Genomic DNA, 44,744 nt, shown 5'->3' on the forward strand with positions numbered 1-44,744 from the left:
GTTCGCTCCAGTTGCGCCAGTCGCACCAGCAACTCCAGTAGCCCCGGTCGGTCCAGTCGGTCCGATTAGTCCAGTAGCTCCAGTAGCCCCGGTTGCACCAGTAGCGCCAGTCGGTCCAGTAGCTCCGTTCGCTCCAGTTGCGCCAGTCGCACCAGCAACTCCAGTAGCCCCGGTCGGTCCAGTCGGTCCGATTAGTCCAGTAGCTCCAGTAGCCCCAGTAGCCCCAGTAGCCCCGGTTGTCCCAGTCGCGCCGGTCGGTCCAGTCGGTCCAATTGGTCCGGTTGCACCAGTAGCACCGGTTGCGCCAGTGGGTCCTCTGCGTCCTTTTTTACAACAACAAGAGTCGTTATTACATTTATTAGGCTTTATACATTCGTCACATTTACGATTATTGTAATCATAATAATTCATTTTTTCACCCCCTTTCTGTAACATTCTATTCAAGCAATAGATGAGGGGACGGGCAATCAACTACGGGCATAAAATAAGTGTGAATGAAAAGTGAAATAAAGAGCGAGGAATTTCTCTGATAATTATTCATTCTGGCTTTAAAAAGATCTTTTAGTTGAATACACTTACCAAATTTGCAAATGATGCTTTCAAATAAAAAAACAACCGCCCGACAAATTGTCTGGGCGGTTGTTTGGACTGTAGACAAAAGGACGGGAGATCAATTCGATTTCCAGTCCTCTTTTCTTTTTAGTGTTTGGCTATGTTAAATAACTCTATTGATATTTGACTAAAGCGAATGAAAATTCTCTTATAAGAATATTCATTTGGAGGGCTCGAAATGAAGTTAAGTGAATTAATAGCAGAAATCAGAAAGTTAAAACCCGTAGAACAGCATCGTCTAAAAGAATTCTTTATTACTTCTCTTTCATCTTCAGCGAGCGAGCCAGTTTTTCAAGAAATAAATGAGCGTAAAAATAAAGATGGTTATACCTGTATTCATTGTAGTTCTAATCAAGTGGTGCGGTTCGGCAAGTATACGGTTAAGGTCGGTACAAAAGATGTTGAACGCCAACGATACCGTTGTAAAGATTGCAAGAAAACATTTACGGATGTTACGAACACACCACTTTATCGGACTCATAAGCCCAATAAATGGATAGAATCCATTATATATATGTTGGAAGGCTATTCCCTCCGTAAATCGGCAGACCTTATCAGAGGCGTACATTTATGTTACCTTGTTCTATTGGAGACACAAAGTGTTGGCTGCCCTAAAACAAACAGACTTTAATGCATTTTCAGGTATTGTAGAAATGGATGAAACATATTTTCTTTACTCCGAAAAAGGCAAGCGAAATATTAAAGAACGCAAACCAAGAAAGCGTGGTGTGTCCTCCCGGTTTCGAGGCATAAGTCGCGAACAGGTTTGTGTCCTCATTGCAAAAGCCCGACAAAAAGCCACTTATTCAGGTGTTCTTGGACGATGGCGGCTTGTTAAGACTCAATTAGACACAGCCATAGGTTCAAAGTTATCACCAGACAACACGCTCTGCACCGATGCTTGGAGGGCTTTTTCTACCTATGCGAAAAGCAAAGGTATGGAGCATTACCGCTTCAAATCAGACGGAATTGAGCGAGTAAGAGGCATATATCACATCCAAAACGTGAATAACTATCACAGTCGTTTAAAAGGCTGGATACAACGATTTAATGGCGTGGCGACAAAATACCTCGACCATTTTTTGAGTTGGTTTCAATTTCTCGATATTGTGAAACATAAAAGCGATGAGGGTTCCATAAGCAAGATGATAGTAGAAACTTGTTTACTACCCATTAATGAAACTTATAACTCATTGAAAACGTATCGATATTAGGTCTGTTGTTGTTCATCAGACGGAAAGTTTGGTTGAACAAAATTTTCATCAATGTAGATTTTGGGGAGTGAGATTGTGAGGAAATTATTATTTATGTCTATTATGCTAATTGTATTTTTAATTGTAAGCGGATGTGATGATAACTCTGTAAAACAAATTAAAGCAGATTACTTTAATATTGGTTTTGGGCAGAGTTTGTACGAGGGATATGACAAAGTAGATAAAGAAACTGTTCAGTCACTTGTGAAGGCTTACAATCATATAGAGTATAGTGGACAAACAAACGAACAAATTAATTATGAAAAGGCGATAACGATAACATTTATTTACAATGACCAAATTTCAGGTACTTTAGTGATAGATGATAAGGGGACTTTTCATCTAAGTGACAGTGCTGAAAATTATCAAATCGAGCCCAATAATGATATTTATGAACAGGCAATAAAAATATATAACGATGTGAAGAAACAATATTAAATTACCGTGAGAAGGAAGCTATATTGGATTATTAGCCCAATAAAACCCACACTTTACTAGCTGAATACCGCAAAAGGACCGTAAATAGGTCCTTTTTCTTTATTAATGGATTTATCAACAATATTATTTAACAGAGCCTCATGTTTTGTTTGCGGCTTCTTAAGATTTTGGGCTTAGAAAGTTAGCATGCGCCTGCATAGACAATTTTTTCATCCCTCTAAGGGTTGTCCATCGCATACCATGCATCTCTTTGGCATCGACAAAGACGTGTTCGACCGTCTCTTTGCGCTTGCTTTAACACTCTATAAAAGATTTGTTCGAATAGGTCTGTGACTGCAAACGAAGAACATAGTTTTTTCCGAACATAGAGATGTGGAGAACCATTGTGTGGAAACCGAAGCCCAGAAACCAGCGATATGCCATATTGGTTTCAATTACTTTGATAGTCTGATGCATCAATCGAATGCCGAACGTATATTGAATAATTGTCATCTAAATTAATACAACGAGATCGATGCTGGGTCTCCTAAATACGGAATATAGGTCCTCAACCAATGGGTAAATGAAAGAGAAATCAATTGCCGCGTCTAATTTACGGACCAGATGGTCATGAGGAACTAGCTTCTCAATCGTCAGCATTTCCATCTGCTCCCGTTCATTGATTTGATTCTTCGTCATCATATCCATCATCTCATTTGATATTTAGGAGACATTGTTGATTGGAGCGGAGAGCGGCGACTCCTGCGGGAACAGCGCGAGCTGAAGACCCTGGACTGAGCGTAGCGAGGGAAGCGGCTGAAGCCGTGCCCGCGGAAAGCGTCCGCTCGCAGTGGAAATCAACTTTTTAGGCTTTATTTCATTGTAAAAGAAAAATGCCTGTAGACAAACACCATAATTTCTGGAGTTTATCTACAGGCTGAAAAACCGCCCGACAAATTGTCTGGGCGGTTGTTTAGTTGGGTAGACGAATCTGATGAAAATAATTCCTAGATGATACGTTATTACATTCGTTAGCCGTTTTGGGTCCCACTACTCACCCAGATTATTCTTCCTAACTTCATCTAAATACTTTTTGTTTTTCAATATGTTGTCATCGTTCGGTTTGTATTCCCTTGCTAATTCATTATGGTGATAGGCTTTGTCGTATTGTTTCAAGCGATCATATAGAACGCATAATTGAAGATGAGGTAGCCATGTGGAAAAGGTGGTGTTTTGAAAACTTACCTGTTGATGGTTTTTATAATGAAGCGCCTGACTATACCAATGGATCGCCTCGTCGTTTTTAAATTGTTCCATAAAGTAATACCCGAGTCGGCAACAGGCTTCTGGCCGGGGAACATCATAGGCAAGGCTTCGTAAGGTGGAACTAAGCTCTTTATTTTTATCATTTAAATTGTGATAGCAGTCTGCGAGTGTAAAACATGCTCTAATATTGTCTTCGATCCAACCTAATTCCGAATCAAGAAATTCCTCGTAATAAAGGATTGCTTCTTCATACTCACAATGATCCACCAGTTCATTGGCATAATAGAAAGTATCTCGTGGTGAAAGTGTTTGCCCCGATTCCAACAACTTTTTATATATCGTGATATTGCGTTCTGCATCGTGGCTTAAAGGGGAGTGGGTGACTGCTACATCGCTGTCGTATAAATTTCCTGACACGGATAGAAATTCGTGGACTGCTCCTATCCATTTAAATCCATTACTTTTTTTGACCAAACGATATCTTCTTAAAAGGGATGTTACATTTCCCTCATGGTCAAAGCTTAAATGATAATTCATTGAAACAGCATCAATTGCTGGTTGTAACGATTGTTTCAGCGTTTTGAGCTTTTCCTGATCTACCTCTGTAAAAACATCATCTGCATCAAGCCAAAGAACATAATCCATTGTTGCCTGTTGGTATGAAAAATTCCTAGCCGCTGAAAAATCATCTATCCACTCAAAATCAAAAATTCGATCGGTGTACTTTCCTACGATTTCTTTCGTCCGGTCACTCGATCCAGTGTCTACAATATTGATTTCGTCCACTAATCCGCTAACAGAGTCTAAACATCTCCCTATTACTTCCTCTTCATTTTTAACAATCATACACAAACTTATCGTTATCATTTTTATCCCTCCGAGCATTCATTTTATGTATATGCATCAGTTGGAAAAATGTAGAGACATATATAAAGGGATGTATTAAATTTGTTTTTTAAAAAGTAATTCATAAGTTATATATTGTGAATTCACTAAGTAATTCGGAGTTATCCGTAAAGTTTACGCGGACTTTTAAAAATGTTATCGTAGTGAAAGTCAATAAAAAATCGTGCTTTTTATATGATCATGTAACCGATTACATAGATACAGAGAAAGGGGCACCAATTTAGCGAAAAATAATGTATAGATGAGGAGAATAACAATATGAACTTTTCACCATGGGTTTTATTTACGGATATCGGTTTGATATCACTGCTTTTGCTTGCGGGGACGATTATTCGGGCAAAGGTTGGATTCATTCAGAGAATGTTTTTGCCTGCTAGTATTATAGCCGGGCTTCTTGCTTTAATTTTTGGGCCGAACGGTTTCGGGCTTTTACCGTTTTCAGATCAAATGGGCACCTATCCGGCGATTTTAATTGCAGTCATTTTCGGAACACTGCCGTTGCTGTCACCGCCGATTGACTGGAATGCTATCAAGACAAGGGTCGGTAGCATGTGGTCGTACTCCCAGCTGGCTATGGTATTAATGTGGGGCGGAGGATTATTGTTCGCTCTTGTACTGATCAATCCGATTTGGGATGTGCATGACGGTTTCGGGTTGCTGCTTGCGGCCGGATTTGTAGGAGGTCATGGAACCGCAGCTGCTATCGGTGCAACGTTTGCGCAGAACGGATGGGAAGAAGCAACTTCTTTAGCAATGACTTCAGCTACTGTAGGGATTATGAGTGCAATCTTGATCGGGATTCTATTTATAAAATGGGGTTCCTCGAAAGGACATACTTCCTTCTTGGCTTCATTCGATAATTTGCCGAATGAACTTAGAACGGGTTTGATTCCCCCTGAATCAAGAGAGAAATCTGAAACGGATACGGTTTCTTCCATTTCAATAGACCCATATGTTTTCCACTTGTCTATCATTACGATTATCGCGATGGGCGGTTATTATCTAAGCCAATTAGGTGCCATGTTATTACCAAGTGTCGTCATACCGGCATTTTCATTGGCCTTTTTAGTCGGGCTGTTCGTGAAAAAGATCGTGAATGTGACGAACACGGATCAGTATGTAAGTAAAGATGTCGTTTCACGTATCAGCGGAAGTGCAACGGATATTCTAGTTGCATTCGGAATCGGTTCGATCAGTATATCTGTCGTACTCGATTATGCTATTCCGTTACTCTTGTTGTTCGTGTTCGGTCTGTTTTATGCATTTGTGTTTTTTGCGATTCTTTCCAAGAAGTTCTTTGCGGATTTCTGGTTTGAAAAAGGAATTTTCACATGGGGCTGGACAACTGGTACGGTTGCTATGGGCATGGCACTTCTAAGAATCGTCGACCCGAATTCGGAGAGTAAGACATTGGATGATTACAGTTTGGCGTACATCCCAATTGCGCCTGTTGAAATTTTGCTTGTCACGTTTGCTCCGATGCTCGTGTTGAATTCACAAGGATTCGTCTTTGTCGGTATCACTTTCGCATTTTCATTCGCCATTTATTTACTGGCGATTAAAAATAAATGGTTGAATAAAAAAGCATAAAAAACAGGATCCTTCGCCGTCAAACGACAGCTGGAGGATCCTGTTTTTTTGTCGCTTTAGTCAGTTCAGGGATTTACCAAGCCCATCTTCGAAAAGGATTGTAAGTTCTCCCGCTTCGGTTGCGGCAAGTTTTCTTCTGAGACTTATGAAGAAGGCGAGGACAATTATAAGGGTGATGATGGCGGCGACGGCGTACGATAGGTTCATCGATAAACCGAAACCGATTTGAGCATTCAAGATATAAGTGAAAGTCGTCATCGTAATAAAGGTCGCTGGTAACGCAGCAATCCAGTAATTTTTCTTTTGGAGAGCGAGATACATCGCTCCGACCCATAGCGCTATCATTGCTGTTGTCTGATTAGCCCAAGCGAAGTAGCGCCACAGAATGTTGAAATCCATTTGCGTCAGAACGATGGATATTGCGAACAATGGCAGCGCAATCCATACACGACTGCTGAATTTTTTTTGCGCGACTCCGATATAATCTGCAATGATCATACGCGCACTGCGGAATGCCGTGTCGCCGGAAGTGATAGGTAGAACGATTACTCCTAGCACAGCAATCGTTCCAAAGACAGCACCAAGAGTCGTCATGGAAACTTCTTTAACAATACCAGCTGGGCCGGCAGTCGCAAGCAATGCACTCAAATCAGTGCCATGGAAAATGGACATAGCCGCTGCAGCCCAAATCATAGCGATAATCGCTTCAGCAATCATCATGCCGTAAAAAATATACCGGCCCTGCGATTCGTTTTTCGTTGTACGCGAAATGATTGGCGACTGAGTAGCGTGAAAACCGGAAAGAGCACCACACGCAATTGTGATGAACAGGAGCGGGAAAATAGGCAGTTTATCGGGATGCAGATTTGCAAACGTCAACTCAGGAATAGGATAGCCTTGGATGACGATGGCCCCTCCAATTCCGAGCGCGCTGATTAAGAGTATCAAACCTAGGATGGGGTAGATTCTTCCGATGATTTTATCAATCGGCAGTAATGTAGCTAGCAAGTAATAAGCGAAAATAATGGCAACCCAAACACCGACGGTCATCCAGCCCTTCGTCAAATCTCCTAGCAAGGCGGCTGGTGCGGTTACAAATACGGTACCGACAAGAAGAAGTAAAAGTAAAGCAAAAGCGTTGACGACATGTTTGAATACCTTTCCAAGAAATTGCCCGGCAAGTTCAGGCAAGTGGGCTCCGCGATTCCGCAACGAAATCATTCCGGTCAAGTAGTCATGAACTGCACCGGCGAAAATTGCTCCGAACACAATCCAAAGAAAAGCGACAGGACCGTAAAGGGCTCCCATGATCGGTCCGAAGATGGGGCCGACACCCGCGATATTCAGTAGTTGGATCAGCGAATTCTTTTGTTTTCCCATAGGCACATAATCTTGACCATCAGCCAGTGTATACGCTGGTGTACTACGCTTTTCTTGCATGCCGAACACTTTCTCAACATACTTCCCATACGTGAAATACGCCGCAATCAGGATTGCGATGGATACAAAAAAAGTAATCAATTCCATTCCCCCTTTTTGGTTGTAGTATCGTGGTGTTGCAATGGTAGTCGTTGTTGGTCGGATTGGTTCCGGACGGACGATGTCGGCCGGTGCCGGTGACAGTCACCAAGTCAAATTGGACACAATTCAGAATATTCCTGGTGACTGTCACCCCATAAAATACTGTATGAATAGTTTAGTTCGGTTATTCAATGGATCACTTTGCTAATATGGTTGTAATGTCAGCAATGAATCTCAAAAACTATTAAATAATTTGATATTATGTCGAAAAATAGGGTAAAGTAGTACTATATTGAAGGGAATTGAGTGGAAATTATATAAACGAGGTGTACGCGTGTTTGTTTCTTCATTGAATAATCAGCAAAATTTTTCCATGCAGGTCCGTGATGCAAACAATACATCGGACAATGCATGGCGCAAAGTATTCGGAAAAGAGGCGGCTGCAGTGAATCCGCTGGCGGCGGTGAATCACGGACGTAACAATTTGATCCTTGAGGCGATCCGTACGAGTGATTGGTCAAAGTATAATGATTTCCAGGCTAAACAGCATCCAGCTTGGTACGATAACGTCAATGGTGAAGTTAAACAAAATAAGATGTATTACGGGAATATGATCGATGTGCAAAACCGTTCGTTGAAAGAAGCTATCCAGTCCGGCGATGAAACGGAAATCGCGAAACGAAATGCAAATTTAGAAGATCTGATTGCCGATTTCAAAAAAGCGCCGGGCGAAGTGCCGCATGTCCTTACATTCATCACAGATCCTGCCCTTGCTGCAAAGCATGGTATCGGAAAACCTTCCAACGACTGGTACAATTCGCCATACAACAATCATCTTGCTGCTTCGCAAGGGCAATTCAAGGAACAGAACTGGTTCGATAATCCATACTTTATCGACAATCCGAAAGAACTGACATTCGCCATGGAAGCCGTACAGGAATTCAGACCTGACATCGCAGCAATAGCCGCGAAAATCAATAAAGGGGCATATGAACGAAGTGTGGCATCGACTTCATTCACAACAAAGGCTTCACAATCCATCAATGAGAGAACTGTAAAGGAAGAAAGTATGGCAAGTCCATCGAACGGGCAGATTTCGCCGGCCATAACATCGTCAAATCAGGCACAAGTAATGACAAAATCGGCTGAGTCTGTCGCAAACGAAGCTGTTACAAGGCAGGCGGAGCAGATAATCCAGCAGTTCAGTACAACGACGCTTGTGGAACAATTATTCAAACAAAAAGAGCAGTCGGAAACTAAAACAGCGCAGGATTTTTTACTCGATCGACTGGCACGCAATGCCGAACACCGGAAACACCAAGTAGTATGAGCCTTACCGCTCACACTTGTTTTTGTTAGGAAGATACACACTTGAGATAAAGGAGGGGAACCTAATGAGAAAATCATTATTTTTCGCAGCACTAGTAGGATCTATCCTTTTATTAGGAGCTTGCGGAGGTTCAGATAACAAAGACGAACCGGCAACTAAAGAAGAGAAAAAAGTTGAGGAAGCTGAAAAGAAAGCAGAGAAAAAACTTGAAGAACAAGGTGCCGTCGACAAATCCGAAACGACGAAATCGGACGATGACTTAAAAGAAGAATTCGGTAAGGAAGAAGGCGTTTCTTCCGTCAGCATCATCGTTACAGAAGACAGCGGCGGATTCGTTCTAACTGATTTCGAAGTTGCTGAAGAAGTGAAAGAAGAAAAGGCGAAGGAACTAGCTACAAAATTCGCTAAAAAATTGAAAGAGAAATATACAGATTATCAAATCGATGTCCAAGCCCGTAAAAACGGGGAAACGTTTGCACAAAAGACAATGGAATAACCGAACAACCTCCTAATTAAATGGGAGGTTTTTTCATACTATACTGTGTTATCATAGAAGAATGACTGTATTCATTAAGTTATCAGCAAGGAGGATTTTATGAAGATGTTTCAAAATAGAAAAATGAAAGGCCTTGTTAAAGTCGGATTAATCGCTATTGTAATTTCGATGTTCGGATTTGGTGTGTTGAATGCCAACGCAAATCCGGTCAGTCCAAATTTTACGGACGTACATAATGATTTCTGGGCAAAAGATGAGGTAACACAACTTGTCGATTTGAACATTATTAACGGCTATCCGGACAAGCAATTCCGGCCTAGTTTAGAAGTGTCCAGGGCGCAGGCTGCTAATTTGATGACGAATGCACTCGAGTTGCCATTTTCCCCCTATAAGCCGATCTTTAAAGATGTCAGCGCGAAGTCTTCCCATTTGAAGGGTGCAATGGCAACATATGAAGCCGGTATATTCCTCGGAAAACAAGACGGGACATTCGGCGTCGCTGATTCCCTGACACGTGAGCAGATGGCGACCGTTATCGTCCGTGCTTTCAAACTACAGGACACGGGTGAAGACATCACATTTAAAGATGATGCTAAAATTAGTGAATCCCATAAATTTGGTGTGAAAGTCCTTGCTCAGCATGGAATTACTACGGGCAAGGAAGACGGTACATTTGACCCGAAAACAGCCGTTAACCGTGGAACATACGTCGTATTTCTCCACAGGGCAATGCTGCAAAACGGGCTTATCAAGAAATTGCCTGCAATTGAATTCATAAAACCCGAAATGTATGGAAATTACGAAACGATCCGGCATGAACAGCAATTTGTCGAAGTGCCACTTACTACCTCGGCCAAAACCTATTTGCGTTCAAATAATGCCATGCTGTTTGCGGGAGAAAAAACGCTGCAACATGCACATGCAACAGACATCGTTTACACTTACCGCATGAGCGGATATCCAGGTGTGACAGTGGAATTGACAAAAAGGGAACTACCCAATGGAGATTATTTTTTATTCACGGAGCTTAGAAACTCTCGGAACATCCCGGTTTCAGTTGACATCATACAAACCGAAAAGGGTTTGTCGAAAGGCGTGCTCTATGAATATAGCCGATTCCCAATCAAGAAAAATGTTGATGATACATTCGGTTTTGATTTAACGACATATCCTACTGGCATTTTTGAGAAAATTAATACGGACGGTACAGTATCCCAACGGATGATTGGTAAATCATATCAGTCCGTTGAGCTGAATCAGAAATATGCTACAGGTGCAGAAAGCCATACGAGGGAATTGAAACAGGAGAGTGAAGCGTTTAGCGGTGCAATGCTCGGGGAAACCCAACTTTCCGTTTACACACTGAAATCAAGAGGATTTGATGTGGTCGATCAATGGCTTATGTCTTCTGAAGAGCGATTGTTCGAAGACAGAAAGCAAATGGATTCTTGGATGCTTGAATCCGCAGTGAATTACAAGAAACGCAATAAATGGTACACGGCAAAAGGTCCTTACAATAAAATGGCGGTAACAATCGAACCGATGCCGAAGTCAGGCAGGGGATACGGCCGCAATCTTCTATTGGTAAAAGAGGACCGGGTTATGGCACTTTACACCGAAACAGAAGCCCGCTACTTCGAAAACCTTCTTTACAATTCATTTGCCAACTTGGACATTTTCAGAGGACCTTTGACGTATTGGAAGACAGAAGTGACGAGTACCTATTTGAAAGATTTATATGGCATTACGGCTCCGTTCGTCGATACGCGGTTCAATGAACAGATTGCATTGTTCATGTATAACGGCGGAAAAGCATTTAATCATAAAGATTATAATGTAGCGCTGAAAAACTATGCCGACTTACTTGTGTCGCAAAAGGCGAAGGGGAATACTATCAATGTGGATAACAAGTCCTATTATATTTCCGACTACTTCCCATCAGCGCAAAAAGTGACGACACATTCGTCTATGAATCACTTGCTAGGCGGGATGAATGTCCTTTTGTTGGCTTATCAAGAGTTTAAGAGTCCTGCCTATTTGGCTGCCGCAACGAGTATCCAGTCGGCACTCGAAAAAGAAAAGAACAAGTGGATCCGCCCTGATGGCGATATCTGGTATAAGATTTCTCTGGAACGTAAGTTTTCCGGTCGCGATTATGTCCATTTAACATTGGAAGATTTGATTAATTCCTATGAAAAATGGTCGGTTGTCGATCAGTCGAAGTTGCCTGTTTTCGAAGAAATGATCCGTTCCAAAGCAGGTTATTTGGACAAGAACAAGCTAGGTTATACGACGAAAATTAAAAAGGGCCTTGAACGTATAGGCATGTCGGATTTACTTCCTGCAGGTAAGGAACACACAGATGCTCTTTGATGTAGAGCGATGAATATGGAAAAACGGGGTCCCTTGCACTAGTATCATTCAGTGCAGGGGATTTTTTGATGGTATAAAAGAGGATAGGCAGGACAGTCGCAATGGAAAATACAATTCCATCAACAAAAAAAGTCCTGTCCACTTAAACGTGAGTGAACAGGACCAACCATGTATTACTTCGATATACGCTCTACAAGATCCGAACGAATCCAACCGTAATCCGCGGGAGGATTGCTATCTGCAAGTACTTTATACCATTTATAGCCGTCGCTACCGGTTGTTTCGTCGACAATGACTACTGGGTAGCCGAATGCCGCATTGGTGCCGGGGTCTTTCGGTTTGTAAGTGAACAATTTAGCGCTTAGTGGATCTGGGCTAGTCCGAACGTTGACACCTACTGGACCGGTGTAGACGATGCTGCCAAGATCAGCTAGGTTATAATCTTTTTTGCCTAGGAATGTATCGATCCGCCACATATGTCCTGCAATTTTACTGCCCCAGTATGGATCGGAAGCATATTTCACATTGAAACCGACCGCTTTATTTCCTGGAACTGCTCCGTAGGAATAGGCGCCTAGCGGGTTTGCGTAATTCAGGTTGGCATAGCGCGTAATGAACGCGTCGACACTATTTTCAGGGCGTGCGTATGTTTCACCTTTATCGGGACTGGAATCAAATACTTTAATGCCGAAAATATTATTTTTTGTTTGTGCATTTGTACTGATTCCGTAATCACTTTCATGGATGGCTGTCGCAAGTACGAATAATGCGTTGACTTGATGTTTTTTCTCAATCGTTTTTAAATAGGAACCAAGACCGATCAACTTCGATTTGGTAGGAGCATCTTTGTAACGGGCAATACCTGTATTTTTGCGGTCTTTTAAAACCTCAGTGATAAAGTAATCAAGTTCCGCCCCGCTGTATGACGTAGGTTGGCGGACGGATTGAAACTGGAAATACGGGTAGTGGGTAATTTTAATTTTCGTGAACTCTTCTTCAAAATGGACACCATCGGAACTCGTATAGCTTTTTCCGTTCTTCATTGACGGGGCAGCAGGTCCGATTGAATATTCCCCGTATTTTTTTGTTAAGTTATTGTATGGATAGTGATACAATACACCGTCCGTGACTTTGTAGCTATCAGCGCCCTTGACAAGTTCAGTAGGGACAAGATCGACTTCGTTAGGTTTCGCGTAGTAAGTTAACCCGCCCACTTCAAGGATAACGCGTTCCGGGCTGCTTCCGATGTATTTCATTTCATAGCCTTTTTGAACATATGTCACTTCATTACTAAAATTGGCGTTGCTGTAAAGGGATGTATACTGTTTCGGGTTTTCTGCGCCAAATGCTCGACCAGATTTAATTTTGATGATTTTGTTATTTTTGACAATGGCTTTGACAGACGAAGATGCATTGTAAACTGCCAATGCATCCTCATATGTTTTATATAATGCCGTTGTCGGGACGACTTGTCCGCCTGAAATCGTACTAACTTTATAAACTTCTGGATCGACATTCGGGATACTTGGCGTTCCAGGTTCGCTAGGCTTACTAGGTTGCGTCGGTTTCAAGACTTCTGCCGCAGCGATCATTCTGTATAGGAATGCAGAAGCATGTGCAATCGTTGCGTTATCACCTGGATTGAAATAAACACCGTCTTTCCGGTGATCACCACTAATAATGTTTAAATTAACAGCGGCGGAGACTGCATCTACAAAGTTAGCTGAAATCTTCTTTGAATCTTTGAATTTCAAAGTGGATGTCTGGACAGGAAGATCCATATGGCGCATGGCTTTAAACATCATTCCCGCCATATGTTGACGTGTGATTTTGGCGTCAGCTTTGAATGTACCATCCGGATAACCTGAGAGTATTCCGGCGCCGGCAGCGTTCTGGATATCAACTGTGCGGCTTGAGTTGGCTTTCAAGTCTTTGAATTTGTACTTTGTTGAAGCGGGTAATTCGAGTGCACGTGAAATGTACGAAGCGAATTCTCCTCGTGTAACAGCTTTGCCAGGATTATATTTTCCTTTGCTGTCTGCCTGAATCACGCCTTTATTAATCCAGTATTGCAGTTCATTTTCCATCTGGTGACCTTTAATGTCACTCGCCTCCGCTACCGTCTGGAAGAGAGGTGAGAACATGAGCAGTGTGAGTATGGTGAAAGTGAGAATCTTTTTCAACTGGAAACCTCCTTCTATATTCTTACTTAATATACTATCAGAATTCTAGAAGAATAATAAGGTTTAATTACCATAGAAGAATTTGTAACAAATATGAAACTAAAGGATAAGCCACAACGTCTTATAAGATGCTATAATGACAGAGGAATTTGTCATTTATACTATGAGGCGATCTATTCGTAGAAAGGGAAAATAATTTCATGACAGCTTTAAAAGAGAATTTAAAAAATAAAGATACAGTGTATTTTATTGCGGCATTGGCAATCACCGGGATATCGTTGCTGCTTCCGTCCTCGATTGCACTTATTCTAACATCATTGTTCTTTGCGTTATTCGCTTTTTTCAGGCCGCAGCAAAGCCTGCTTTTCCTCGTGGTCTATGTCAGTATTCGTCCACTTCTTGTGGAAGTGAATCCTGGACTTAAACTGATAGGGGATCTCATCACATTTATTGCCTTTGCGAAAGTAATCATAGCGGGCAGGAGTAATTGGAAATCGTTGTTTACATTCAAATGGTTTGAATGGGCGTTTTTTGCTTTCCTGCTATTCGGTGCTATCAGCGGACTGGTTCAAGGTGTTTTACTTTCCGCGGTCATTTTCCAACTTCGTACATTTATTATTATGTATATGCTTTACTATACTGTTTCACGGATACAGTTACCGGAAGGTTGGTTCCAGCGCCTTGCATGGGTGACCGTTTGGACAAACCTGATTGTTTCGGTTCATGGTATTATCGAAAAACTGTCCATGAGGCAGTTGCTATTGCCCGATGTATGGAAATATAAAACCCTGTCCGCCACGAACTTCGTCAGGATCTATGGATTGCCTGGAAATCCGAATTCACTTGCGTTGTTGCTGCTGTTCGGAATCCTTTCTGTCCTGTTTCTCCAATCAATCTACAAAAACGAGAAATATAAATGGTTACTGAATATCAATCTTGTCTTGTTCCTTGGTGTATTCATCCTCACCTATTCAAGAGGGACTTGGATTTCGGCAATTGTCCTAGGCGTGATTTTCATTACACTGTCGAAAAACTGGCATCTTTTGAAACGACTGGCGATTGCGGGAGTGGCGTCATTCATATTGATCTATTTCCCGGTTAATTGGGGCGTCCAGTATTTCGAAACGCTCGGTCTTCAAGCACCGCCTACCGGACCCGGAAGCATCGGTGAACGATTCGGAGAGACGTTCGATCAAAAGAATCTGGCGCTTATGACGGAAAGTGGACGTTTCTTCTATATAAATAAAGGGTTTGAAGTATTCAAGGATTATCCCGTGGCAGGTGCAGGATTCGGTTCATTCGGAGGGTCTGCGACACTTTCATACGGGTCACCAATTTATAAGTATTACGGAATCCGTTCCGATATCTATGGCGGAAAGTACTTTTACTCGGATAACCAATACATTCAAGTTATCGCTGAAACCGGCGTTGTAGGAGTTGTACTGTTCGCAGCGTTTCTACTTGGCATGCTTGCGCTATTCTGGAAAGAACGTAAAACGGTATTCGGCAAGTTCATGATTGCCTTCTGGTTCGCGACCGGGTTCTCCGGATTCTACTACAATATTTGGGAACTGAAGTTGTATACGATGTTTTACTTCATCATCTTCGGAGTGTTCGCGTCCTATACAAACCAGTATGTGAAGTTTAAAATCAAAGACTTATAATGGAGCTGTTCGGGGGAGAGTCGTCTTCCTCGGACAGTTTTTTTGTATCGAGAATACCTTCCGCTTTTCATGATGTCTAGCTCCAGGCGCCAGCCCCTCAAGTCGCTTCAGTCTTGCTGAAAAGGCAAAGATCGCTTTTATCTTCAAGCCTTCCAGCGCTTGTTGGGGCTAAACGGCGCCTTGCGCTTTTCATGATGTCTAGCTCCAGGCGCCATCCCCTCAAGTCGCTTCAGTCTTGCTGAAAAGGCAAAGACCGCCTTTAGCTTCAAACCTTCCAGCGCTTGTCGGGGCTAATCGGCGCCTTGCGCTTTTAATAATTTCCTTCTTATGGATTATAGCAATCTGTCGAATGCTTTGGTAAGCTGTATATTCATAGGAAGGGAGAGTGTCAAATTATCACTAGTACAGTAGCTTCATTCAAACGTTTCAGTAAACAAGTCGCCATGACGGCGGTCGCAGCCACACTTCTTTGGACAGTGCCGGGCAATGCTTCAGCCAACCAGAATACAGTGAAAAGTTATCCAGTATCATCTGGTGTGAACTATTCGCAATATACGCATACGGGCACGAATTACATAAATCACTTATCTGTTAATTTAGGAGATCCATATACAAAATTAAGCGTCGGTCTGCCATCGCCGCTTGCAAAGACACAAGCGACAACAGCGCTTGCGAATCGGGATTCCAAAGACGGCAACCGTGTCGTCGGGGCAATCAACGCGTCGTTTTTCGACATGAACAACGGCCTGCCGATGTACTTGATTTCACAAGGGAACAATGTTGTAAATGGAGGCGTCATCTCCGAGTCGTCAAATAATTATGTCAGCCAGCCGATTGCTTTCGGCGTGACGAAAGACGGGCGCGCCGAAATCGATCATTTTAATTTCAACGTCCGCATTGACTACAAAGGGACGAATCATTTAATGACGGGGATAAATCGCCAGCGTCAAAATGATGAAACAATCATTTTCACACCGCAAAATATTGATAAGTACACAAATTCCAATCAATATGGAATTGAAATCGTCATTGATACAGGACAGCCGATTGCGAACACACAATACGGTCAGAAGCTGTCAGGGAAAGTTGTGAAGGTCCGCGGTTATGGATCGAAGGAGTTAGTGGAAATCCCTAAAACTGGATTCGTCCTCTCTGTCCATGGCGCAAAAGGGCTGGAGAAGTTCAAAAATATGCAGGTCGGGGAAGATGTCTCCCTAGCGTTGTCGATTGATGATAAATGGATGGACTCCGAGTTCATGCTGGCAAGCGGACCGATGCTGTTGAAAGACGGCAAGCCGAACATTACAATGAACACATCCAATTGGCGGGCTAGTACACGGACTGCACGTACAGCGATTGCTATCAGTAAAGATAAAAAACAAGTACATCTTGTAACGGTGGACAACCGCAGCGGCTACAGTAACGGTATGTCACTCACGCAATTTGCGAATTATTTGGCTGCCCAAGGATATGACCGGGCACTTAATTTCGACGGCGGCGGTTCGACAGCAATGGGTGTACGGAACCCAGGCAGCAATACAGTTGTACTGGCGAACCGGACGACAAATTCAGCGGAACGAAGAGTGTCCGCAATCATTGAAGCTATCAGTACAGGACCAGTCAGCGATCCGGCACAAATCAGCGTCTCGCGCAATCAAATCGGCACGATGCTAGTCGGTTCGAAAGGTTCATTAAAAGTGAATTACGTTCTGGACGCTTATTATAATCCGTTAAAAGTGGATAACAGTCTGATTCAAGTGACTTCGGAAAAAGGCGGTGTCACTGGAACAGGTTTGACCTACACAGCGATGAAAGCTGGAGAAGACCGTGTTTCCGTACAATATGGAAATGCGACACAATCATTCCCGATTACAGTTGTCGACGCACCGGCTAAGTTGACGATTGTACCTTCGACAACAAAAGTGAAACCGGGCGCGAACGTAACCTATAAAGCGAACGCTACAGATGCACAAGGCAAGCCGATCATTTATTCACCGGAACAGTTGAAGTGGAGCGTTACCGGCGATATCGGGACAATTACCCAGTCAGGAAGCTTCAAAGCTGCCAATAAAGCAGGAAAAGGTTCTGTAAATGTTACCCTGGGCTCAAAAACGACAACTATTCCCATTGTTTTGTCTGACGATACACCTGCGTTTTCAGATATCCCATCTACTTACGCATACTACACGGAAATCAGTTTCTTGAAAGATCTTGGCTATATTCAGGGGGATCTGGACGGTAAATTTAATCCGGGCAAAACGTTATCACGCGAACATGCCGCGGTCATTTTGAGCCGGGTGTTCAACTTGGATACATCTAAATCAAGTACACAGCAGTTTAAAGACGTACCTAACTCGCACCGTTATTATAATGAAATCAATGCCATTGCGAACGCGAGCCTGGTAGGCGGTAAAGGGGACGGAACATTCGACCCGGCCGGCAAATTGACGCGTGCACAAATGGCGGCGATTCTCGTCAAAGCGTATAATCTGAAAGGCGAGGCGACTAAGAAATTCAAGGATGTCCCTGCAAGCCACTGGGCATATACGCATGTTCATATTTTAGCGAATAACAAAATCACGACAGGGAACGAAAAAGGCAACTTCGAGCCGAATAAACCTGTGAACCGCGCGCAATTCAGCGCATTCCTGTACCGCAGCATCAATAAGTGATAAAGATGGAACCCCTCCAACGGATGCATGATCAAAATCCCGCTGGCTCATGGGTTCCATTTTCATGAGAGGGCTTGGCTATGTTATAATGAAAGAATCAATTATTAAAGGAAGTTTTAAAATGAAAATCGGTATTGTAGGAAATTACGGCAACGATAATAACGGTGACGAAGCGATTTTACTCAGCATCATCAAACAAGTGACGTCCACATTCAAGATAAACAGCAATGAGATAACGGTTTTCAGTAACAATCCCAAACAGACGGCAGAACGGTATGGAGTCACAAGTTTTCCGCTGTATTATAAAAGCGGCAATGCGGTAAAAACATTTTTTGCAACGTACAAAAATAATAAAAGAATCGTCAAGACGTTTGATTTTCTTATTATCGGCGGCGGCGGTATCCTAATGGATTTATATAAAAGGGAAGCACCGTTATTCGGATCATACGCAATGATGGCTAAAAACTCGAAAACACCTTACGTCGTATACGGATGCGGAGCGGGTCCGCTTAGCAGCGATTTAGGAAAATGGTTCATCCGCTATATGGCTAAACATGCAGAAAGTATTTCGGTACGCGATCCGGAATCCGTCGAGCTGTTAAAATCAGTTGGCGTGAAAGAACAAGTCCTGACAATCGGCGATCCGGCATTTTCATTGCGTCAATCAAGCACGGAAAAATCGGAAATCCCGACCAAAATCGGAATCACCGCTGTTCCATATTACAATGCAGGTTATTGGCCAGAGGGAAATCCCGCAATCTATAACGACTATATAGAAGGCATGGCAAAAAACCTGGACAATATTGCTGCACACCATAATGTTGAACTGACTTTTTTCGCAACGAAGTTTCCGCAGGATGCAGATGTCACAAAAGATATCGAAAAGAAAATGATACACAAAGACAACATAACCATTATCGATTCCAATCTTCTGCCTGATGACATCCTCGATGTTACAGCCCAGCAGGACATCATTATCGGAACGAGACTACATTCATTGATTTTGGCAACATGTACTGAAACGCCTATCATGGCGATATCCTATCATCATAAGGTGAACGACTTCATGAAGCTCGCCCACCTGGAAAAGTATGCATTCCCGATTGGGGACATCAACAAACAAGAAACATTATTCCTGGATGCATTCAATGAAATGAAAGAAAATTGGTCCGCAACAATTGAAAATACGAAAAAACTATCCCAAGAGTTGTACGATGAGTCGATGAATGGGACAGAGCAGTTTGTAAAAGCAGTTAATAAAAAGTGAATAACAGTAAAACAGCCGTAAAAGTGAATTTCACTTTTACGGCTGTTTTTGTATTGCTCATATAAGTATGGCGACCGACCATATAAGAATGTCGACCGACCATAACAGATTGCCGACCGATCATATAAGCGTGGCAACCGCCCATATCGTATTGCCGACCGATCATATAAGTGCGCCAACCGACCATAACAGATTGCCGACCGATCATAAAGGTGTGGCGACCGCCCATATCGCATTGCTTACCAATCATATAAGTGTGCCGACCGACCATATAACATCGCCAACCGACCGTATCCCCGCGCCTACCAACCTATCAATCCACTAAAACCCAAGTACCTTCTTAACCTCACTCAAATACGTCTGGCTGACGGACAACTCTGTTCCATCCCTCAACGTCACCAACAAATTCGAAGTGATATCCCTTGAAATACGCTTGATGGATAAAATATTAACGATATAGGATCGGTGGATACGCAGAAATGTCTTCGGAAGTCGCAATTGTAAGTCTTTCAACGTATGGCTGGTACAATACTGTTCATTATCAACATAAAACCAAGTTTTCTTCTGTAAGCTCTCGATATAATCAATCTCATCGACTGGAATCGGGCTCCAGTCTTCCTCCTGCTTTCCTGTAAGGAAGCGAAATGGTTCGTGTCTCAAAACATGATAGTTGGGTGGCAAGATAATGATTAGTGCGCCGGGTTCACCTTGAAGGTCAATCGGATAGCCGACGCTATAGTACGGGATTCCGAATAGTGATTTATCCACGACTGTATCCACTTTAAGCCGCTGCTTCATTACCATATCCGCAACGCTCTCCGGCCTGACGGGTTGCCCTTCTGTTAAACGGATGTCATGCATCCCTTCCTTGAAATAAACGTAGCGATCCCTGATTGCAATCGCAATGGCGGCATCTTTCGGTATCCAATCTTCCAAAATGACGGCGTATTGCTGTAATACTTCTTTCGCGATATCCTCTTTATCCTTATTCACATGTGTTTCCCCCTTTGCTTTCTCTGAATCTATTGCTAATAAACTATTTCATCCCCTATAACTTGCGTTCATCCTAAAATAACAACCTTTTGTCGGAATGTACAGACAACATAATCTATTCTGTTATATATTACTGTATAACAACTTCAGCTGTTATGAAACAGTACGAAAGAATTAATTTCAAAACTAGCTGTCTGTTAAAAAACTGGAAGGTGTGACGTTGATATGACAAGACAAAAGCAGATTGAACAATTGGAGAAAAGCTGGGCAGAGGATAAAAGATGGAGAGGGATTGAACGCCCTTATTCAGCCGAAGATGTTGTTAAACTTCGCGGATCCGTTTTGATTGAACAAACATTGGCGACAAAAGGGGCAACTCGTTTATGGAATTCATTGCATGAAGAAGATTTCGTCAATGCACTTGGCGCATTAACGGGTAATCAAGCGGTGCAACAAGTTAAAGCCGGACTTCAAGCAATCTATCTTAGCGGCTGGCAAGTGGCGGCGGATGCAAACCTTTCAGGCCAAATGTATCCCGATCAAAGTCTTTATCCGGCAAACAGTGTTCCATCTGTTGTCAAGCGTATCAACCAAGCACTTCAACGGGCTGACCAAATCGATCATTCAGAAGGGCGCGAAGATGGATTTGACTGGTTTGCCCCGATTGTAGCGGATGCCGAAGCAGGTTTCGGAGGACCTCTGAACGTCTACGAACTGATGAAAGGCATGATTGAAGCTGGTGCTGCAGGCGTTCACCTTGAAGACCAGCTTGCATCTGAAAAGAAATGCGGACACTTGGGCGGAAAAGTATTGCTGCCGACACAAAATGCGATCCGTAATCTAGTTGCTGCAAGGCTTGCGGCTGACGTTCTCGGCGTACCGACTGTTCTTATTTCACGCACAGATGCGGACGCTGCAGATATGGTCACAAGCGACATCGATCCGGCAGACCACGCTTTCTTGACTGGAGAACGTACACCAGAAGGTTTCTACCGTACAAAACCTGGTATCGACCAAGCGATTGCACGCGGTTTGGCGTATGCACCTTACGCAGATCTTGTATGGTGTGAAACATCCCATCCGTCCCTAGAAGAAGCGCAACAGTTTGCTGATGCAATCCATGCGAAATTCCCTGGGAAAATGCTTGCTTATAACTGTTCACCATCATTCAACTGGGAAGCGAATCTGGACAAAGAAACAATCGCGAAATACCAAGTGGAACTTGGTAAAATGGGCTACAAATTCCAGTTCGTAACTCTTGCCGGCTTCCATTCATTGAACCACAGCATGTTCAACCTGGCACATGACTACAAAGACAATGGTATGGCGGCATACTCGAAGCTGCAACAGGCTGAATTTGCGGATGAAGGCAAAGGGTACACAGCGACAAGGCATCAACGTGAAGTCGGAACGGGTTACTTCGATGATGTATCACAAATCATCTCAGGCGGCACGTCATCTACAACAGCTATGAAAGGCTCAACAGAAACTGCGCAATTTGTATAATTTACATCAAACGAAAATCGAAGAGGGTGACCAATCTGTTACTAAAACAAGAGAAATCTCAAATGATAGAAGTCTTAGGGAAACTGACCGCCGAAAGTGAAGAGATTTTAACGCCGGAAGCACTCGCATTTCTGCAATCACTTCATGATAATTTCGATGGTAAACGGAAAGAACTGCTGGCTAAACGGCAGCAGCGGCAAAACGATATTGATAGTGGCTTGCAACTCGATTTCTTGGCTGAAACGAAAAAAATCAGGGAAGGGGAATGGACGATTGCGCCCCTTCCCCAAGACCTTCAGGACAGACGGGTCGAAATTACAGGTCCTGTCGGCCGTAAAATGGTCATCAATGCATTGAATTCAGGCGCAAAAACATTCATGGCCTGTTTTGAAGATGCGACATCGCCAACATGGGCAAACATGCTGGAAGGTCAGCTCAATATGAAAGATGCTGTCCGACGAACGATTGCGTTTGAACAGCAGTCTACTGGCAAGACTTACAAACTGAACGATGATACCGCGGTATTAATGGTACGACCACGTGGTTTGCATCTGCTGGAAAAGAACATCGCTATTGACGGCGAGCCGATTGCGGGCAGTTTCTTCGACTTTGGACTTTATTTCTTCCATAACGCGAAAGAATTAATCGCACGCGGCTCTGGACCTTACTTCTATTTACCAAAGCTGGAAAGCCATCTGGAAGCAAGATTGTGGAATGAAGTGTTCGTTTTTGCACAACAGCAGCTTGGTATTCCAACTGGAACAATACGGGCAACGGTGTTAATCGAAACGATTGTAGCAGCATTTGAAATGGACGAAATCCTTTATGAGCTTCGGGATCACTCAGCGGGTTTGAACTGTGGACGTTGGGATTATATTTTCAGCTATATTAAACGGTTCCGCAATCAACCAGACGTCATTTTGCCTGATCGCGGGCAAGTGACGATGACGTCGCCGTTCATGCGGGCTTACACATCGCTCTGTATTCAAACTTGCCATAAGCGTAATGCTCCGGCAATCGGTGGAATGGCGGCACAAATCCCGATTAAAAATGATCCTGAAGCGAACGAAGCGGCGTTCGGCAAAGTAAGTGAGGACAAACGCCGCGAAGCGACAGACGGACATGACGGAACATGGGTGGCGCATCCGGGACTCGTCGCGGTGGCGCTCGAGCAGTTCAACGAACATATGCCGACGCCGAATCAGATTGATAGGAAAAGGGAAGACGTCAATGTTACCGCCAAAGATTTGCTCGAAGTCCCTGAAGGAACGATTACTGAAGACGGACTGCGGATGAATTGCAGTGTAGGCGCCCAATACATCGCCTCTTGGCTTAGAGGGAACGGAGCGGCCCCTATCAATAACTTGATGGAAGACGCGGCGACAGCAGAAATTTCAAGATCGCAAGTGTGGCAATGGATTCGTCATCCGCAGGGGAAACTTAACGATGGACGTGACATTACGGAACAATTAGTTAAGGAAGTGCTGCAAGAAGAACTGGAAGTAATTAAACAGACTGTCGGTGAAAATGCATTTCGCGTTGATAAATATGAAGCCGCAGCTGAATTGTTTTCATCATTGACATTGCAAGATGACTTCGTTGAGTTTCTGACACTGTCAGGTTATGAAAAACTAAAATGAAAATGGAGGAGATTACTATGATGACAAACAACAAAACGAAAGAACTGCCAAGAAAGATCTGCCGTGAATGCGGATGTGAAATTGTTGAACAGGTCGAATCCCCATTGTTCGAATGCGAGCGGTGTATCGGTTCGAACGAAGAATGACATAGAAGCGGCTCTATTCCCTTATTTGGAATATAGCCGTTTTTATTTGTTTTCATGACTATAAATGTGAACAGATGAATATCCGTATAATACCAGTGTAGGCGCCTTAGCGGCTTCAATGGGATTATTCACCTTTGTCATAATAATTAGAGGAGTTCCATAACAAGTCTAGAAGTAGTACTAGTGAAGGTTAATTATTCTGAAAAAATGCTAGGAGGAAATAGAATGCGAAATGAAGAGATGCTGCTAATACCTGGACCGACGCCTGTCGTCGATTCCATTTATGATGCGATGGCAAGTGAAACGAGAGGCCATACCGATCCAAGATTTGTCGCGATTTATAAAAATTCGATTGAGCAGACGCGAAAACTGTTTAAAACAGACGGGGAAGTTTTCGTAGTTGCCGGATCTGGTACGATTGCAATGGAAATGGCGCTCGTCAACACGGTCGCTGCCGGGGAAAAGATATTAGTCCTTAGCCAAGGTTATTTCGGAGATCGGTTCATTAAATTGGGACAAGCTTTCGGCATTGAAGTGGATGTCCTTCAATCGGAGTGGGGCAAGCAAGTCACTCCCGAAGAAGTGGAAGCGAAACTTGCAAAAGGGCAGTATAAAGCGGTAACGATCACGCATGCCGATACATCCACAGGCGTTGCGGCTGATCTCGACGCACTCGTGCCAATCGTGAAAAAACATGGAGCACTTGTCATTTTGGATGGTGTCTGTGCAACAGCCGCGATGGAAGAAGACATGAGCAAGGGATATGGCCAATCGGACTATAAAATTGACGTTATTTTGACTGGCTCCCAAAAAGCGATCGGTGTACCGCCTGGGCTTGCGATTGTTGCTTTCAATCAGACGGCATTGGCCGCCAGGGAGAAGATTAAACGCGTTCCGGCCTATTATTGCGATATCTACAATTGGATTCCTGTCATGAACGATCCATCTAAATATTTCGCAACGCCGCCCGTAAATCTGATCTATGCCTACGATGAAGGAATGAGACTCGTCCATGTGGAAGGATTGCCGAAAAGAATTATTCGCCACACGGCATTCGGCAAAGCAGTGCGCGCAGCCCTAGCAGAATATGGCATGAAGGCAATTGCCGATGAAAACGTTGCGGCTTCTACTTTGAGCTGTATCCTCTATCCTGAAGGTGTGAACGATACTGAATTCCGTGCAGCACTCGGTAAAAAAGGTGTCATCGTTGCGGGTTCACTTGCTCATTTAGCAGGCAAAGCATTCCGAATCGGACATATGGGGAACACAACAGAAGAAATGTTGGAAAACGCGGTTGCATTGATCGGTGAAACGTTGAATGAAATCGGTCATTCAGTTGATACTGCGAAAGCGGTTGAACGGTTTAAGGAAGAAGTGCTAGTGGTCAATTAATAATAGGGGGCTATCCTATACAAGGATGGCCCTTTTTTGATGGAAAGAGAGCGACCGATCATAAAAGAGTGCCGACCGACCATATCTTCTCGATGACCGACCATAAGAGTGTACCGACCAATCATATCCACTAGATAACCGACTATATAAGCATGCAGACCGATCATATAATCCCCATGACCGATCAAATAACGTACCATACAGACACAATCTCAACGCCATGGAAGAAGAGTAGAGTGATTTGAAAAAAATTTGCTTACTAGCATTGAGCCCCTTCAACCAATCACACTCCACCAGTTAAATAGATTTCATAGTGTCAACCAATTATCTTGCATTAAAGTAATTAACTATTTATAATTATCTATCAATAGGCAAAAAAGCATTGAAGGGGGTTTGTCGATGTTCGTTGCAGAGAAATTGAAGATTATTTCCGAATCATATCCAGATAGAATCATTACATCATTTAATGGAAAAGAGATTTCATACGGGGATTTCTATCGGAAAGCCGAGAATCTGGCCCGTCATTTTCAAGAGTTAGGATATGGGAAGGATGATAATCTAGCACTTTGCCTACTGAATTCGGACTCATTTCTAATCTGTTACTATGCCTGCCATATAGGAGGGTTCACTGCGCTGCCGATCAATACGAAGTTGACCGCTCCGGAAGTGAACTATATTTTAGCACATTCGGAAGCGAAAGGGCTTATTTACGATGAGCGGCTTGCCGACGTGTTTGATTCCCTAGATGGAAAGTTGCCTGCGCTCCAACACAAACTGGTAATCAATAATGAATTTATAAAAATCATCGACGGCGAACGGCGGCCCGCAGAAAAACGAGAAGCACTCGACGATGATACAGCCGTTATCTTTTACACGTCAGGTACAACCGGGCGTCCGAAAGGGGTCATGTTGACGAATAAAAACGTTGCCGCGATTGCTGAAATTTGGAGTGAATCGATGGAGATGGATCACAATGACCGTATGCATATTGTGGCGCCGCTTTTCCACTGTGCGGCGAGTCATGTATTCAGCATTCCGGTCATTTACCAAGGCGGCATGGTCATCATTGAAGAAGCATTTTCTCCAGAAGCAACAATCCGCACAATGGAGCAGCAACGCGCGACAATTTTTTTCGGCGTGCCTGCCATGTACAGCATTCTCCTGAATACGCCATCGCTTAATAAAGCGAATCTATCCAATTTGAGGCTGCTCTGCTACGGAGCGGCACCGATGCCTTATGAGCTTGTGAAAAAAGTGAAAGCGCTATTCCCGGACGTCAAGGTCCAAAACTTGTATGGACAGACTGAAAACTCACCAGGGGCTACGACATTGAAAGACCGGCATGCACTGTCAAAAATCGGTTCTGTCGGAGAGGCATTACCGCGGACGGAAGTAGAAGTGATGGATGAGTTCGGTAAACCGTTGCCGATGGGGCAGGTTGGTGAAATTGCCGTGAAAGGCCCGCAAGTGATGAAAGGGTATTTGAAAAATGACGAGGAAACGGCGAGGACGATACGGGATGGCTGGATGTATAGCGGGGATCTCGGCCGTTTCGATGAAGACGGGCTACTTTATATCGTAGATCGAAAGAAAGATATGATCATACGCGGAGGGGAGAATATTTATCCGCTGGAAGTCGAAGAGGTGTTGTATGCCATCCCGGAAGTGCTCGAAGCGGCTGTCGTCGGTATTCCGCATGAAGTGTACGGTGAGGTAGTTAAGGCATTCATCGTATTGAAGGAAGGACACACGCTTACTGAACAAGCGGTACTTGATAGTTGCAAAAGGCAGCTTGCTTCTTTCAAAATTCCGGCTGTACTCGAATTTCTCGACACGCTTCCACGAAACGCAAGCGGAAAAGTACTGAAAACGGTTTTACGAGAACCAGTGAAGGCGTGATCGGAAAAGCAGTTCGGTTCCTAGTCGGCATCCAAACTGCTTTCTTCACTTTTCGCACGAACGGCGATATCCGGTTTATCAGTAAACACGCCATTCGCTCCAAGTTTTATAAGTTTGCGAATCGTTTTTTCGTCATTGACGGTAAAAGGATGGACAACCAAACCTTCTTTATGCATCGATTCGATAAATTCCTTAGTCACAGAATCCACGTTCACACCTACACCTGATGCGTACTTTTTAAGTTTCCCCAATTTCTTTTTCGAAAGATGAGCGTCCTTGCTGAATGAATATAACTTGATTAGCGGAATGGACGGTTCCATGTCGAATATACTCTTCAAACTATCTTCGCTGAATGATTGAATGATCACTGGAGGTATTACATTCTCACTAGAGAGGAGATTATTCGCCCGAAGCTGTCGCAACAGTTCCTCTTCAATACCTGGATACTTTTTAGGTGATTTCAACTCGATATAATAGTTGACCGAGCCACCGAAATGATGAAAGATGTCCTCCAATTCAACAATGCGTAATTGTTTATAAATAGGGGAAGCATATCGGGGATTCCTTTCATTAAATTCCTCGCCGGGTAAATAAAGTTGAAGATCGTTAAACGTCACATCGGCAATGGCCTGTTCGGTATCCTGAAATGTTAAATAAGAATCGTGCAACGCAACAAGTTTTCCGTCTTTTGTCATATGTAAATCTAGTTCGATGTAATCTGACCCCATCTGTATAGCCAACTCATAGGCGGTTAACGTATGAGGAGGGGCATAGGCGGAAGCACCACGGTGGGCGATGACGAGAAATTCATCGTCAGGTATAGACGCACGTTCAACAGCGGGCTTCACAGAACCGGATGACAATAAAAGTAATAGAAGCGCCACCGTTATTCGTTTCATCACTATCACTCCTTATTTGAATTGCAAACGCAAAAATTAATAACTAACCGGTCAACAATGAAAGATATGTTTACTATAGTTGTTGCATGTATTCCCGTTTCGGGCACGGCTTCATATAACAAAGTAAATTGAATGCCGGTAGCTGAGAAATCTAAAGAGTAGTCCCGTTAAATATAAATGGAAATATAGCTATTTTGCACGTCGGAATAGCCCTTTATTCCCTTTATCCAAAAAGAAAGTGTTTTGGATACAGAACATTCGAACAATCATGATATGCTAGGGAACAAGAGAGATAGCTAGGGAACTAGAATTGTTTATTCCGTGCATGAGCCCGTAATGAAATAAAACTAAGGGAGCTGAAGCAATGTCTTTTTTGAAAAAGACCGGGATTTTGATTGTCATTGTGGCACTGACATTCAGCGGTTTTTCATCTGCGACACAAGCAAGTGCAGCTGGAAAAGCGCAAGATGTGACACGCGGTGAATACATCACAGCGGTCGTTAAAGCACTTGAAGTGGAGCTGAATGCCGGCAAGACGCTTGAATTTACGGATGTCGATGAACATCTGGCGCCTTACGTAGAAGCTGCGCAAAAAATAGGGCTTATAAAAGGAACGACTTCAACAACTTTCAAGCCCCATCAGAAACTGACACGTGAACACGCCTTCCTAATTGCATCCCGGGCAATAAAGTCGAAAGAAGTCTTCTCCATTGAACTGCTCGATAAATTCAAGGATAAAAATGAATTTAAAACAAATGAATCCGCCGAACTTGCGAGAAGTGTCGGACTTGGTTTATTACAAGGATTTGAAGATGGAACTGCAAAACCTCAGAAGCTCGTGACGAAACTACAAGTCACGAAAATCATTGATCGTTTAGTGGGCGCATATAGCAAGGAACCGCCAAAAAAATCAGTTTCACTCCGTATTCTAGGCACGTCCGATCTACATACGAACTTTGTCAACTATGATTATTACCAAGACAAAATGTCGAATGAGGTCGGACTTGCAAAAACGGGGGTCCTTATCGAGCAAGCACGTGCAGAAAGCCCGAATAATCTCCTTTTCGATAACGGAGATTTGATCCAAGGGACACCTTTGGGCGGTTATAAAGTCACCGTAGACAAACTTGAAAAAGGTGAACTCCACCCGGCACTTGCTGCCCTTGAATCGTTGGAATATGATGCTGGTACTTTGGGCAATCATGAGTTCAACTATGGACTTGAGTATTTGGATACAGTGTTGGAAGAAGCATCATTTCCGATATTGAATGCCAATGTCTATGACGCGAAAACAAAGAATAACCGCTACACGCCTTATGCTATTTTTGATAAAGAAGTTCTCGATGGAATAGGTGAACCACATACTTTGAAAGTAGGCGTTATCGGTGTTGTCGCGCCGGGAATCGTACGCTGGGACCGGGCCCTTCTTGACGGTAAAGTGACTGTAGAAGATGCGGTGAATACAGTTGAGAAATTCATTCCTGAAATGAAAGGCCAAGGTGCGGATATTATCGTTGTCTTAGCCCATTCAGGTATGGGCGATGAAACCCATACAGTCGGTGAAGACGATGTAACCTATCAAATTTCACAACTTGACGGTGTGGATGCGATTTTGACAGGTCATAACCACGCAGTATTCCCCGGGGATTTTGAAGATCTTGAAAATATTGATATGGAACAAGGAACAGTGAACGGAACGCCAGTCATAATGCCGGGGAAATTTGGCAGCCATTTGGGTGTAATTGATCTTGATCTCGAAAAAGCGGGCGATCAATGGACTGTTGCAAAAGGCAAAGGCGCAGTACGGGAAATTGATAAGAAGTCGGACATAGTCAATCAAAAAGTGATCGATGCAGTAAAAGAAGCGCATGAGGGAACGATTGAGTACGTACGCAGCCCGGTCGGCAAAACAACAGCGCACATCAACAGCTACTTTGCCCTTGTGAAAGATGATCCTTCCATTCAAATTGTGACAAATGCACAAAAATGGTTTGTCGAAGATAAGATACTAGGCACGGAATATGAGAAATTGCCTATCTTATCATCTGGAGCACCATTCAAAGCTGGCGGCCGGAATGGTGCAAACTACTACACTGAAATACCTGCTGGTGAAGTAGCCATCAAAAATGTGGCTGACCTTTATGTATTCGACAATACAGTATTTGCGCTCGTCATGACTGGCGCGGATGTCAAGGAATGGCTTGAAATGTCAGCGGGCCAATTCAACCAGATCGACCCTTCTTCTAAAGAAGAGCAGAATTTGATCAACGAAGAATTCCGAACGTATAACTTTGACGTTATTGATGGAGTCACATATGAATTTGACGTTACACAACCTGCTAAATATGATTACGATGGAAAGACAATCAATGAATCGGCTAACCGGGTTACCAATTTACAATATGACGGTAAACCGATTGATTCAAAACAGAAATTCATCGTCGTGACGAACAACTACCGTGCAAGCGGGAACTTCCCGGGTGTGCGCAATGCCACTGAATCAATCGATTATGCATATGAAAACCGTCAGGCAATCATGGATTACATGATTGATGTCGGTACAATCGACCCATCTGCAGATAGCAACTGGTCGTTCACGCCATTGAATGAAAACAGTAAGATTACATTCGAAACATCCGGAAAAGCAAAAGACTTCATCAAAGAGGGAAGTGGTATTGAATACCTTGCTCCAACGAAAGAAGGCTTCGCGAAATATTCATTGAAACAGAAATGATGTAAGGTGAAAATGCGCCCGGAGAAGGAAATTCTCCGGCGCATTTTTTGGTTTTACGGGGTAGAAAACAACGAATCTCCAGAAGTAGACAATATTTTCACGAAAGAAAACAACCCAACACTCCCGCTAAAGCTCATTGAAGGTATTGAATACCCAGAATATACATAAAAGTGATGCTTTTATCCGTCAAAAGTTATATAATCTGAATAGGCTAAAAGATAGTGAGGGGAAATGATGAGGTTCACTGTAGCGAAAAAATTATGGTCCGGTTTTGCGGCAATTTTGGTATTACTTGTCGTCGTTGGCATTGTAGGTTTATGGACGTCTATCCGTCTTGACACTGATTACAACTTTTTACTGGATGATCGAGTCAAGAAAGTGGACCTAGTAGACGAGTTCATCTTGAAGCACAATGAAATACAAGATGAGGTACGGGGGTTTATGTTGTTCAAGGATGAATCACATCTAGAGGCGCGTGAGGAAAAGATTGACCGTTATAACGAATTGTACGATGAATTGACAAGCGTTCTGCGCAAAGAGAAACATCAGAAGTTATTGGAAGAGATGGACGTGTCACGAACGAAATATATAAATTTACAAAATGATATTGTGAAGAGCGTTCAGGCAGGAAAAGATCGGAGAGCGATCGAACTAGGGAGAGCGTCAGCAAATATCGGTTCTCACGTATTGGAAAATGCCGCTATCATTAAGGCGGATCAATTTAAGGCACTCGATGAGACTCGCAATGAATTAGAAACATTCGTAGCGGGATTGCGAGTGTTTGTCGTCGGGATGATCATTTTTGCATCGATAACGGGCATTGTCATTTCCATTATTATCAGCCGCCTCATCTCACGTCCAGTTCGTGTTGTGACGGACGGGTTGAATGAAATCGCATCAGGCAATCTCACAATTGATTTGCTGGATGTTAAAAACAGAGATGAAATCGGGGACATGGCTGCCGCTTTCAATAAAATGGGGACGGACGTTGCCAATATGGTACGTAAAATCAACGTTTCCGCTGCGCAATTAGCGATTCAATCGGAAGGACTATCAGCTAGTTCCGAAGAAAGTCTTGCAACTTCGGAAATGGTTGCCAAAACTGCTGAAAATCAATTGATGGGCAGTCACCAGCAGCAAAGAATCATTACGCAGTCCAGTTCTTCGATGGGGGAATTATCAGTAGGCGTAGCCGAAATTGCGTCCAATAATGAAGAGATGCTACAAGCTGCAGAAACTGTGTCAGGACTCGTAACTACAGGTGCGAACGTTGCAACAGAAGTTTCGGTTCAAATGTCGACAATCCATACAACAATCCGTGAGTCCTCTGAAATTATGGAGGAAATGGCACAGCATTCGAATGAAATACAGAAAATTACGACGCTCATTACGACAATTGCCGAGCAGACGAACTTGCTTGCACTCAATGCTGCCATTGAAGCAGCGCGTGCAGGTGAATACGGGAAAGGGTTCGCAGTTGTGGCGGAAGAAGTACGCAAACTGGCAGAACAGTCAAAGGCATCTGCTACAGAAATCGGCACGATGGTAACTATGATTCAGAGCGCTTCGAGACGGGCTGTCACATCCATCACGGCAGGAAGTGAGCGCGTTGATATCGGTCTTGCCGCAACAGAACAGTCTCGTCGTGTCTTTGAAGATATACAGAACGCAGTCGGGGATGTTGCGACAAAAGTCGAAACGGTATCCGCTGCCATTGAAGAAATTCAAGCGATGGCGGAAGAAGTGGGCCATGGTGCCAGTGAAATCGAGCAGTTGAGCGATGTGGCCGCTGCATCTGCAGGCGACACAAGTGCGGCAACTGAGGAACAGTTGGCGGTCAATGAAGAAATTTCAGCCAGTGCCCAAGCGCTTTCAAAACTTGCGGAAGAGCTACAAATGGAAATGGGGCATTTTAGGGTATAGTTCGAAATCGAGAAAGCGAACAACCGGTCTTCGGACTTGTTGTTCGCTTTTTCATAGTAGATAAAAGGTTGAAAATCCCCCGAAAGGGTACTCATATATATATATAAATGAACAAGGAGCTGTTTATGATGAAGGAAAAAAATCAGCATGAATTGACAAATGGGCAAGATCAAGACAAGGGCTTTACGGGCATGCCGAATGACAAGCCGTATCCGGATTTTGAGCCGAAAAAGAGCGAGGAAAAACAAGTTGAGCAATTTGAAGACACCGCTGAAAACGGCAAAGAAAATCATACTGATAAAAAGTGATGATAGCAGGTACCTCATCTTGGCGGAGTGATAGAAAAAAGCATGATCCCGCGAACCGTAATGGGTGAGCGGGATCATGCTTTTTACATATTGATGTTACTCAGCTTTTTTTACTTGCTTACTATTGTAGATGAAGTTCGAGACCATTTTGGCAGCATGTTCACGCGAAGTTGATTGGCCAGGCGTAAATTTGCCATCAGAACCTTGAGTGATACCAAGCTCATGGAGCATGGAGATTGCGTTCACTGCTTCAGCGCCATAGTTGCCGAAGTCTGTATAGGGAGCTTTTGCAGCGGCCGTGTATTTTTTGCCTGTGTAATTTTCATACGCACGTTCAAGCATCAATGCGAACTGTGCACGCGTCACTTTTTCGCGAGGCATGAACTTGCCGTTAATGCCTTTAATAAGCCCGTTTTCGTAAGCGGCTGCAATTTCTGCTTTTGTTTCAGCGGCATAATTCCCAATGTCGCTGAATGGTGCAGCAGTGCCTTCTGTTTTCAAATCAAGTGCACGAACAATCAAAGAAGCGGCTTGAACGCGAGTCATTTCTTTTTTTGGATTAAATGCCACATCCGTACCTTTCAACATACCGCGGTAATAAAGATCTGATACGTACGGATACGACCACCTATCGTACGCAACGTCGCTATAAGGGACTTTCGCCAGAATACGGCCTTCAATTCCAGAGTTGATTGTACCGATGGATTTCATATAATCTGCGAAGGATTCCCAGTCTACGAAACCAGGTTCACTTACCCGGCCATCTTCGTATGCTTTTTTCAGGACATCATAACCATCCCCGCCTTGCGCAGTGAAGACGTTCGTTGCAACTTTATAGAATTTGTCATCTTCAATTTCAATGCCATCAACCGTAATGGAAACGACGCGTTTTCCAGCTTCGGCTTTACCATCGAACACGAGCTTCATTCCAGCCACGTGAAGGAAACCGCCTGACTCCTTCGGATAATCTTTTACGGAGTGTTCAAAAACGGATTTCAGTTCTGCCCCGCTCAAGTTAATCAGAGCGAGCGAATTGCCAAAAGGAAGTACACCGATTGCTTGACCATAAGTGATTGGTCCTTTCGGAATAGAGGTGCGGATGCCGCCCCCGTTTTGAATCGCGATGACAGTCGAAGGATCGATTTCTTTCGCTTTTGCAAGCATACCGTCCGTAATTATGTTACCAAGGTTCGTTTCGCCCGCACGGACGCCACCGAGGTCACGTAGACCGCTTAGGAAAACGCCTGCAGTGGCGCCAGTCTGTTTATCCATCGTCTCCTTCACTTTATCAGCGAAAGGTTTAATAAGTTCTGCTGCACCTGCATCTTTGGCGGCATTTTCTCCGCCGACAGCATGGAGGACACCGCTATAGTCTTTGATGACACCTTTGTCATCGAACGTGACGTCGAGCTGACCAAGGAACTTATTATACTCATTTGCTTGAACGATGACGACAGGTTCAGTATCTTTGTTGACGACATGCGGTTCGTCGAGCTTAACATGCGTATGTCCGCCGACAATAACATCGATGCCTGGAACATTTTTCGCTAGTAGCAAGTCATTATCGACAGTGTCCGAATCATTGAAACCGATGTGGGTAAGGGCAATGATTTTGTTGACGCCGGCTTCTTCAAATGCGGTGACCGCTGCTTTTGCCTCGACGATGTAGTTGGTGAATACAACTTTATCAGCGCTTGAAATGTCTTTCGTTTCCTCCGTTGTCAAACCGAAGATGCCGATTTTTTCACCATTCACTTCTTTAATGATTCCATTATAGATTTTACCGTCTTCGGCTTCTGCATCGACCGTTTTGGATTGTAGACCATCGAAAAGTGGATCTGCCGAGAAATCAGTGTTCGCACTTATGAACGGGAATTTAGCACCTTTTATGAACTCAGCTAATGCCTTATGCCCTTCGGCAGATCCGCCAAGGTCGAATTCATGGTTGCCGAATGTCATAGCGTCGTATTCAAGATAATTCATGACGGCGAGGTCGGCTTGTCCTTCAAACTCATTGAAGAAAAGCGTTCCGGAAAACACGTCGCCCGCATCCAGAAGGACGTTATATGGCTTTTCTTCGCGGAGCTTTTTGACGAGCGCCGCACGTTCCGAAGTCGTGTTCAGGTTCGCGTGTGTATCGTTCGTATGGAATACGGTCATCGTGAAGTCTCCCGATGCTGTAGCCGGTGTTTCAGCCGCCAATACAGGAGTGACTGCAACTGCACTTAATAGAATCAAAGCTGTTGCAGTTCCCTTAAAATAGTTAGTTGTCATCTATACACCTTCCTTTTCATTGTTTTTACCATTTCGCCATTTAATGGAAGTTATGATTAGTGACAAAACAGTCAGTAATTCAAGTGTATCACCAAGGCCAATATTGGACAATTGAATTTTTAGTAAATTTAATCAATGAAAACAACAAAAAAATCGGAGGGAATGGTTTCATTCCCTCCGGCATATTCTATTACTGGGCTGAATAATATTGTACTAGCCCTTGATAGATTGCTTCTGCATAAATTTCCAAGTAAGCATCGCTCGTCAGTTTTTTGAAATCGTCCGCGTTTGATAGGAAAGCGAGTTCGACGAGTACAGCTGCAACATTGTTATTCCGGATGACATAAAAACGATTGTCTTTAACTCCGCGATTGACCATGTTGGCCTTTTTGACAAGGTTGTTTTGGATATAAGTTGCCAAGGATTTACTCTCTGCCGAGTTGACGTTCAAAGATGAATCGAAGAACGTTTCAGTACCTTTGGCTGATGTTGCCGCGGCTGAATTTACATGAATCGATACAAATGCTTCTGCATAATTCTTCTTTGCGAATTCAGTACGCTTTTCAAGTGAAAGGAAAGTGTCATTTGAGCGCGTCATGATTACTTTTGCGCCTGCCTTTTTCAGTTTTGCTTCCACAAGTTTACCGACTTTCAAGACGATGGCTTTCTCCGTCACGCCGCTTTTTGACGTGCCCGGATCATGGGCACCGTGGCCCGGATCCAGGACGATGATGCGATCGGCAAGTGGATTGCCTTTTTGATTGATCAGTTTCAAATAGGTTTTGCTGACAAAGCCCGTAGTTGAATTCACACGGATTTTTGCCCAACTGCCATCCAGTGAAAGCACTTCGACTTTTTGTCCAAGTTTCACGGAAGAGACGATAGGAGAGCTTGTGCCTGCAGCTTTTCGTACATTCAGGCTTTTAGCTGTCACTTTCCCGATAAGATTACTGGTGACGCTTGGCTTTTCCGGTTGTACTTCCGGAACTGTCGGTTTTTCGGGAGTAACATTATCTGAAGGATTCCCGGTTCCGACTTCAACAGTGTATCGTCCATTGATATAACCTTCTTTATCGCCAAGAATGACCAATAGCCAGTCACCTGACTGACCTATCACTTCAACGATATCGTTATTATTCAGCTTTTGTATAATGTTGCCTTCCACTGAGGGAAGTGAGCGTACGTTCAGCGGTTCACCATTAGTTGCAACTCTAGCAAAATAAGTTCTAGATGTTTGTTCCGGTAGTTTAACGGGTAAAGCATATTTATCATTCATTGCACGTGCCAGGAATAATGTGAATTGTGAACGTGTAAGGTAGCTATTCGGCAGGAACTTTCCCGCATCTCCTTTTGTCACACCTGCATAATAAAGTCCATTGATACGTTCAGCGTATTTATGGCCTTTCATATCTGTCAGCTGCATCGGTTTATCAGCTGTAATCTTTTGATTAAGCTTGAAAGCAACGGCTAGGGCATTCCCCATCTCGTCACGTTTCAAATTCTCGTTAGGTTTGAAGTAACCGTTGGAACCGGCTTGAAAATAGCCTAGCGAAACAGCACGGCTTATATATTTGTATTGTTCCGTTCCCGCTTTTACGTCTTTGAATTTTAATGATGGGGTAGGGATGTTCTGTTTATTAGAAGCGATGACCAGCATTTTAGCGGCTTGTGCGCGCGTCAGATTGTTGCCGGGTTTGAACATTGAAACTCCTTTTACATTATATCCATTGATAATATCCAAACCGGCTATGTAATTGACCTCTTCAAAGTACTCCTTATCTGGTGTTACATCCGTGAATTGTGTCTTAGCGAAAGATTGTCCTGGCATCATGGAGATGAGTGTGAAAATCATCATTACCGTTGCTGCCCACTTAATAGTCTTCATTGTTGCCTCCTTAAATTTACTAATTTGATAGATTCATTTTAACAGTCATACCCATAAATTGCTATACTAATAAATAACTATATATCTTAAACTAATGAATATCTACATAAAGTTAGGGAAGGCGCCTTCCAAGGGGGAGCCGAAGCTATAAGACTAGTAGCACAGTAGCTAGGCATCCAAGAGTGCCGTAGTCGATTTGCTAGCATTCTTTATTTCACCCTAACTATAATTGAATTTTTTAATAAAAAACCGGATGTTCCTGTAATCGGAACATCCGGTGGTGAATCTATTAATTAAGTCGGTCAATGAAAGTTTTGAATTGGTGTGCAGTCACTTTGTCATGTAAGCCGTAAGTTCCATCACCGTAACCCGTTGTAATACCATGGTGGTAAAGCGTGTTGATGTAGTCATTCGCCCAATGCTCTTTTGGTACGTCCGTGAATGAAGTTTGAGTTGCCCCTTCAAGACCGAATGCTTCCACGAGCACTTTTGCTAGTTGAGCGCGTGTCATTTCACCATTTGGATTGAATTTCCCGTCATATCCTGAAAAGATACCTGCATCCGCTACTGCTACGATTGCATTGAAGTTAGGATGATCAGCTGGTACATCAGAAAAATCGGATCGAGTACTTGTTTTTTCTAAACCAAGTTCTGCGACAAGGGTTTTTGCAATTTCAGCACGAGTTGCATATTTAATCGCTATCGGTGCCGGATCAGCTTTTGCAACGAGAGTTTCAGGAGTGAAATCTTTCACACGGCGTGCACCGATGTAACGGCTACCCCAGTAAGCAGGGTCATTAATTGAAGATATCATGACGCCTTGACTTGAAGAAGAATGAATGAATTTTCCTGAACCTATGTAAATCCCGTTATGTGAAACTCCTTTGCCGCTTGTGTTGAAAAATACAATATCTCCTGTTTTAAGGTTACTCTTTGAAACGGCCGTTCCGATAGCAATCTGTTGGCCAGTCGTTCTTGGGATGGAAATCCCGGATTGTTTAAATACGTGTTGCGTATATCCCGAGCAGTCGAAACCGGAAGAGGTTGTCCCTCCGTATGAATAAGGTGTACCTATATAGGATCGTGCCGTGTTTACAAGATCAGTTGAAGAATCTGCCGAAGCCATGGGCGGGATGGACGTTGAAATTAGTAAGCTCGCCAAAACCATAAATAAAAGTCGTTTCATTCTTTTCTCAAGATCCCCTTTCGCACATATACTTTCGATGTGCTTTGTCTGTGAACATCTTAGCACAGCTAAACTATCGATTCGGTTACAGTTACATTACAATAGCATTACAACCCGTTCTATTAATCTGTAATTATAGACAAACGCCATCCATCTGGGATTTACCCCCATCCGAATGGCGTTTTTTATTGTGAATGAATAGGATTGATTATCAAGAGGTCGATCGTCGGGCGATATGGTATAATCATTCAATGCAAATTATGACGCAGCTTTTAAGGTTATTAAAAGATGGGATGAGATTGAAATGAAAAATAAAGCGAAAAAAATAGTTGTTTTCAGCAATATGTATCCATCACCGCAACACCCTACGTTTGGCTTGTTTGTGAAAAATCAGGTTAGTCTTCTTCAGTCGGCAGAGATTGATGTCGATGTAGTAGCGATTCAGGATACCGAAAAAGGGCAGATGCAAACATTGAAGAAATACGGTTCCTGGTTTCTTCGATCGTTTCTATACATGATGAAAAATCGGAAAAAGCTTTCGTTAACGCATGCGCATTATGCATTTCCAACTGGCGTCATTTCTATGGTGGGGAAAAAATTGTTCGGAATCCCTTACGTCGTGACCGTTCACGGCGGGGATATCGACAAGATGGCGGCGAAAAATGAGCGTATTGCCGCTATAACAAGGAAAATTCTGCGACAGGCTGAATCAGTCATTGTTGTTGGTGATAAACTTCGGCAAGATGTGACAAACCGTTTTGGTGTTCCGGAATCGAACGTGCACGTCATGAGTATGGGGGTCGATACGTCCATTTTCAACTATGTCACAAAAGTGGAAGCGAAGGAAAAGCTCGATCTTCCTATAGAAGAGAAAATGTTGCTCTTCGTCGGTAATGTTATTCGGGAAAAAGGGCTTCTTGAACTTGTCGAAGCATTTGATGCATTGAAAATGTCCGTTTCCGACAGTTCGTTATATGTAATAGGTTCGCAGAAAGATGCACATTTCGTAGAGGAGCTGCGGTCGTTCATCCGGGAGAAAGATGTGGAGGATATCCATTTCATAGAACCGCTCGGTCAAGCCGAATTGTCACTTTGGATGTCGGCGGCCGATGCGCTCGCGCTTCCTTCCTATCATGAAGGGTTCGGACTGGTAGCCTTGGAAGCGATGTCGGCGGGGACAAAGGTCGTCGGCACAGATGTCGGTGGTCTTTCTTATCTCTTGAAAGATGGTGCGGGAATTCTGGTTGAACCGAAGAATCCGGCATCACTCGCTGAAGGTTTATGGAAAGTGCTGGACGGAAATTCCGATGAAATCAATGAAACGGTAGTGCAGGCAAAAATCGCCGAGCACTCATTTGATACGATTTTAGAGAACTTGCTGTCGATCTATCGTTCAGCGGGGAAAGGTCCGGTTGATTATAATGAATAAAATGATGAAAATCATCGGTGCTGTCGCAGTCATTAATATTGTTGCCAGGCTGTTCGGGTTTGTCAGGGAAATGGCGATTGCCAATCAATATGGAACTTCGACAGCTGCGGATGCAATTGTCACGGCTTATACAATACCGAATTTCATTTACCTTGTTGTTGGCGGGGCATTGACAACGGCTTTCATATCCGTATACCATTCGACGAAAACGGATAAAGCATTATTCGTTCGTAAATCCTTTACGACAGTTCTTGTAGCAGCAGTTGCGATTACGGTCATATTGATAATCTTTACGGATCCGCTTCTGCATTTATTCTTCAAAGGACTGAGCGTAGAAGAATACGCACTGACGCGAAATCTCTACCTATGGATGATGCCTTCTTCCATCATACTTGTTTTATCGACATGGATGAGCGGTGTATTGAATGTAAACGGTAAATTTAACTTGTCGAGTTTAGCTGTCCTTCTATATAATGCCTCCTTTGTCGGGATTGCCGTTTTGCTGACAAGTTATTTCGGGCCGGAGTCATATGGTATCGGTGCACTGGTAGGCGCGTTATTGATGGGCGGATTTTTATATGCAGGACTTAGGAAATCAAGACTTTATTCATTGAAGCCTTCATTTGCTATGTCTGTAGATACGAAACGATTATGGGTCATCGCATTGCCGATTCTGTTCGGCGGTGCATCGCTGCAATTTTATGCTGTGATTCACAGGATTGTAGCGGATGGGTTTGGGACAGGTACGATTTCAGCGGTTAACTTTGCCTCTAAATTGACGGGCTTTCCACAGGCAATCATGATGACAGCGGTGACGACGGTCATTTATCCTCTTCTTAGTAAAAAACAAGGGGAAGGGGATATGGAAACTATCCGTGCACTTTACAAAAAAGGGATGCTTTACCTATTCGCGCTGCTCGTGCCTGCAACCGCGATCGCTTACTTTTTTGCAGAACCGCTTGTCCGTCTTGTTTTCGGACATGGGGAATTCACGGAGGCGTCAATCCTTCTGACGGTACCGCTTTTCCGCGTGTTTACACTATCGATGTTTTTCCTAGCTGCAAACACCTATATAACCCGATTTTATTATGCAAAAGCCAACTCGTTGGTGCCTGTCATCTTCAGTTTGATAAATGTCTTTGTCATTAACCTCGGAGTTATCTATTTGATGATCGACTCATATGGTGCTTCGGCAATTGCATACGGTACGGTCATCAGTGCCGCCATGAACTTCGTGATGCTTGCTGTATATGCGAGAGTGAAATGGAAATTATAAAACTTTCTATAAAAAAGTTGTCCTAGAGATTTCTAGGACAACTTTTTTTATTCCGTAGCACCGACCATATCTGTGCTTCGAGCGACCGTATCTGTCGCGGAACCAACCATATCCGTGCTTCGAGCGACCGTATCTGCCGCGGAACCGACCATATCCGTGCTTCGAGCGACCATATCTGTCGCGGAACCAACCATATCCGTGCTTCGAGCGACCGTATCTGCCGCGGAACCGACCATATTTGTGCTTCGAGTGACCGTATCTGTCGCGGAACCGATCATATCTGCGCTTCGAGCAACAGTATATGTCGTAGTATCAATCAGTTTTACGATTGATGAATTACATAAAAAAGTTATCCTCCCCAATCCTCTCATACAATCCGCTTTTTTTGAAAAGGGATAATTTTTCTTTGGGTAAACGTTTGATAATGATTTGTACACCTGCTTTATCTGCATCGTCGAGAAGTGCGTAGAGCGCCGCTTCTCCTGTTGCATCGATGACAGATAGGTGTTCCATGTCGAGAATTACTTTTTTTACAGCTGGGCTGAAAATGGTTGGATAGTTCTCTTCGAACACTTTTGCGGTACCGAAGAAAATAGGTCCATCCACAATATATTTTGCTGTCTGTGAGCTTTCATCTTTACTGAACGTCATGATTTCAACATCGGAAAGTTCAGCTTCTTTTATAGTCAGTTTTCCACTCATCTTACGTAAGAATGACAATGTCGCAAGCAAAATTCCTACTTGGACCGCAATCGTCAGATCGATGAAAATAGTCAGAAGGAATGTGGTCAATAAAACGATCGAATCTCCTGACCGGACGAGTAAAATATGTGTGAATGTTTTGCGCGCACTCATATTCCAGGCGACATACATAAGAATCGGTGCCATCGCCGCCAAAGGAATATAGGATGCATACGGCGCGAACAGGAGCAGGAAGGCAAGAACGAAAACACTTTGTATCACTCCTGATAGAGGACTGACCGCCCCTGAACGGATATTCGTAGCCGTTCGGGCAATTGCCCCCGTAGCGGGGATACCTCCAAATAATGGTGTGATTATATTGGCAATACCTTGTCCGAAAAGCTCACGTTTCGAATCATGTTTTTCGCCCTTCGCCATCCCATCTGCGACGACAGCGGATAACAATGACTCAATTGCACCGAGTGCCGCGATAATGAGGGCTGGCTGCCATAGGTTCACTACTTTCGACAGTGTAATTTGTGGAAAATGGAAGCTTGGCAACGTGCTTGGGATGCCACCGAATGCTGTCCCGATCGTTTCAACTTTACCAGGGAACAGGAAAATTGAAACGGCGGTCGGGATCAGCAATGCAATGAGCAGTAGTGGAATACGAGGTGCTATTTTAGGCAAGAAGAATATTACGACAAGCCCGATTAAGGCGGTAAGTATACTGAAAATGTTCACTGTATGAAACTGATTGACAAGATCAATCATATTTTCATGGAAGAATTCTCTTTTTTCTAATCCGGTGATTCCAAAGAAATTACCTAACTGTCCTGTAAAGATAATGACGGCAATCCCTGAAGTGAAGCCGATCGTTACGGACCTCGGAACAAAATGAATAAGATTGCTGACCCCGAGAAAACTCATGATGACTAGGAAAATACCTGCCAGGAATCCGGCAATCAACAAATCTTCATAGCCATACTGGAGAACGATTGCGAGCAGTATTGGGATGAAGGCCCCCGTGGGACCCGCAATTTGAAAACGCGATCCGCCTAATAGGGCGACGAGCAAACCAGCAATGATCGTCGTATAAAGTCCGTACTCCGGTTTAACACCTGATGCAATGGCAAAAGCCATCCCCAGAGGAATGGCTACAATACCAACAGTGATTCCTGCAATCAGATCTTTGCGGAATGCGGCACTATTGTAGTCAAGATATCGATTACTCTTGAACATTCAACACACTCCGTTCAGGTATTCTTCATTAAAACTTCCTCATCCTAGTATATCTGACAAATCTTGTGGGGACAAGAATCCGAGACTGTTAAAGGGGTTTTCCCGTATGCCATTGAAACAACGAAGACAGGAGCTATTTCTTTACTGTTTTTCAAACCGGTTAAACTGAATACTCCCGGTTATCGGAGATTGGATAAAATTGAAGGGGAAATCACGGTGATGGTGCGCATGGTGCATGATCCAAGCAAGGTAACAATGCACTTGATCCATTTCTCACCCTAAGAAATATATTCAACAAAACTGACGAAGGTACAGATGGGCGGAATCATTCTCAATATCATTCCGGGAACTGCAACGTTGCAATCGGTGCCTAGGCGTAATCCAATGTTATGTTGGGTGAGCCGAAGGAACATATTTCCCCAGGTTATTCAAGGAATTGGACAGGTGCACGTTGTGGAAATCAAATTGGTATGAAGTGACTATACGGCGGCTGCAAAAGTGGCAATAGGAGTGACAACTATTTTCACGGGGAGCTATTTTGGCAACAGTTAGGAAAGCAGGATACGCACCTGTTGTCATTACATTCAACTAGGAAGCGCTTGATATTGGAGCACTTGTTTTGGACGCAACGTTGAAAAAAAGTATCCAAGTCGAATGAATAGATGAAAGAGGCCTCCGTACACTGCAATTGTAGCAGTGTAAAAAGGCCTCTCTTATTTTTGGCTCAAGAAGTTCCAGATCCATTGGGAAGAAATTGTTTGGATTTCGTTGTTATTTCTCCTGGTTGGCGGTTCGGTGGAAGAGCCGGAACAAATGGAGATGGATAACTTTTCTGAATCCTTTCTACTCAGTATGAAAAACTGACTAGGAGGACAGTGCAAAAGTGGTTGCTGTGTGGAATGAACCCGAAAAATAAAAGGTTGCCCATTTCATTCCAGCCTGACAGCTTATCGAAAGCTTGAAAACTCCTTAGCGAATGTACTTTTAATTTGCGAGAGTCCCGTTTCTTTTCAAAACTAATTTAATTTTGTAATGACAAGAGAAGCGTTTACGTTTGTTTGTGTTCCTCCAGCCAAAGTTTGAAGGGTAACTGCCGCGGCAGAAGAATGGTTTCGAAGGGTAAGGACATTTCCGGCTGCAATGGCGATTATAGCCTGACCGTCGTTTTGCTGAGTGCCGGCACCTGAACCGTAGACTGTACCCACAATCGGTGCACCATTTAAAAATAGTGCGAATTGGTTGGGTTGTACACCCGACACGGAGAAAGTAACCTCATAGTCTCCTGGAGTAGTAAAGAAAATTTGTGAGGTTCCAGGGGCATGCGTAATTCCAGCTGTAAGGATTCCATTTGAACCAAAAATAACATCAGCCTCTATGGCTACCGTCTGAGCACCTAGGTTGTAAATATACCCATATTGGGATAAACCACCAGCTGCACCCGTAGCACCTGTAGCGCCAGTAACGCCCGCGGCGCCAGTAGCTCCAGTAGCACCAGTAGTTCCAGTAGCACCAGTAGTTCCAGTAGCACCAGTACCTCCAGTAGCTCCAGTGGCTCCAGTAGCTCCAGTAGCTCCAGTAGCACCAGAAGCTCCAGTAGCTCCAGTAGCGCCAGTAACGCCCGTAGCACCAGTAGGTCCGATGCCGCCCGTAGCGCCCGTAGCACCAGTCACGCCAGTAGGTCCAGCAGGTCCAGCAGTTCCAGTAGCACCAGTCACGCCCGTAGCACCAGTAGGTCCAGTAGGTCCGATGCCGCCCGTAGCACCAGTAACACCAGTAGGTCC

The 44,744-nt window shown here is 43.7% G+C and carries 31 protein-coding genes and 5 pseudogenes; 20 read left to right on the forward strand and 16 right to left on the reverse strand.

Going from position 1 to position 44,744, the window contains the following annotated elements:
* Positions 1-411 (reverse strand): annotated as a pseudogene (locus tag HDC33_RS03025) (collagen-like protein); the annotation flags it as partial.
* Positions 412-790: 379 nt separating this feature from the next.
* On the opposite strand from HDC33_RS03025, the pseudogene HDC33_RS03030 reads away from it, so the two are divergent.
* Positions 791-1,826: pseudogene (locus tag HDC33_RS03030) on the forward strand (IS1595 family transposase).
* Positions 1,827-1,901: 75 nt separating this feature from the next.
* A complete protein-coding gene (locus tag HDC33_RS03035) occupies positions 1,902-2,303 on the forward strand; it encodes a hypothetical protein (RefSeq protein ID WP_179391042.1) in 402 nt (133 codons plus the stop codon).
* 189 nt (positions 2,304-2,492) lie between these two features.
* On the opposite strand, the pseudogene HDC33_RS16755 reads toward HDC33_RS03035, so the two are convergent.
* Positions 2,493-2,594: pseudogene (locus HDC33_RS16755) on the reverse strand (transposase); the annotation flags it as partial.
* Positions 2,578-2,984: pseudogene (locus tag HDC33_RS03045) on the reverse strand (transposase); the annotation flags it as partial. The pseudogenes HDC33_RS03045 and HDC33_RS16755, both read right to left, overlap by 17 nt.
* A gap of 38 nt (positions 2,985-3,022) precedes the next feature.
* Between HDC33_RS03045 and HDC33_RS16480 the strand changes: the two are divergent.
* Positions 3,023-3,151 (forward strand): hypothetical protein, encoded by a 129-nt coding sequence (locus HDC33_RS16480; RefSeq protein ID WP_255457285.1) that lies wholly within the window; start codon positions 3,023-3,025, stop codon positions 3,149-3,151.
* A 181-nt stretch (positions 3,152-3,332) separates the two neighbouring features.
* Here HDC33_RS16480 and HDC33_RS03050 read toward each other — a convergent pair whose 3' ends face one another.
* Entirely contained in the window at positions 3,333-4,415 is a 1,083-nt protein-coding gene (locus HDC33_RS03050) for a glycosyltransferase family 2 protein (protein WP_179391043.1), read from the reverse strand.
* Between the two features lie 297 nt (positions 4,416-4,712).
* On the opposite strand from HDC33_RS03050, the gene HDC33_RS03055 reads away from it, so the two are divergent.
* Positions 4,713-6,044: a sodium/glutamate symporter gene (locus tag HDC33_RS03055; protein WP_179391044.1), complete on the forward strand. Its 1,332-nt coding sequence runs from the start codon at positions 4,713-4,715 to the stop codon at positions 6,042-6,044.
* A gap of 60 nt (positions 6,045-6,104) precedes the next feature.
* Here HDC33_RS03055 and HDC33_RS03060 read toward each other — a convergent pair whose 3' ends face one another.
* Complete coding sequence (locus HDC33_RS03060; protein ID WP_179391045.1) at positions 6,105-7,565, reverse strand: carbon starvation CstA family protein; 1,461 nt, start codon at positions 7,563-7,565, stop codon at positions 6,105-6,107.
* 292 nt (positions 7,566-7,857) lie between these two features.
* On the opposite strand from HDC33_RS03060, the gene HDC33_RS03065 reads away from it, so the two are divergent.
* From HDC33_RS03065 to HDC33_RS03075, 3 genes are all read left to right on the forward strand, one after another.
* A complete protein-coding gene (locus HDC33_RS03065) occupies positions 7,858-8,895 on the forward strand; it encodes a hypothetical protein (RefSeq protein ID WP_179391046.1) in 1,038 nt (345 codons plus the stop codon).
* A gap of 64 nt (positions 8,896-8,959) precedes the next feature.
* Positions 8,960-9,391, forward strand: coding sequence for a hypothetical protein (locus tag HDC33_RS03070; RefSeq protein ID WP_179391047.1), 432 nt, complete (start codon positions 8,960-8,962; stop codon positions 9,389-9,391).
* A 99-nt stretch (positions 9,392-9,490) separates the two neighbouring features.
* Positions 9,491-11,764 carry an S-layer homology domain-containing protein gene (locus HDC33_RS03075; RefSeq protein ID WP_255457286.1) on the forward strand — a complete coding sequence of 758 codons (2,274 nt, stop codon included), beginning with the start codon at positions 9,491-9,493 and terminating at the stop codon, positions 11,762-11,764.
* A gap of 173 nt (positions 11,765-11,937) precedes the next feature.
* Here the strand turns inward: HDC33_RS03075 and HDC33_RS03080 are convergent, their stop codons facing one another.
* Positions 11,938-13,947 carry an S-layer homology domain-containing protein gene (locus HDC33_RS03080; RefSeq protein WP_255457287.1) on the reverse strand — a complete coding sequence of 670 codons (2,010 nt, stop codon included), beginning with the start codon at positions 13,945-13,947 and terminating at the stop codon, positions 11,938-11,940.
* A gap of 200 nt (positions 13,948-14,147) precedes the next feature.
* On the opposite strand from HDC33_RS03080, the gene HDC33_RS03085 reads away from it, so the two are divergent.
* From HDC33_RS03085 to HDC33_RS03095, 3 genes are all read left to right on the forward strand, one after another.
* Positions 14,148-15,611 (forward strand): O-antigen ligase family protein, encoded by a 1,464-nt coding sequence (locus HDC33_RS03085; RefSeq protein WP_179391048.1) that lies wholly within the window; start codon positions 14,148-14,150, stop codon positions 15,609-15,611.
* A gap of 443 nt (positions 15,612-16,054) precedes the next feature.
* A complete protein-coding gene (locus tag HDC33_RS03090) occupies positions 16,055-18,283 on the forward strand; it encodes an S-layer homology domain-containing protein (RefSeq protein WP_179391049.1) in 2,229 nt (742 codons plus the stop codon).
* A gap of 121 nt (positions 18,284-18,404) precedes the next feature.
* Positions 18,405-19,550, forward strand: coding sequence for a polysaccharide pyruvyl transferase family protein (locus HDC33_RS03095; RefSeq protein WP_179391050.1), 1,146 nt, complete (start codon positions 18,405-18,407; stop codon positions 19,548-19,550).
* Here HDC33_RS03095 and HDC33_RS03100 read toward each other — a convergent pair.
* The gene (locus HDC33_RS03100; RefSeq protein ID WP_179391051.1) at positions 19,537-19,821 is read right to left on the reverse strand and encodes a hypothetical protein; all 285 of its coding nucleotides are present in this window, start codon (positions 19,819-19,821) and stop codon (positions 19,537-19,539) included. The two genes, HDC33_RS03095 and HDC33_RS03100, sit on opposite strands and share 14 nt — an antisense overlap.
* Positions 19,822-19,871: 50 nt before the next feature.
* A complete protein-coding gene (locus tag HDC33_RS03105; RefSeq protein WP_370457399.1) occupies positions 19,872-20,543 on the reverse strand; it encodes a LytR/AlgR family response regulator transcription factor in 672 nt (223 codons plus the stop codon).
* Between the two features lie 225 nt (positions 20,544-20,768).
* Here HDC33_RS03105 and aceA point away from each other — a divergent pair, with 225 nt between their 5' ends.
* The 4 genes from aceA (at position 20,769) to HDC33_RS03125 (ending at position 25,227) form a co-directional block, all read left to right on the forward strand.
* Positions 20,769-22,049: an isocitrate lyase gene (aceA, locus tag HDC33_RS03110; protein WP_179391052.1), complete on the forward strand. Its 1,281-nt coding sequence runs from the start codon at positions 20,769-20,771 to the stop codon at positions 22,047-22,049.
* A 62-nt stretch (positions 22,050-22,111) separates the two neighbouring features.
* Positions 22,112-23,689 carry a malate synthase A gene (gene aceB / locus HDC33_RS03115; RefSeq protein WP_179391053.1) on the forward strand — a complete coding sequence of 526 codons (1,578 nt, stop codon included), beginning with the start codon at positions 22,112-22,114 and terminating at the stop codon, positions 23,687-23,689.
* Positions 23,690-23,706: 17 nt separating this feature from the next.
* On the forward strand, positions 23,707-23,835 hold the full coding sequence (yhfH, locus tag HDC33_RS03120) for a protein YhfH (protein WP_218843155.1): 129 nt from the start codon (positions 23,707-23,709) through the stop codon (positions 23,833-23,835).
* 225 nt (positions 23,836-24,060) lie between these two features.
* Positions 24,061-25,227 carry a pyridoxal-phosphate-dependent aminotransferase family protein gene (locus HDC33_RS03125; RefSeq protein WP_179391054.1) on the forward strand — a complete coding sequence of 389 codons (1,167 nt, stop codon included), beginning with the start codon at positions 24,061-24,063 and terminating at the stop codon, positions 25,225-25,227.
* Here HDC33_RS03125 and HDC33_RS03130 read toward each other — a convergent pair.
* On the reverse strand, positions 25,224-25,427 hold the full coding sequence (locus tag HDC33_RS03130; RefSeq protein ID WP_179391055.1) for a hypothetical protein: 204 nt from the start codon (positions 25,425-25,427) through the stop codon (positions 25,224-25,226). The genes HDC33_RS03125 and HDC33_RS03130 overlap by 4 nt on opposite strands.
* A gap of 199 nt (positions 25,428-25,626) precedes the next feature.
* On the opposite strand from HDC33_RS03130, the gene HDC33_RS03135 reads away from it, so the two are divergent.
* Positions 25,627-27,126, forward strand: a complete 1,500-nt coding sequence (locus HDC33_RS03135) for a class I adenylate-forming enzyme family protein (RefSeq protein ID WP_179391056.1) — start codon at positions 25,627-25,629, stop codon at positions 27,124-27,126.
* A gap of 20 nt (positions 27,127-27,146) precedes the next feature.
* Here HDC33_RS03135 and HDC33_RS03140 read toward each other — a convergent pair whose 3' ends face one another.
* Entirely contained in the window at positions 27,147-28,025 is an 879-nt protein-coding gene (locus tag HDC33_RS03140) for a glycerophosphodiester phosphodiesterase family protein (protein ID WP_179391057.1), read from the reverse strand.
* A gap of 364 nt (positions 28,026-28,389) precedes the next feature.
* Here HDC33_RS03140 and HDC33_RS03145 point away from each other — a divergent pair, with 364 nt between their 5' ends.
* The 3 genes from HDC33_RS03145 to HDC33_RS03155 all read left to right on the forward strand — a co-directional run bounded on the left by HDC33_RS03145 (position 28,390) and on the right by HDC33_RS03155 (position 32,990).
* Positions 28,390-30,759 carry a bifunctional 2',3'-cyclic-nucleotide 2'-phosphodiesterase/3'-nucleotidase gene (locus HDC33_RS03145; RefSeq protein WP_179391058.1) on the forward strand — a complete coding sequence of 790 codons (2,370 nt, stop codon included), beginning with the start codon at positions 28,390-28,392 and terminating at the stop codon, positions 30,757-30,759.
* 234 nt (positions 30,760-30,993) lie between these two features.
* Entirely contained in the window at positions 30,994-32,682 is a 1,689-nt protein-coding gene (locus tag HDC33_RS03150; protein WP_179391059.1) for a HAMP domain-containing methyl-accepting chemotaxis protein, read from the forward strand.
* A 128-nt stretch (positions 32,683-32,810) separates the two neighbouring features.
* Complete coding sequence (locus HDC33_RS03155; RefSeq protein ID WP_179391060.1) at positions 32,811-32,990, forward strand: hypothetical protein; 180 nt, start codon at positions 32,811-32,813, stop codon at positions 32,988-32,990.
* A gap of 96 nt (positions 32,991-33,086) precedes the next feature.
* On the opposite strand, the gene HDC33_RS03160 is transcribed toward HDC33_RS03155, so the two are convergent.
* From HDC33_RS03160 to HDC33_RS03170, 3 genes are all read right to left on the reverse strand, one after another.
* Entirely contained in the window at positions 33,087-35,264 is a 2,178-nt protein-coding gene (locus HDC33_RS03160; protein WP_179391061.1) for a 5'-nucleotidase C-terminal domain-containing protein, read from the reverse strand.
* A 190-nt stretch (positions 35,265-35,454) separates the two neighbouring features.
* Positions 35,455-37,149 carry an N-acetylmuramoyl-L-alanine amidase gene (locus HDC33_RS03165; protein WP_179391062.1) on the reverse strand — a complete coding sequence of 565 codons (1,695 nt, stop codon included), beginning with the start codon at positions 37,147-37,149 and terminating at the stop codon, positions 35,455-35,457.
* Between the two features lie 289 nt (positions 37,150-37,438).
* On the reverse strand, positions 37,439-38,335 hold the full coding sequence (locus HDC33_RS03170) for a C40 family peptidase (protein WP_179391063.1): 897 nt from the start codon (positions 38,333-38,335) through the stop codon (positions 37,439-37,441).
* A gap of 304 nt (positions 38,336-38,639) precedes the next feature.
* On the opposite strand from HDC33_RS03170, the gene HDC33_RS03175 reads away from it, so the two are divergent.
* Both HDC33_RS03175 and murJ read left to right on the forward strand, forming a co-directional pair.
* Positions 38,640-39,764, forward strand: a complete 1,125-nt coding sequence (locus HDC33_RS03175; protein WP_179391064.1) for a glycosyltransferase — start codon at positions 38,640-38,642, stop codon at positions 39,762-39,764.
* Positions 39,757-41,040 (forward strand): murein biosynthesis integral membrane protein MurJ, encoded by a 1,284-nt coding sequence (gene murJ, locus HDC33_RS03180; protein WP_179391065.1) that lies wholly within the window; start codon positions 39,757-39,759, stop codon positions 41,038-41,040. The genes HDC33_RS03175 and murJ overlap by 8 nt, the downstream gene beginning before the upstream one ends.
* Before the next feature lie 47 nt (positions 41,041-41,087).
* Here murJ and HDC33_RS03185 read toward each other — a convergent pair whose 3' ends face one another.
* The 3 genes and pseudogenes from HDC33_RS03185 to HDC33_RS03195 form a co-directional block, all read right to left on the reverse strand.
* Entirely contained in the window at positions 41,088-41,402 is a 315-nt protein-coding gene (locus HDC33_RS03185; protein ID WP_179391066.1) for a hypothetical protein, read from the reverse strand.
* On the reverse strand, positions 41,377-42,963 hold the full coding sequence (locus HDC33_RS03190) for a SulP family inorganic anion transporter (protein ID WP_179391067.1): 1,587 nt from the start codon (positions 42,961-42,963) through the stop codon (positions 41,377-41,379). Before HDC33_RS03190 ends, HDC33_RS03185 begins: the two co-directional genes overlap by 26 nt.
* Before the next feature lie 1,016 nt (positions 42,964-43,979).
* Positions 43,980-44,744: pseudogene (locus HDC33_RS03195) on the reverse strand (collagen-like protein); the annotation flags it as partial.

The organism is Sporosarcina sp. JAI121, assembly GCF_013408665.1.
GTDB lineage: Bacteria > Bacillota > Bacilli > Bacillales_A > Planococcaceae > Sporosarcina.

Bases quoted from the DNA above. Each gene is read 5' to 3' on its own strand.
- HDC33_RS03135 (WP_179391056.1), top strand. From the start codon at position 25,627: ATGTTCGTTGCAGAGAAATTGAAGATTATTTCCGAATCATATCCAGAT.
- HDC33_RS03085 (WP_179391048.1), top strand. From the start codon at position 14,148: ATGACAGCTTTAAAAGAGAATTTAAAAAATAAAGATACAGTGTATTTT.
- HDC33_RS03050 (WP_179391043.1), bottom strand. From the start codon at position 4,415: ATGATAACGATAAGTTTGTGTATGATTGTTAAAAATGAAGAGGAAGTA.
- HDC33_RS03150 (WP_179391059.1), top strand. From the start codon at position 30,994: ATGAGGTTCACTGTAGCGAAAAAATTATGGTCCGGTTTTGCGGCAATT.
- aceA (WP_179391052.1), top strand. From the start codon at position 20,769: ATGACAAGACAAAAGCAGATTGAACAATTGGAGAAAAGCTGGGCAGAG.
- HDC33_RS03075 (WP_255457286.1), top strand. From the start codon at position 9,491: ATGAAGATGTTTCAAAATAGAAAAATGAAAGGCCTTGTTAAAGTCGGA.
- murJ (WP_179391065.1), top strand. From the start codon at position 39,757: ATGAATAAAATGATGAAAATCATCGGTGCTGTCGCAGTCATTAATATT.
- HDC33_RS03190 (WP_179391067.1), bottom strand. From the start codon at position 42,963: ATGTTCAAGAGTAATCGATATCTTGACTACAATAGTGCCGCATTCCGC.
- HDC33_RS03155 (WP_179391060.1), top strand. From the start codon at position 32,811: ATGAAGGAAAAAAATCAGCATGAATTGACAAATGGGCAAGATCAAGAC.
- HDC33_RS03160 (WP_179391061.1), bottom strand. From the start codon at position 35,264: ATGACAACTAACTATTTTAAGGGAACTGCAACAGCTTTGATTCTATTA.
- HDC33_RS03140 (WP_179391057.1), bottom strand. From the start codon at position 28,025: ATGAAACGAATAACGGTGGCGCTTCTATTACTTTTATTGTCATCCGGT.
- HDC33_RS03095 (WP_179391050.1), top strand. From the start codon at position 18,405: ATGAAAATCGGTATTGTAGGAAATTACGGCAACGATAATAACGGTGAC.
- HDC33_RS03055 (WP_179391044.1), top strand. From the start codon at position 4,713: ATGAACTTTTCACCATGGGTTTTATTTACGGATATCGGTTTGATATCA.
- HDC33_RS03145 (WP_179391058.1), top strand. From the start codon at position 28,390: ATGTCTTTTTTGAAAAAGACCGGGATTTTGATTGTCATTGTGGCACTG.
- HDC33_RS03130 (WP_179391055.1), bottom strand. From the start codon at position 25,427: ATGGTACGTTATTTGATCGGTCATGGGGATTATATGATCGGTCTGCAT.
- HDC33_RS03165 (WP_179391062.1), bottom strand. From the start codon at position 37,149: ATGAAGACTATTAAGTGGGCAGCAACGGTAATGATGATTTTCACACTC.
- HDC33_RS03090 (WP_179391049.1), top strand. From the start codon at position 16,055: ATGACGGCGGTCGCAGCCACACTTCTTTGGACAGTGCCGGGCAATGCT.
- HDC33_RS03125 (WP_179391054.1), top strand. From the start codon at position 24,061: ATGCGAAATGAAGAGATGCTGCTAATACCTGGACCGACGCCTGTCGTC.
- yhfH (WP_218843155.1), top strand. From the start codon at position 23,707: ATGATGACAAACAACAAAACGAAAGAACTGCCAAGAAAGATCTGCCGT.
- HDC33_RS03175 (WP_179391064.1), top strand. From the start codon at position 38,640: ATGAAAAATAAAGCGAAAAAAATAGTTGTTTTCAGCAATATGTATCCA.
- HDC33_RS03170 (WP_179391063.1), bottom strand. From the start codon at position 38,335: ATGAAACGACTTTTATTTATGGTTTTGGCGAGCTTACTAATTTCAACG.
- HDC33_RS03100 (WP_179391051.1), bottom strand. From the start codon at position 19,821: ATGGTCGGTCGGCACACTTATATGATTGGTAAGCAATGCGATATGGGC.
- aceB (WP_179391053.1), top strand. From the start codon at position 22,112: ATGATAGAAGTCTTAGGGAAACTGACCGCCGAAAGTGAAGAGATTTTA.
- HDC33_RS03070 (WP_179391047.1), top strand. From the start codon at position 8,960: ATGAGAAAATCATTATTTTTCGCAGCACTAGTAGGATCTATCCTTTTA.